Annotated in this window: 52 protein-coding genes (2 of these 52 only partly in view); 22 read left to right on the top strand and 30 right to left on the bottom strand. The window is 66.0% G+C overall.

Annotated features, from left to right (window positions below):
* Positions 1–831 carry the 5' portion of a multifunctional CCA addition/repair protein gene (locus tag ACLD02_RS04815; protein ID WP_203102766.1) on the bottom strand. It extends 411 nt beyond the left edge of the window, so only the first 831 of its 1,242 coding nucleotides appear in the window; its start codon is at positions 829–831; its stop codon lies beyond the left edge, outside the window.
* Positions 832–981: 150 nt separating this feature from the next.
* Between ACLD02_RS04815 and ACLD02_RS04820 the strand changes: the two genes are divergently transcribed.
* Both ACLD02_RS04820 and ACLD02_RS04825 read left to right on the top strand, forming a co-directional pair.
* Entirely contained in the window at positions 982–1,905 is a 924-nt protein-coding gene (locus ACLD02_RS04820) for a DMT family transporter (protein ID WP_410298072.1), read from the top strand.
* A gap of 63 nt (positions 1,906–1,968) precedes the next feature.
* Positions 1,969–2,946 carry an NAD(P)H-dependent flavin oxidoreductase gene (locus tag ACLD02_RS04825; protein ID WP_203102757.1) on the top strand — a complete coding sequence of 326 codons (978 nt, stop codon included), beginning with the start codon at positions 1,969–1,971 and terminating at the stop codon, positions 2,944–2,946.
* Between the two features lie 49 nt (positions 2,947–2,995).
* Here the strand turns inward: ACLD02_RS04825 and ACLD02_RS04830 are convergent, their stop codons facing one another.
* The 12 genes from ACLD02_RS04830 to ACLD02_RS04885 form a co-directional block, all read right to left on the bottom strand.
* Entirely contained in the window at positions 2,996–4,054 is a 1,059-nt protein-coding gene (locus tag ACLD02_RS04830) for an ABC transporter ATP-binding protein (protein WP_203102755.1), read from the bottom strand.
* A complete protein-coding gene (locus ACLD02_RS04835) occupies positions 4,023–5,696 on the bottom strand; it encodes an ABC transporter permease (protein WP_410298073.1) in 1,674 nt (557 codons plus the stop codon). The genes ACLD02_RS04830 and ACLD02_RS04835 overlap by 32 nt, the downstream gene beginning before the upstream one ends.
* 4 nt (positions 5,697–5,700) lie before the next feature.
* Positions 5,701–6,723: a Fe(3+) ABC transporter substrate-binding protein gene (locus ACLD02_RS04840; protein ID WP_410298074.1), complete on the bottom strand. Its 1,023-nt coding sequence runs from the start codon at positions 6,721–6,723 to the stop codon at positions 5,701–5,703.
* Between the two features lie 82 nt (positions 6,724–6,805).
* Positions 6,806–8,317: a SpoVR family protein gene (locus ACLD02_RS04845; RefSeq protein WP_203102749.1), complete on the bottom strand. Its 1,512-nt coding sequence runs from the start codon at positions 8,315–8,317 to the stop codon at positions 6,806–6,808.
* Positions 8,314–9,594: a YeaH/YhbH family protein gene (locus tag ACLD02_RS04850; RefSeq protein WP_203102747.1), complete on the bottom strand. Its 1,281-nt coding sequence runs from the start codon at positions 9,592–9,594 to the stop codon at positions 8,314–8,316. Before ACLD02_RS04850 ends, ACLD02_RS04845 begins: the two co-directional genes overlap by 4 nt.
* Before the next feature lie 77 nt (positions 9,595–9,671).
* Positions 9,672–11,594 carry a PrkA family serine protein kinase gene (locus ACLD02_RS04855; protein ID WP_410298075.1) on the bottom strand — a complete coding sequence of 641 codons (1,923 nt, stop codon included), beginning with the start codon at positions 11,592–11,594 and terminating at the stop codon, positions 9,672–9,674.
* Between the two features lie 455 nt (positions 11,595–12,049).
* Entirely contained in the window at positions 12,050–12,877 is an 828-nt protein-coding gene (locus tag ACLD02_RS04860; protein WP_410298076.1) for a symmetrical bis(5'-nucleosyl)-tetraphosphatase, read from the bottom strand.
* 31 nt (positions 12,878–12,908) lie between these two features.
* Positions 12,909–13,298 (bottom strand): Co2+/Mg2+ efflux protein ApaG, encoded by a 390-nt coding sequence (apaG, locus tag ACLD02_RS04865; RefSeq protein ID WP_238400932.1) that lies wholly within the window; start codon positions 13,296–13,298, stop codon positions 12,909–12,911.
* Positions 13,295–14,104, bottom strand: coding sequence for a 16S rRNA (adenine(1518)-N(6)/adenine(1519)-N(6))-dimethyltransferase RsmA (gene rsmA / locus ACLD02_RS04870; protein WP_410298077.1), 810 nt, complete (start codon positions 14,102–14,104; stop codon positions 13,295–13,297). The genes apaG and rsmA overlap by 4 nt, the downstream gene beginning before the upstream one ends.
* Positions 14,101–15,096 carry a 4-hydroxythreonine-4-phosphate dehydrogenase PdxA gene (pdxA, locus tag ACLD02_RS04875; RefSeq protein ID WP_410298078.1) on the bottom strand — a complete coding sequence of 332 codons (996 nt, stop codon included), beginning with the start codon at positions 15,094–15,096 and terminating at the stop codon, positions 14,101–14,103. The genes rsmA and pdxA overlap by 4 nt, the downstream gene beginning before the upstream one ends.
* Positions 15,093–16,406, bottom strand: coding sequence for a peptidylprolyl isomerase (locus tag ACLD02_RS04880; protein ID WP_410298079.1), 1,314 nt, complete (start codon positions 16,404–16,406; stop codon positions 15,093–15,095). Before ACLD02_RS04880 ends, pdxA begins: the two co-directional genes overlap by 4 nt.
* Complete coding sequence (locus tag ACLD02_RS04885) at positions 16,399–18,672, bottom strand: LPS-assembly protein LptD (RefSeq protein ID WP_203102735.1); 2,274 nt, start codon at positions 18,670–18,672, stop codon at positions 16,399–16,401. The genes ACLD02_RS04880 and ACLD02_RS04885 overlap by 8 nt, the downstream gene beginning before the upstream one ends.
* A 144-nt stretch (positions 18,673–18,816) precedes the next feature.
* Between ACLD02_RS04885 and ACLD02_RS04890 the strand changes: the two genes are divergently transcribed.
* The 5 genes from ACLD02_RS04890 to ACLD02_RS04910 are packed head-to-tail and all read left to right on the top strand — an operon-like array spanning position 18,817 to position 22,922.
* Complete coding sequence (locus ACLD02_RS04890) at positions 18,817–19,806, top strand: aminoglycoside phosphotransferase family protein (protein WP_410298080.1); 990 nt, start codon at positions 18,817–18,819, stop codon at positions 19,804–19,806.
* Positions 19,797–20,489: an N-acetylmuramate alpha-1-phosphate uridylyltransferase MurU gene (gene murU, locus ACLD02_RS04895; RefSeq protein ID WP_238400931.1), complete on the top strand. Its 693-nt coding sequence runs from the start codon at positions 19,797–19,799 to the stop codon at positions 20,487–20,489. Before ACLD02_RS04890 ends, murU begins: the two co-directional genes overlap by 10 nt.
* 24 nt (positions 20,490–20,513) lie before the next feature.
* Positions 20,514–21,188 (top strand): ribulose-phosphate 3-epimerase, encoded by a 675-nt coding sequence (gene rpe, locus ACLD02_RS04900; RefSeq protein ID WP_410298081.1) that lies wholly within the window; start codon positions 20,514–20,516, stop codon positions 21,186–21,188.
* A complete protein-coding gene (locus ACLD02_RS04905; protein ID WP_410298082.1) occupies positions 21,185–21,757 on the top strand; it encodes an NlpC/P60 family protein in 573 nt (190 codons plus the stop codon). The genes rpe and ACLD02_RS04905 overlap by 4 nt, the downstream gene beginning before the upstream one ends.
* 52 nt (positions 21,758–21,809) lie before the next feature.
* Positions 21,810–22,922 carry an NADH:flavin oxidoreductase gene (locus tag ACLD02_RS04910; RefSeq protein ID WP_410298083.1) on the top strand — a complete coding sequence of 371 codons (1,113 nt, stop codon included), beginning with the start codon at positions 21,810–21,812 and terminating at the stop codon, positions 22,920–22,922.
* Positions 22,923–23,109: 187 nt separating this feature from the next.
* Here ACLD02_RS04910 and ACLD02_RS04915 read toward each other — a convergent pair whose 3' ends face one another.
* On the bottom strand, positions 23,110–24,429 hold the full coding sequence (locus ACLD02_RS04915; RefSeq protein WP_203102726.1) for an MFS transporter: 1,320 nt from the start codon (positions 24,427–24,429) through the stop codon (positions 23,110–23,112).
* 227 nt (positions 24,430–24,656) lie between these two features.
* On the opposite strand from ACLD02_RS04915, the gene cyoA reads away from it, so the two are divergent.
* From cyoA to ACLD02_RS04950, 7 genes are read left to right on the top strand one after another with little or no spacing between them, the layout of a single operon-like run.
* Positions 24,657–25,679: a ubiquinol oxidase subunit II gene (gene cyoA / locus ACLD02_RS04920; protein WP_410298084.1), complete on the top strand. Its 1,023-nt coding sequence runs from the start codon at positions 24,657–24,659 to the stop codon at positions 25,677–25,679.
* Positions 25,680–25,703: 24 nt separating this feature from the next.
* A complete protein-coding gene (gene cyoB, locus ACLD02_RS04925; protein ID WP_238400930.1) occupies positions 25,704–27,704 on the top strand; it encodes a cytochrome o ubiquinol oxidase subunit I in 2,001 nt (666 codons plus the stop codon).
* A complete protein-coding gene (cyoC, locus tag ACLD02_RS04930; RefSeq protein WP_203102723.1) occupies positions 27,697–28,338 on the top strand; it encodes a cytochrome o ubiquinol oxidase subunit III in 642 nt (213 codons plus the stop codon). Before cyoB ends, cyoC begins: the two co-directional genes overlap by 8 nt.
* A complete protein-coding gene (gene cyoD / locus ACLD02_RS04935; protein ID WP_203102721.1) occupies positions 28,335–28,691 on the top strand; it encodes a cytochrome o ubiquinol oxidase subunit IV in 357 nt (118 codons plus the stop codon). The genes cyoC and cyoD overlap by 4 nt, the downstream gene beginning before the upstream one ends.
* On the top strand, positions 28,684–29,463 hold the full coding sequence (locus ACLD02_RS04940) for an SURF1 family protein (protein WP_410298085.1): 780 nt from the start codon (positions 28,684–28,686) through the stop codon (positions 29,461–29,463). Before cyoD ends, ACLD02_RS04940 begins: the two co-directional genes overlap by 8 nt.
* Entirely contained in the window at positions 29,441–30,745 is a 1,305-nt protein-coding gene (locus ACLD02_RS04945) for an ATP-binding protein (RefSeq protein WP_410298086.1), read from the top strand. Before ACLD02_RS04940 ends, ACLD02_RS04945 begins: the two co-directional genes overlap by 23 nt.
* A complete protein-coding gene (locus ACLD02_RS04950; protein WP_203102715.1) occupies positions 30,745–31,302 on the top strand; it encodes a response regulator transcription factor in 558 nt (185 codons plus the stop codon). Before ACLD02_RS04945 ends, ACLD02_RS04950 begins: the two co-directional genes overlap by 1 nt.
* A 32-nt stretch (positions 31,303–31,334) precedes the next feature.
* Here the strand turns inward: ACLD02_RS04950 and ACLD02_RS04955 are convergent, their stop codons facing one another.
* Entirely contained in the window at positions 31,335–31,886 is a 552-nt protein-coding gene (locus ACLD02_RS04955; protein WP_410298087.1) for a pyridoxamine 5'-phosphate oxidase family protein, read from the bottom strand.
* A gap of 260 nt (positions 31,887–32,146) precedes the next feature.
* On the opposite strand from ACLD02_RS04955, the gene trpE reads away from it, so the two are divergent.
* Genes trpE through trpC form a run of 4 tightly spaced genes read left to right on the top strand, consistent with a single transcriptional unit; the run spans position 32,147 to position 36,079 of the window.
* Complete coding sequence (gene trpE / locus ACLD02_RS04960; protein WP_203102711.1) at positions 32,147–33,649, top strand: anthranilate synthase component I; 1,503 nt, start codon at positions 32,147–32,149, stop codon at positions 33,647–33,649.
* The gene (locus ACLD02_RS04965; RefSeq protein ID WP_238400929.1) at positions 33,649–34,239 is read left to right on the top strand and encodes an anthranilate synthase component II; all 591 of its coding nucleotides are present in this window, start codon (positions 33,649–33,651) and stop codon (positions 34,237–34,239) included. Before trpE ends, ACLD02_RS04965 begins: the two co-directional genes overlap by 1 nt.
* Positions 34,236–35,279 (top strand): anthranilate phosphoribosyltransferase, encoded by a 1,044-nt coding sequence (gene trpD / locus ACLD02_RS04970; protein ID WP_203102709.1) that lies wholly within the window; start codon positions 34,236–34,238, stop codon positions 35,277–35,279. Before ACLD02_RS04965 ends, trpD begins: the two co-directional genes overlap by 4 nt.
* Before the next feature lie 8 nt (positions 35,280–35,287).
* Positions 35,288–36,079, top strand: coding sequence for an indole-3-glycerol phosphate synthase TrpC (trpC, locus tag ACLD02_RS04975; protein WP_410298088.1), 792 nt, complete (start codon positions 35,288–35,290; stop codon positions 36,077–36,079).
* A 123-nt stretch (positions 36,080–36,202) separates the two neighbouring features.
* Here trpC and crp read toward each other — a convergent pair whose 3' ends face one another.
* Positions 36,203–36,832: a cAMP-activated global transcriptional regulator CRP gene (crp, locus tag ACLD02_RS04980; RefSeq protein ID WP_138772954.1), complete on the bottom strand. Its 630-nt coding sequence runs from the start codon at positions 36,830–36,832 to the stop codon at positions 36,203–36,205.
* 231 nt (positions 36,833–37,063) lie between these two features.
* Between crp and ACLD02_RS04985 the strand changes: the two genes are divergently transcribed.
* Both ACLD02_RS04985 and speD read left to right on the top strand, forming a co-directional pair.
* Complete coding sequence (locus ACLD02_RS04985) at positions 37,064–37,483, top strand: OsmC family protein (protein WP_203102705.1); 420 nt, start codon at positions 37,064–37,066, stop codon at positions 37,481–37,483.
* 33 nt (positions 37,484–37,516) lie between these two features.
* The gene (gene speD, locus ACLD02_RS04990; protein WP_410298089.1) at positions 37,517–38,320 is read left to right on the top strand and encodes an adenosylmethionine decarboxylase; all 804 of its coding nucleotides are present in this window, start codon (positions 37,517–37,519) and stop codon (positions 38,318–38,320) included.
* Positions 38,321–38,333: 13 nt separating this feature from the next.
* On the opposite strand, the gene coq7 is transcribed toward speD, so the two are convergent.
* The 10 genes from coq7 to prmA form a co-directional block, all read right to left on the bottom strand.
* On the bottom strand, positions 38,334–38,984 hold the full coding sequence (coq7, locus tag ACLD02_RS04995) for a 2-polyprenyl-3-methyl-6-methoxy-1,4-benzoquinone monooxygenase (protein ID WP_203102703.1): 651 nt from the start codon (positions 38,982–38,984) through the stop codon (positions 38,334–38,336).
* Positions 38,985–39,173: 189 nt separating this feature from the next.
* On the bottom strand, positions 39,174–41,972 hold the full coding sequence (locus ACLD02_RS05000; protein WP_410298090.1) for a response regulator: 2,799 nt from the start codon (positions 41,970–41,972) through the stop codon (positions 39,174–39,176).
* Entirely contained in the window at positions 41,917–43,023 is a 1,107-nt protein-coding gene (locus ACLD02_RS05005; protein ID WP_238400928.1) for a cyclic nucleotide-binding domain-containing protein, read from the bottom strand. Before ACLD02_RS05005 ends, ACLD02_RS05000 begins: the two co-directional genes overlap by 56 nt.
* A gap of 115 nt (positions 43,024–43,138) precedes the next feature.
* Complete coding sequence (locus ACLD02_RS05010; RefSeq protein WP_203102693.1) at positions 43,139–43,885, bottom strand: TSUP family transporter; 747 nt, start codon at positions 43,883–43,885, stop codon at positions 43,139–43,141.
* A 9-nt stretch (positions 43,886–43,894) separates the two neighbouring features.
* On the bottom strand, positions 43,895–45,181 hold the full coding sequence (gene purD / locus ACLD02_RS05015) for a phosphoribosylamine--glycine ligase (protein ID WP_410298091.1): 1,287 nt from the start codon (positions 45,179–45,181) through the stop codon (positions 43,895–43,897).
* 94 nt (positions 45,182–45,275) lie between these two features.
* On the bottom strand, positions 45,276–46,844 hold the full coding sequence (purH, locus tag ACLD02_RS05020) for a bifunctional phosphoribosylaminoimidazolecarboxamide formyltransferase/IMP cyclohydrolase (RefSeq protein WP_410298092.1): 1,569 nt from the start codon (positions 46,842–46,844) through the stop codon (positions 45,276–45,278).
* A 142-nt stretch (positions 46,845–46,986) separates the two neighbouring features.
* Positions 46,987–47,268 (bottom strand): DNA-binding transcriptional regulator Fis, encoded by a 282-nt coding sequence (fis, locus tag ACLD02_RS05025; RefSeq protein WP_138772945.1) that lies wholly within the window; start codon positions 47,266–47,268, stop codon positions 46,987–46,989.
* A 44-nt stretch (positions 47,269–47,312) separates the two neighbouring features.
* Positions 47,313–48,368 carry a tRNA dihydrouridine synthase DusB gene (gene dusB, locus ACLD02_RS05030; protein WP_203102687.1) on the bottom strand — a complete coding sequence of 352 codons (1,056 nt, stop codon included), beginning with the start codon at positions 48,366–48,368 and terminating at the stop codon, positions 47,313–47,315.
* Between the two features lie 143 nt (positions 48,369–48,511).
* Positions 48,512–49,570 carry a DUF3426 domain-containing protein gene (locus ACLD02_RS05035; protein WP_203102685.1) on the bottom strand — a complete coding sequence of 353 codons (1,059 nt, stop codon included), beginning with the start codon at positions 49,568–49,570 and terminating at the stop codon, positions 48,512–48,514.
* A 90-nt stretch (positions 49,571–49,660) separates the two neighbouring features.
* Entirely contained in the window at positions 49,661–50,539 is an 879-nt protein-coding gene (gene prmA, locus ACLD02_RS05040) for a 50S ribosomal protein L11 methyltransferase (RefSeq protein WP_410298093.1), read from the bottom strand.
* A gap of 119 nt (positions 50,540–50,658) precedes the next feature.
* Here prmA and ACLD02_RS05045 point away from each other — a divergent pair, with 119 nt between their 5' ends.
* Together ACLD02_RS05045 and ACLD02_RS05050 are read left to right on the top strand one after the other, a co-directional pair.
* Positions 50,659–51,240: an isoprenylcysteine carboxylmethyltransferase family protein gene (locus ACLD02_RS05045; RefSeq protein WP_203102681.1), complete on the top strand. Its 582-nt coding sequence runs from the start codon at positions 50,659–50,661 to the stop codon at positions 51,238–51,240.
* 37 nt (positions 51,241–51,277) lie between these two features.
* Complete coding sequence (locus ACLD02_RS05050) at positions 51,278–51,940, top strand: toluene tolerance protein (protein ID WP_203102679.1); 663 nt, start codon at positions 51,278–51,280, stop codon at positions 51,938–51,940.
* Between the two features lie 225 nt (positions 51,941–52,165).
* Here the strand turns inward: ACLD02_RS05050 and accC are convergent, their stop codons facing one another.
* The 4 genes from accC to dsbD form a co-directional block, all read right to left on the bottom strand.
* Positions 52,166–53,512: an acetyl-CoA carboxylase biotin carboxylase subunit gene (accC, locus tag ACLD02_RS05055; protein ID WP_203102677.1), complete on the bottom strand. Its 1,347-nt coding sequence runs from the start codon at positions 53,510–53,512 to the stop codon at positions 52,166–52,168.
* A 12-nt stretch (positions 53,513–53,524) separates the two neighbouring features.
* Positions 53,525–53,986: an acetyl-CoA carboxylase biotin carboxyl carrier protein gene (accB, locus tag ACLD02_RS05060; protein ID WP_203102675.1), complete on the bottom strand. Its 462-nt coding sequence runs from the start codon at positions 53,984–53,986 to the stop codon at positions 53,525–53,527.
* Positions 53,987–53,988: 2 nt separating this feature from the next.
* Complete coding sequence (gene aroQ / locus ACLD02_RS05065; RefSeq protein WP_203102673.1) at positions 53,989–54,438, bottom strand: type II 3-dehydroquinate dehydratase; 450 nt, start codon at positions 54,436–54,438, stop codon at positions 53,989–53,991.
* Between the two features lie 142 nt (positions 54,439–54,580).
* On the bottom strand, positions 54,581–55,601 hold the 3' portion of the coding sequence (dsbD, locus tag ACLD02_RS05070) for a protein-disulfide reductase DsbD (RefSeq protein ID WP_410298094.1). It continues 956 nt past the right edge of the window; only the last 1,021 of its 1,977 coding nucleotides appear in the window; its start codon lies beyond the right edge, outside the window — the gene reads right to left on this strand; its stop codon occupies positions 54,581–54,583.

The raw sequence follows: 55,601 nt of genomic DNA on the forward strand, positions 1-55,601 counted from the left end.
GCTGCGCCGTTCGTGGCCACGGTGTTCGGGCCAGCCGTCCGGCGGTGTTTCCGCCTTGCCAAGATCATGACAGAGCAGGGCGAAGCGGCACGTCAAGGGCAGCTTCTGACGGGCGGCCTGGGCCAGACAGCGGTATTGATGGGTGAGCACGTCCACGGTGGGGTGGTGGTCCGGGCATTGCGGCACGCCGTCCAGGTTGGCCAGCTCCGGGAACAATTCACCCAGGGCACCGCAGTCGTGCAGGGTTTGCAGGAACACCTGGGGAGAGCGTTCCATGAGCGCGCGGCTGGTTTCCTTCCAGACCCTTTCGGCGGGCAGATGCCTGAGCTCGTCGCTGAGCACGATGTCGCCCATCAGTTCCTCGGTTTCCTCCGCCACCCGGAACCCCAGCCAGCGGTAGCGGGCGGCGAAGCGGGCCACACGCAGCACGCGTAACGGGTCCTCGGCGAAGGCCGGGGAGACATGGCGCAATATCCGGGCTTTGAGATCGTGGCGGCCGTTGAAGGGGTCGATGACCTCGCCGTCGGCGGTGCGCGCCATGGCGTTAATGGTCAGATCGCGGCGGATCAGGTCCTGTTCCAGGGAGATGGACGGATCAGCATGAAAGGTGAAGCCGCCGTGGCCGTGGCCGCTTTTGCGTTCGGTGCGCGCCAGCGCGTATTCCTCGCCGGTCTGCGGATGCAGAAAAACGGGAAAATCCTTGCCGACCGGGCGAAAGCCCTGATCGATGAGTTGTTGCGGGGTGGCGCCCACCACCACCCAGTCTCGTTCCTTGACCGGAAGGCCGAGCAGTTCGTCTCGAACCGCGCCGCCTACAAGATAGATATCCATTTGTTGTCACCAACCCTTTAACGCAGAATGGTCGCACGTCTGTTTTTATTCGCAAGCCAACGCGGTTGAGCCGCGTTTTTTTTGACCGACGCATTTTCCCCGGGTGCCCGGCCTGGGACAACCCCGCCCCTTTTTTTGTGAAGGAATGCCATGAACACCCTGGCTGCCTATTTGATCGTGATCGCCGTGTGGGCGACCACGCCCCTGGGTATTAAATGGAGCGGTGAGGCGTTGCCGGCATTCGCCGCCGCCGGTTCGCGCATGGCGCTGGCGGCGGCGCTGGGCTTGCTCTGGTTGTTGGCGCGCGGGCAGGGGCTGCCGCTCCACCGGCGCGCCCTGACCAGCTACGGTGCCGCCTTGCCGGGCATTTTCGGTGCCATGGGCTGTAGCTATATGGCGGCCCGGGATTTGCCCTCCGGGCTGATTTCCGTGGTGTTCGGCATGGCGCCTTTGATTTCCGGGGTGATGATGCAGTGGCTGCCCGGCGGGCAGCGGTTCAACGGCTGGCACTGGGGGGCCTGTCTGCTGGGGTTGGCCGGGCTGGCACTGGTATTTGGCGACAGCCTGGGGACGCTGTGGGGTGGCGTCGAGGTGGTGGACCGGCGTGGCCGTGGCATGCTGTGGATTCTCTCGGCGGTCACGCTGTTCGCGTTGTCCGGCATCGTGGTGCAGCGCGTGGGGGCCGGTCTCGCGCCCATGCAGCAGACCGTGGGCGGGCTGTTGTTGTCGTTGCCGTTGTATGGCGCGGCGTTGCTGGCCACTGGCCAGGGCGTGGCGTGGAGCGGGGACGTGCGCGGTCTGGGCGCGATCGTCTATCTGGCGGTATTCGGTTCCCTGGTGGGCTTTTATTGTTATTTCCTGGTACTGACCCGGCTGCCGGCGGCCACGGTGGCCCTGGTGACGCTGATCACGCCGGTGCTGGCGCTGTCGCTGGGCGCGTTGCTTAACGATGAGCAGCTCGGGCCACGGGTTCTGGCCGGCGCGGCGGTGATCGTGGCGGCGCTGGGATTTTACCTGTTCGGCGACCGGCGGGTGCGGCGTCAGGTCGTTTCCGCCACTGTTGGTGACGGATAAGATCATTGTCCTTGCCCGGGCGCCTGGGTAGGGTCGGCCAATCACCTTGGGAGAGAGATCGCCATGAAAACACGTCTTACCGAATTGCTGGGTACCCGTTATCCGATTATCCAGGGCGGCATGCAGAACGTGGGCTACGCGGAGCTGGCCTCCGCGGTGTCCAACGCCGGTGCCCTGGGTATCATCACCGGGCTGACCCAGCCGACGCCGGAGGATCTGGCTCGTGAGATCGCCCGTTGCCAGGAGATGACCGACCAGCCGTTCGGCGTCAACCTGACCCTGCTGCCGACCATCAAACCGGTGCCCTACGAGGAATACGCCCGGGCCATCGTCGAGTCCGGCGTCAAGATCGTGGAAACCGCCGGGCGCAGCCCGGAGCCGTTCATGGCGCTGTTCAACGAGCACGGCGTCAAGGTGATCCATAAATGCACCTCCGTGCGCCACTCGCTGAAGGCCCAGAGCCTGGGCTGCGCGGCGGTATCCGTGGATGGCTTCGAGTGCGCCGGCCACCCCGGCGAGGACGACGTCACCAACCTGGTGCTGCTGCCCGCCGCCGCCAAGGTGCTGGACATCCCCATGGTGGCCTCCGGTGGCATCGGTACCGGCGCGCAGATGGCCGCCTGTCTGGCCCTGGGCGCCGATGGCATCAACATGGGCACCCGCTTCATGGCCACCAAGGAAGCGCCCATCCACGACAACATCAAGCGCGCCATCGTCGAGGGCTCCGAGCGGGATACCACGCTGGTCTACCGCCCCCTGCGCAACACCGCCCGGGTGTACAAGAACAAGGTCGCCGAGCGGGTCAACGAGATCGAGCGCGAGGCCGGCAAGGACATGAAGTTCGAGCTGATCAGCGACATGGTGGCCGGCGCCAAGGGCAAGGTGGCGCTCACCGAGGGCGACGTGGATTACGGCATCTGGACCAGCGGCATGGTGCAGGGGCTGATCGACGCGATTCCATCCTGCGAGGAACTGGTGGCGTCGATCATCGACGAATGCACCAGCACCATTCGCCAGCGGCTGGTGAACCTGCTCGATTGAACCCGTTCGCGGCTAAGGCCGTTCCTGCGAATCCTGTGCAGGAGCGGCTTCAGCCGCGATCCGCCGTGAATACCACCAGGTGCTCCAGATCCAGGCGCACCGTCACCCCGGTGCCTTCCTCATGGGCATGGTGGCTGGGGGCCAGGCAGGGTAGCCGCTGGCCGTTGTCCAGCTCCAGGGTGTAGAGCATGCGAGCGCCCCGGAATACCCGCTCCACCACCCGCGCCCGGCGCGGCCCGGCATCGTCGATCACCAGATCGTCCGGGCGCAGCAGCACCTCCACCGCGTCGCCCGGGGACGTGCCGTCCGGTAGCTCCCCGCCCAGATCACCCAGGGCCGTCTCCACCCGTCGAGGTCCGCTGACGCGACCGGGAATCAGCACGCCGCCGCCGATGAAATCCGCCACGAAGCGGTGTTCCGGCCGGTGATAGACCCGGTACGGCGTGTCCCACTGCAGAAGGTGGCCGTCGTGCATTACCCCCACCAGATCCGCCAGGGCGAAGGCTTCGTTCTGGTCATGGGTGACGAACAGCGCGGTAATGCCTTCGCGCCGCAGGATGTGCCGCACATCCCGGCTGATCTGTTCACGCAGCTCCGCGTCCAGAGCGGAAAAAGGCTCATCGAGCAGCAGCAGTCGGGGCCGGGGCGCCAGCGCCCGGGCCAGGGCGATGCGTTGTTGCTGGCCGCCGGAGAGCTGGTGCGGGTAGCGCCGTCCCAGGCCGGGCAGGCCCACCAGGGCGAGCAGTTCCCGCACCCGCCGCTGCCGTTGCGCCGCCGGCCACTGATGCAGCCCGAAGGCGATGTTGGCGGCCACATCCAGGTGCGGGAACAGGGCAATGTCCTGGAACACCATGCCCACCCGGCGCGCCTCCGGCGCCACCCAGTGGCCGTCGCCGGCCACCGTGTCGCCGTGCAGGGCAACGCGCCCGCGGGACGGTGACAGAAAGCCGGCGATCAGCCTGAGCAGCGATGTCTTGCCGCACCCGGAGGGGCCGATCAGGCAGCCGATATGGCCTTCCTCCAGGGTCAGGCTCACCGCCTCCAGCACCGGCTGGTGGTGGAAGCTCAGGGACAGATCATCGAGGGTCAGCATGGCTTTCTTCCGCATGGCTCTCCATGGACAGGCGGGCGCCGCCCGGCGCGCCGTGGCCGGCGGGACGCATGGAACGGGTCAGCAGCAGCACCGGCGCCACCCCGGCGAGCAGGATCGCCAGCGCCGGCAGGGCGGCGTCCGCGAGCCGCTCGTCGGAGGCCAGCTCGAAGGCGCGCACCGCCAGGGTATTGGTATTGAAGGGTCTGAGTACCAGCGCCGCCGGCAGTTCCTTGAGGGTATCGACGAACACCAGCAGGGCGCTGGTGGCCAGGGGCACGCGCAGCAGCGGCAGATGCACATGGCGCAGCAGGCCCGGTGGCCGCCGGCCCAGGGAGCGGGCGGCGCTGTCCAGGTTGGGCGACAGCGCCTGCAGGCCGGCGTCCAGGCCCTGCACCGGGATGGTCAGGAAGCGCACCGTGCAGGCGAAGATCACCGCGAACAGGGTGCCGGAGAACAGCAGGCCCGGCCGTGGCAGGCCCACGGCGGCGAGCGCGCCGTTAAGGCCCCGGTCCAGACCGGCCAGCACGATCACCACGCCCACCGCCAATACCGTGCCCGGCACCGCGTAGCCGAAGCCGGCCAGCCGTGCCGCCAGCCGCCGTGGGCGGTCGGCGTGCAGTCTTCGCGCCCAGACCAGCAGCAGGCCCAGAGCGGTGGCCGCCGCCGCCGTGCAGGCGGCGATCAGCAGGCTGGTGCCGAGCAGACGCAGGAACTCCGGTGCCAGCAGGCCGCGCCAGCGCGGCAGGCTCCAGGCCGCCAGTTGGATCACCGGTAGCAGGAAGCCGAACACCACCGGCAGCCACAGCAGAGCCGCCAGGAGCAGCCCCCGGCCCCGGGACAGCACTCGGGGTGGCGCCGGCGGACTTTCGGCGCCAGCGATGCGGCGCTGCTGGCGGGCACGCCGCTCCACCCACAGCAGGGCGACCATGGCCAGCAGCAGGACACCGGCCAGCTGCGCCGCCGCCAGGCGGTCACCCAGGCCGAACCAGGTGCGGTAGATGCCGGTGCTCAGGGTGGGCACGCCGAAGTAGGCCACGGTGCCGTAGTCGGCCAGGGTTTCCATTAGCACCAGGGCCAGACCAGCGACGATGGCGGGCCGCGCCAGCGGCAGGGCGACCCGGAAGAAACGGCGACAGGGACCGGCGCCCAGGGTGCGTGCCACTTCCTGGGCCAGGGCGGCCTGGCCGACGAAGGCGGCGCGCGCCATCAGGTACACATAGGGGTAGAGCACCAGGGTGAACATGGCCACCGCCCCGGTCGGGCCGCGAATGTCCGGCAGCGGCAAGGACAGGGCCCGTTGCAGGGCGCCCTCGCTGGCCAGCAGGCCGGTCCAGGTGTAGGCGATCAGATAGGCGGGGCAGGCCAGGGGCAGCAGCAGGGCCCACTCCAGCACCCCGTGGCCGGGAAAGCGCAGGCGCGCCACCGCCCAGGCGGCGCCCACGCCGATCACCAGGGTGCCCAGGCCGGTGCCGGCGGCCAGCAGCAGTGACAGCCGGGCGTAGTCCGGCAGAACGGTGGCGCGCAAATGGGCCCAGTTGGGGGAAGCGCCGGCCAGCCAGCTGCCGGCCACCACCAGTACCGGGGCGGCCAGCGCCAGGGCCAGGCTCAGCAGCAGCCAGGAGCGCGCCCGGGCACGCCTGGAGGAACCGGGAGGCAAGGGGTTATTTCCAGCCCGCCCGGTCCATCACCTTCACCGCCTCGGCGTTCAGTTCGCCGAGTTTCACCAGGGGCAGGTCGTCCTGCTTGAATTCACCCCAGGATTGCAGGCGCTCGCTTACCGGTACACCCGGGCGCACCGGGTATTCGTGGTTGGTTTCCGCGTACCATTGCTGGGATTCGTCGCTGACCAGGAACTCCAGCAGTTCCACCGCGTGGTCCGGGTTCGGGGCGTGGCTGGCGACGCCGGCGCCGGAGATGTTGACGTGGGTGCCCCGGCCATCCTGATTGGGCCAGAACACCGCCATGCGGTTGCCGATGTCACGGGTTTCGGCGTCTTCGGCGGCCTGCATCATGCCCAGATAGTAGGTGTTCACCACCGCCAGATCGCATTCGCCGGCGGCCACCGCCTTGATCTGGTCGCGGTCGCCGCCGACCGGGTCGCGGGCCAGGTTGGCCACCAGCCCCTCGGCCCACTCCTGGGTGTCCGCTTCGCCGTCATGGGCGATCAGGCTGGCCACCAGGGACTGGTTGTAGATGTTGTCCGAGGAGCGGATGCAGATGCGCTTGACCCATTGTTCGTCGGCCAGCGCCTCGTAGGTGGACAGGTTGGCCGGGTCCACCCGGTCGGGGGCGTAGGCGATCACCCGGGCGCGCACGGACAGGCCAAACCAGCGGCCTTCCGGCTCGCGCAGGGCCGGCGGCACCTGGCGGTCCAGCTCGTCGCTTTGGGTGGCGGTAAGCAGGCCTTCCCGCTGGGCCCGGTACAGGCGGCCGGCGTCGGTGGTGATCAGCAGATCGGCGGGGCTGTGTTCCCCTTCCGCCTTCATCCGTTCCACCAGGGCATCGGCGCTGCCGGTGATCAGGTTGACGGTAACGCCGCTTTGTTCACTGTAGCGGTCCAGCAGCGGTTTGATCAGGGCTTCCTTGCGGGCGGAGTAGACGTTCACTTCCTCGGTGGGGGAGCCGCAACCGGTCAGGACCAGGGTGGCGGAAAGGGCGGATGCAAGCAGACCAAAACGGCGCATAAAAAGCTTCTCCAGGCTGGAAACAACACGGCCCGGATAGAAGCATTAATGAGAATATTTATCAATCAAGGTACCGGACGTATCACAGGTCCGGAATCGACAGGCGCTCCACCACGGTACCGTTGTCCACGCTTTCCAGGTGCACCTCGAACCCCCACAGCCGGTAAAGGTGACGCAGCACCTCGCGGCTGCTTTTCTCGTCCAGGGGCCGGTGATGCTGGCGGATGTGCTGCAGGGTCAGGGAGCGGTCGCCGCGCACGTCGGCGTCGTACACCTGGATGTTGGGTTCCTGGATGCTCAGGTTGTACTGCTCGGAGAGCTTGTTGCGGATTATCTTGTAGCCGCGCTCGTCGTGGATGGCGTCGATTTCGATGTAGTCCCGTTCGTTGTCATCGAACAGGCTGAACAGCTTGAACTCGCGGATCAGCCGGGGTGAAAGGAACTGCTGAATGAAGCTCTCGTCCTTGAAGCTCTCCATGGCGAACTTGAGGGTGGCCAGCCAGTCGCTGCCGGCGATGTCCGGAAACCAGAGCCGGTCCTCGTCGGTGGGCCGCTCACAGATACGCCGGATGTCGGTGAACATGGCGAAGCCCAGCGCATAAGGGTTGATGCCGGAATAGTAGGGCGAGTCGAACGGCGGCTGATAGATGACCTGGCTGTGGTTTTGCAGAAATTCCAGCATGAAACCGTCACTTACCTGGCCATTGTCATACAGGTCGTGGAGCAGGGTGTAGTGCCAGAAGGTGGCCCAGCCCTCGTTCATGACCTTGGTCTGGCGCTGCGGATAAAAGTACTGTGCCATCTTGCGCACGATGCGGATCAACTCCCGCTGCCAGGGCTCCAGCAAGGGGGCGTTCTTTTCCAGGAAATAGAGCAGGTTTTCCTGCGGTTCCGCCGGATAGCGGAAATTGGGCTCGCGGCGCTGGGTGGCGGGCCGCAGGTCGGGGAACGTCTTCCACAGCTCGGAAACCTGCTGGCGCAGCACTTCCTCGCGCTCGCGCTGGCGGCGTTTCTCTTCCATGGCGGAAATCGGCGTGGGGCGTTTGTAGCGGTCCACGCCGTAGTTCATCAGGGCATGGCAGGAATCCAGGATTTCCTCCACGGCGGCGACCCCATGGCGCTGCTCGCATTCGGCGATGTAATGGCGCGCGAACACCAGGTAGTCGATGATCGCCGAGGCATCGGTCCAGGTCTTGAACAGATAGTTGCCCTTGAAGAAGGAATTATGGCCGTAGCTGGCGTGGGCGATCACCAGGGCCTGCATGGTGATGGTGTTCTCTTCCATCAGGTAGGCGATGCAGGGATTGGAATTGATCACGATCTCATAAGCGAGGCCCATCTGGCCGCGCCGGTAGCGGCCCTCCACCTCCACGAACTGCTTGCCGAATGACCAGTGGTTGTAGCCCACCGGCATGCCCACGGAGGAATAGGCGTCCATCATCTGCTCGGAGGAAATAACCTCGATCTGATTGGGGTAGGTATCCAGGCCGTACTTGCCATGGGCCAGCCCGGCGATGGCCCGGTCATAGCGGTCCAGGGTTTCGAAGTCCCAGTCGGACCCGGTGGACAGCAGTTTGCTCTCGGTCACGGTCATACCGCCTCCATCCGTTTTCTGAACAACTGGCGGAACACGGGATAGATGTCGCCCGGCGCGTCGATCTGCGCCATGGAGAAGAAATCGCCGTTGCGTTCCATCACGCCCTGGTATTGATCCCACAGGGCCTGGTGACTGCGTGGCATGACCTCCACGTAGGAAAAGTGCTGCATGCGTGGCAGCAATTCCTTTTCCAGCAGGCTGGCGCAGCCCGGTGAATCGTCGTTCCAGTTATCACCATCGGAGGCCTGGGCACCGTAGAGATTCCATTCGTCCACCGGATAGCGTTCCTTGATGATGTCCAGGGTCAGCTTGAGCGCGCTGGAGACAATGGTGCCGCCGGTCTCCCGGGAGTAGAAGAATTCCTCCTCGGTGACTTCCTTGGCGCTGGTGTGGTGGCGGATGAAGACCACCTCGGTGTGTTCATAGTTGCGCTGCAGGAAAAGATAAAGCAGCAGGAAGAAACGTTTGGCGAGATCCTTCATGTCCTGGTTCATGGAGCCGGACACATCCATGATGCAGAACATCACCGCCCGGCTCACCGGGCGCGGCACCTTGACGTGGTGGTTGTAACGCAGATCCACTTCGTCGAGGAACGGGATGCGTTCCAGACGCCGCTGCAGTTTGGCGATCTGCTCTTCCAGCTCCGCCAGCCGTTCCCGGCGTTGTGGGGACTGGTCCTGCTGCAGCAGTTCCTCGTGTTCCGCCTTGAGCGCGCGCAGCCGCTTGCGGCTGGCGGCGGACAGGGCGCGACGGCGCATGGAGGCCTGGCGCATGGAGCGCACGATGTTGACCTTGGCGGGGATGCCGTGGCTGACGATGCCGCCGTGGCGAAGGTGGAAACTGCGTGCGCCTTCCAGGTGACGCTTCACCAGATTAGGCAGCTCCAGGTCCTCGAACAGGAAGTTGAGAAATTCCCGGGGGTCGATCTGGAAGGCGAATTCATCCTCGCCGTCGCCGCTGTCGCCGGCCTGCTGCCCGCCGGCGCCGCCTTCGCCACCGGACGGTTTCTTGACGCGGTCACCCTGCTGGAATTCCTTGTTGCCCGGGTGCACCACATTGCGGCGACCGCCACTGCCGTGATGGAAGATCGGCTCGGACAGATCCTTCTGCGGGATGGTGATACGCTCGCCCTGTTCCATATCCTGGATCGAACGGCGACCCACCGCGTCGTTCACCGCCTCGCGGATGTGCCGCCGGTAGCGGTCCAGGAAGCGCTGCCGGTTGACGGTGCTCTTGTGTTTGCCGTTCAAACGCCGGTCGATGATGTAGCTCATGGGAGGAACCTCCTTATCGCGGCCGAGGCCGCTCCTACCGGGAGGGGTAGGAGCGGCCTCAGCCGCGATCACGCCACCTATTGGGCTTTACGCACGCGCAGATACCATTCGGAAAGCAGGCGCACCTGTTTCTCGGTGTAACCACGGTCCATCATGCGCTTGACGAAGTTGTCGTGTTTGCGACGGTCGTCCTCGCTGCCCTTGGGGTTGAAGGAGATCACCGGCAGCAACTCCTCGGTGTTGGAGAACATCTTCTTCTCGATCACGTCGCGCAGCTTCTGGTAGCTCATCCAGCTGGGGTTGCGGCCGTTGTTGTTGGCGCGGGCGCGCAGTACGAAGTTGACCACCTCGTTGCGGAAGTCCTTGGGGTTGGAGATACCCGCCGGTTTTTCGATTTTCTCCAGTTCCTCGTTGAGGGACTGGCGGTCGAAGATCTCGCCGGTATCCGGATCGCGGAACTCCTGGTCCTGTATCCAGAAATCCGCGTAGGTGACGTAACGGTCGAAGATGTTCTGGCCATATTCGGAGTAGGATTCCAGGTAGGCGGTCTGGATTTCCTTGCCGATGAATTCCACGTAATGGGGGACCAGATACTCCTTGATGAAGCGGCGATACTGATCCTGTTTTTCCTGGGGAAACTGCTCCTGCTCAATGCGCTGTTCGAGCACATGCATCAGGTGCACCGGGTTGGCGGCCACCTCGGAGTGGTCGAAGTTGAACACTTTGGAAAGAATCTTGAAGGCGAAGCGGGTGGACAGGCCGTCCATGCCTTCGTCGACGCCGGCCATGTCGCGGTATTCCTGAATCGACTTGGCGCGCGGGTCGATGTCCTTGAGGTTCTCGCCATCGTAAACGCGCATCTTGGAATAGATGCTGGAGTTTTCCGGTTCCTTGAGCCGGGTGAGCACCGAGAATTGCGCCAGCATGTGCAGGGTGTCCGGCGCGCAGTGGGCTTCGCGAAGGCTGGAGTTGCGCAGCAGCTTGTCGTAGATGAGCTGTTCCTCGGTGACGCGCAGGCAGTAGGGCACCTTGACGATGTAGACCCGGTCGATGAAGGCCTCGTTGTTCTTGTTGTTCTTGAAGGTCTGCCATTCCGATTCGTTGGAATGCGCCAGCACCATGCCCTCGAAGGGAATCGCGCCCATGTGCTCGGTGCCGTTGTAATTCCCCTCCTGGGTGGCGGTGAGCAGCGGGTGCAGCACCTTGATCGGTGCCTTGAACATTTCCACGAATTCCAGCAGCCCCTGATTGGCCCGGCACAGCCCGCCGGAGAAGGCGTAGGCGTCCGGATCTTCCTGGGCGAAGTCCTCCAGTTTTCGGATGTCCACCTTGCCCACCAGGGAAGAGATGTCCTGGTTGTTCTCATCGCCGGGTTCGGTCTTCGCCACCGCCACCTGATCCAGGATCGACGGGTAGCGGCGGACCACCCGGAAGCGGCTCAGATCGCCGCCGTATTCCTTGAGACGTTTCACCGCCCAGGGCGACATGATGCTGTTCACATAGCGCCGCGGGATGCCGTATTCCTCTTCCAGAATGGGGCCGTCTTCTTCCGGGTCGAACAGGCACAGCGGCGACTCGTTCACCGGTGAATCCTTGATGGCGTAGAACGGCACCTTTTGCATCAATGCCTTGAGCTTCTCCGCCAGCGACGATTTGCCGCCGCCCACCGGGCCGAGCAGATAGAGAATCTGTTTCTTTTCCTCCAGGCCCTGGGCGGCGTGGCGGTAGTAGCTGACGATGTTCTCGATTACGTCCTCCAGGCCGTAGAACTCGCTGAAGGCCGGATAGCGCCGGATCATTTTGTTGGAAAATATCCGGGAGAGGCGCGGGTCCTTGGAGGTATCCACCAGCTCCGGTTCACCGATCGCCATCAACATGCGCTCGGCGGCCGAGGCGTAGACGCTGGGGTCGCTCTTGCACAGGGCGAGGTAATCCTCCAGGGACATTTCATCTTCCTGGGTGGCGTCGAACCGGGCCTGATAGTGGTGGAGAATACTCATGCCTTACTCCCTCCTGACGGTACGAAATCGGGAAAGCGATACGAATGCCATGCCAGTTTCGTTCCAACTTCCCCGGAGCGGGTATTTTTCCGTGGGCGTGAAAGCGGTTGGGGAGCGGGAAACGAGGTGGCGGAAAGAATTAAAGCGGGCCCGTGCCGTCCGGAGGCGGCGTGAAAAGCCGAAGCCTGGGTCCGCGCATAATTCATCGGGGTACTCCCGGCCGGCGCCCTTGGCGCCGACGTGATAATGGGGTCGAGCAATGCGGGCGGATTCGAAACGCGGGTGTCGTCGCGAATCACTCTGCCGACTAGCATGGCGCTAAAACGAGCGCCAAGTCAAAAGCAAAAAACGAACGAACGTTGAAAAAAATTCTGTTTTTTGTTTATCCGATAAACGGTGTAAACAACACGTCGAGAGGAGGAGGCCCGGCGTGCATGCCGGGCGTTTCGGGGGCTTTACGGCGCCGTGGAAGCGCCGCAATCGCAATGGAAACGAGCGCCATCGTCCAGGCGCAGGGCGGTCAGGGTGCCGCCCCAGACACAGCCGGTATCCAGGGCTTCGACGCCGGCCACGCCGGTGTGGCCTTTCAGCGCCGCCCAGTGGCCGAACAGCACCATGAGCCCGCGCTCCAGGCGGTCCGGGTGCTCGAACCAGGGCATGAAGCCCGCCGGGGGCTGGTCCGCTTCGCCCTTGGTGGTCAGGTCCAGGTCGCCCTGGCGGTTGACGAAGCGCATGCGCGTGAAATAGTTGGTGATTACCCGCCAGCGGGCTGCTCCGCTGAGGTCGTCGCGCCAACCGGCGGGCTCATTGCCATACATTTCCTGGAAGAATATGCCCGCGCTGGCCGGGTCCGCCAGTACCCGGGTGATTTCCGCCGCCCGCTCACGGGCCTGCTCCAGGGTCCACAGCGGCGGCAGGCCGGCGTGGGTCATCACCGCGTTGAACGCGGGGGCTTCCACCAGCAAGGGCTGGCGTTGCAGCCAGCCGAGGAGGGTGTCGCGGTCCGCCGCGTCCAGGATCGGTCGCAGGGTGTCCTTGTTCTTGACCGTGGCGTGGCCGTGGGCCACCGCCAGCAGGTGCAGATCATGGTTGCCCAGTACCACTTGCACATTGTCGCGCAGCTCATGGACCCGGCGCAGGGTGCCCAGGGAATCCGGGCCCCGGTTGACCAGGTCGCCGGCCAGCAGCAGCCGGTCCCGGTCCGGGTTGAAGCCGATGCGCGACAGCAGGGCGTCGAACGGGGCCAGGCAGCCCTGCAGATCGCCGATTGCGTAGGTGCTCATGGCGTGTTTCCTCGATTCCGTACGGTCCGGTTTAGTGCAGGGCGCGCGGTACCGCCAGGGTGAAGGCGGGAATGTCGGCGTCGAAACAGGTGCCGTCCTCGGCCAGCATCTGGTAGCTGCCGTGCATGGTGCCCACCTCGGTCTCCAGCACGGCGCCGCTGGAGTACTGAAACTCCTGACCCGGCGCGATGCTGGGCTGCTCGCCAACCACGCCCTCGCCGTGCACCTCCCGGGTGCGTTCCTCGCCATCGGTGATCACCCAGTGCCGGGTCAGCAGCCGGGCGGTCATGTCGCCCCGGTTATGGATGCGGATGTGGTAGGCGAACACCCAGCGCTGATTCTCTTCATCGCTCTGATCCGCCAGGTATTCGGTTTCCACGGATACCTGGATACGGTAGGGGTTGTCGTCCACGGCGGTCATCGGGACTCCTTCTTGTTCGCTGTGTCGGTGGCGCCGCCGCTGGCATTGGCCAGGGCCACGTAGTCCGCCACCGTGAGGTGATCGGGGCGCAATCCGGCATCGATGCCGGTGGTCGTGAAGATTTCGGCGGCGACCAGGGATTTCAGGCTGTTGCGGATCGCCTTGCGCCGCTGGCTGAACGCCTGGGCCACCAGTCGCGCCAGCCAGGCCGGATCGTCGGCGGGCCAGGGGGGCACGCGGTAGGGCGTCAGCCGCACCACGGCGGAATCCACCCGGGGCGGCGGTCGGAAAGCGCCCGGCGGCACGAAGAACAGGTAATCCGCCTGGCAATGGTACTGCACCATCACCGACAGCCGGCCATAGTCCTTGCCGCCCGGGGCGGCGGTGAGCCGGTCCACCACTTCCTTCTGCAGCATGAAGGTCATGTCGGCGATGGTGCCGGCCTGGTCCAGCAGGTGGAAGATCAGCGGCGTTGAGATGTTGTAGGGCAGGTTGCCCACCACCCGCAGCGGGCCGTCGCCGGCCAAGGCCGCGAAATCGAAACGCAGGGCGTCGCTCTCATGGATGGTCAGCCGCTCCGGGGCGATGCGCTCGCGCAGCAGGGCGATCAGGTCGCGATCCAGCTCCACCACCTGCAGATGATGCACCTCATCGAGCAAAGGATAGGTGAGCGCCCCCTGGCCAGGGCCGATTTCCACCAGCGTCTCGCCGTCCCGGGGCGCGACGCTGCGAACCAGGCGGTCGATGATGGCCGGATCATGGAGGAAATGCTGGCCGAAGCGCTTGCGCGCGCGATGTTCGCTCATAACGCGGCCTCCGTGCCGGCGCGCCGGGCCAGATCGGCCGCCAGGGCGGTGGCGGCGCGCAGGCTGCCGGCCCGGGCGCGGCCACTGCCGGCCAGATCGAAGGCGGTGCCATGATCCACGGAGGTGCGAATGAACGGCAGCCCCAGGGTCACGTTCACCGCCTCGCCAAAGCCGGCGTACTTGAGCACCGGCAGGCCCTGATCGTGGTACATGGCCAGCACCGCGTCGTGGCGTTCCAGCAGCTCCGGCTGGAAGGCGGTGTCCGCCGGCACCGGGCCGGTCAGGTCGAAGCCCTCGCCGCGCAGGTGCTCCAGGGTGGGGATGATGATGTCCAGCTCCTCGCGGCCCAGGTGGCCGCCCTCGCCGGCGTGGGGGTTCAGCCCCAGCACCAGGATGCGCGGCCGCGGCAGGGCGAATTTGGCGCGCAGGTCGTCGCGCAGAATGGTCAGCACCCGGCTCAGGGTGGTGTCGGTGATGGCCTCCGGTACGCGTGCCAGGGGCAGGTGGGTGGTGGCCAGGGCAACGCGGAGATCGCCGGCGGCCAGCATCATCACCACCTGGTCCACGCCGGCGCGCTCGGCCAGGAATTCCGTGTGGCCGGTGAACGTCGGGTCGGCGCTTTCGCAAATCACATTCTTGGCCACCGGCGCGGTGACCATGGCGGCGAAAGTGCCGTCCAGGCAGCCGTCGGCGGCACGCTTGAGCATGTTCAGGGTACCGGCGCCGGTGGCCGGGTCCGGCCGGCCGGCGTGAACCGGGGCCCCGGCCGGGCAGTGCCACAGGGCGGCGCCGGCGGGCGGCGGCTCGCCGGGAGCCCAGTCGGGCAGGGTGACCTCCAGGCCCAGGGCGGCGGCACGCGCGTTCAGCACGTCGCGGTCGCCCAGGATCACCAGCGATGGCGGCGCATCCCCGGCGGCCAGCGCCAGCGCCAGCGCCAGGTCCGGGCCGATGCCGGCAGGGTCGCCGCTGGTCAGGGCCAGGGGGCGGCTCATGCGTCCTCGTCGAGGCGGATGTCCACGTAGGCCTCCGCGCGCTGCTCCTGCAGCCAGGTTTGCAGCTCCTCGTCGAAGCGGCGCTTCTGCAGTGCCTGGCGGGCCTGGAGATCGCGGTAGCGGTCGCTCATGTCGGTATCGCGGGTTTCCTCTACCTCCAGGAAGTGCCAGCCGAACTGGGTCTGGAATACCGGCGAGAGTTGATCCTCCGGGGTCTCCGTCATCATCTGCTCGAATTCCGGCACCATCTCGCCCGGAGTCACCCAGCCCAGCTCGCCGCCCTCGCGGGCGCTGCCGGGGTCGTCGGAGTAGCGCTCGGCGGCGTCGGCGAAGCTCAACTTGCCGCTGGCCACCTCGTCGTGAACGCGGTTGATTTCCTGGCGGGCCTCGGCCTCGGTGGTGAGGGTGTCGGCGCGCACCAGCACATGGCGAACCCGATACTGGGTGACCACCTTGGCGGCGCCGCCACGGCGGTCGATCATCTTGAGAATGTGGAAGCCGGCGCCGGAGCGCAGCGGTTCGCTGATCTCACCCTTCTGCATGTCGATGGCGGCGTCGGCGAACAGACTCGGCCACTGGGCCGCCTCGCGCCAGCCCAGGTCGCCGCCTTCCAGCGCCTGGGGGCCGTCGGATTCGGCCACCGCGGTTTCCGAGAAGTCGGCGCCGCCACGCAGGCGCGCCACCAGATCCAGGGCCTTGTCCTTGGCCTGGCTGACCTGTTCCGGGCTGGCGCCGCCGGGCACCTTGACCAGGATGTGGCCGAGGTGGAAATCGGCCTGGAACATGCGTTTGCCGGTCTCCGACTGCAGGAAGCGCTCCACTTCCCGGTCGGTGATGCGGATGCGCGAGGCCACGCTGCGTTGCTGCAGCCGGGAGATCACCATTTCATTGCGGATCTGCTCGCGGAACTGGGTCCAGTCGTAGCCGTCGCCGCGCAGGGCCTCTGAGAATTGCGGCAGAGTCATGTTGTTCTGTCGGGCGATGCCCTCCAGGGCCTGGTTAAGGGCGGCGTCATCCACGCGGATGCCGGCGCGCTCGGCCATTTGCAGCTGCACGCGCTCGAGAATCATGCGGTCGAGCACCTGCTCCTGCATGACATTGAGCGGCGGCATCGGGCGATTGTCGGCGCGGAACTGGGCGGCGATGTCGTCGACGCGGGCGTCCAGCTCGCTTTGCATGATGACACCGTCATTGACCACGGCCACGATGCGGTCCAGCGGCTGCATGTCGGCCCGGGCGCCCAGGGAGAGCAACAAGGTGCTCAGCAACAGGGTGCCCAGTAGCCTGGCCACCAGGGTTTTCCTAATCATACTCGCTCCTGTATCCGGGAATGCTGCGTTCCAGCAGGGTGTCCACCCGGCCGCCGAAGCCGCCCAGCCCGGTCATTTGAATCTGCATTAATACCGTGGAGTCGCCTTCCAGGGTGCCGTCGCCGTTGTCGTCGGCGAGTTCCCGCTGGCTGAGCAGACGAATCTTCCAGCAGCAGTTGCGCCATTCGGCGCCCGCCAGGGTTTCCAGGGTGCGCTGGTTCTCCATGTCGTAGAGCCAGCGCCCGATCAGCCGCCAGTTGTCGTGGATCGGCAGGATGGTGGCGATCTCCGACTGGCGGATGTCTTCCTGGGGTAGATCGTGGAAGCCCAGATTGAAGATACGGCGCTCCCGGTCGGTGTACCCCAGCCGCAGGGAGGAACGCTGGCGCTCGTTGGCGTGCGTGTCCCACTGGCCTTCGGAATAGAGGTACCAATCGTGCCCAAAGTTCCAGCGCATGTCCGCCACCAGCGGCGTCTGGTCGGCGTCGTCCGGGTCGGCGCCGTCCAGTTGCACCTTGCGTTCGCCGCTGTAATAGCCCTGGCCCATGCGCAGCCGCAGTTGCTCGCGACCGTCGTCGTCGCGCAGGAAGCGGCTGGTCACGCCGAGCGCTATTTTTTGCTCGTCGCCGATGCGATCGTAGCCGATGAAGCGGTTTTCCCGGAACAGGGTGTTATAGGAGAAGGTCAACTCGCCGGCGTCGAAATCCGGCAGGTCGTCCTGTTGTTCGTAGGCCACCTTGTTGATGAATACACGGGGCTCCAGGGTCTGGGTATAGCCGCGTCCGAACAGGCTGGTGCCGCGCTCCATGAACAACCCGGAATCCAGGCTGGCGCCCCAGGTGGTGAGAGTGGGGTCGACGCCGCTGTCCTCCGCGTTGTCCAGCTGGTAGCGGGTGTGATAAAGCCGGGCGCGTGGCTCCACGTAGCCCCATGGCTTTTCGAGCCGGGCGCTCAGGCCCGGTGCCAGGTGTACCCGGGCGCCGGTGGGGTTGCTGCTGGTGTCGTTGTCGGAGCGATCGAAGGCGGTCACGTCGCTCAGCCACAGGCCGCGCACCGGGCCCAGCAGGCGCGGGTCGCCGGAAAGCTGCAGCTGTGGCAGGCGCCGGTAGGGTTCCTGATCGTCCGGCAGGGTCGGGTCGATGGTCTGCCAGGACTGCAGACGCCCCAGTATCTGCCAGTGACGACCGAAATAGCGCGCCTCGCCGAGCCGTGGCAGGTGGGTCTGGGAGCTCACTTCCAGACCGGTGTCCAGGTCCTTGAAATAGAAGTCGTCGGATACGTAATTGACGTCGGCGGTGAGCTGCCAGCGCTGGATCGAGCCGCTGTGTTGCCAGCCGGCTACTTCCCGGTTTTCATCGTTGAACTGGCGGTCGCTGAACAGCACGCCGTAGCTCACCTGGCCCAGCCCGAAGCGGTTCAGGTAGCGGAACTCGGTTTCCAGGCCGCTGCCGCGACCGTCGATGTAGCGCGGCGCCACGGTGGCGTCCATCTGCGGGTGCAGATTGATGTACACCGGCTGGGTAATGTCGAGACCGCCGCTGTCGCTGCTGGAGATGGTCGGGAACAGCATCCCGGTCTTGCGCCGGTCGTCGATGGGGAAGGTGATCCAGGGCAGCCAGATCAGGGGCACGCCCTTGACCTTGAGGGTCACGTCGCGGGCCTCGCCCCAGCCCTTGCCACGGTCCAGCCGGATCTGCCGGCCCTTGAGCTGCCAGCCGTTGGAGTCCGGCGCGCAGGTGGTGTAGGTGCCGTGGTCCACGGTGATGAACTGATCCACCACGTCGATGTAATCGGCGGTGCCCCGGGCGCTCGGGCCGAACAGGGCGTAGCGTACCCGGTCCAGGCTCGCCTCGCGGCGGTCGGTCTGACCACTCATGCCGTCCGCCAGGAAGGTGAACTGGTCGGTCTCCAGGCGCAGGGCGCTGTTCACCTGAAACTTGCCGCTGGACTGGTCGAGCAGGGCGGATTGGGTGGTCAGCCGCCGACCGGGCTCCTCGATGAGCACGTCGCCGCCCATCTCGATCAGGCCGTCCTGGGTCAGGCTGGTGTTGTCCGCGGTGATGATGGTGTCGCTGCGCTCGGCGGGCATCCCCACGCGGGGGTTGTAATAGATGCCGCTGCACCACACGGGAATCGGGCGCTGTTGCACCGGGGGCAGGGCGTCCATGGTTTCCCGGTCGACCCAGTTGAGGTCGTCGTCGGCGCCGGCGACGCCGGCCAGGGTCAGGGCCAGGCCGGCTAAAAACGATGGTTTGGGCAGTGGCATCGGCTGCTCGGAACAGGTAAAAAGGCCGTTTCGGAATCCCCGACCGCGTCCATGATGGCGCTCGCCCTGCCGGTGGGGCCGGCGTTGTCGTGGCGGTACGGGTTTTCAGTCGAATCGCGGCAGTGTAATGGATTGAAGGTGGCAATGCAGCCAGAGAAGGGTAATGAGGATTCCCGGCGCGTGGCGCTGGACCAATGGGTAAGCGACTGGCTGGGCGCGCCGGTGGCCGGGGAGCCGGCCTCCGCCGACGCCAGCTTTCGCCGTTATTTCCGCTACCGGCACGGTGGCCGTTCCCTGGTGGCCATGGACGCGCCCCCCGAGCAGGAGGATTGCCGGCCCTTCATCGACGTGGCCAAACGGCTGGCCGCGGCCGGCGTGAATGTGCCGGAGGTTCTGCATCGCGACCTTGAGCGCGGCTTCCTGCTGCTTAGCGACATGGGCACGGAAACCTGGCTCACCGCCCTGGACGACGGCAACGCGGACGCCTGGTTCTCCGCCGCCCTGGACGCGCTGATCGCCCAGCAGCGTCACGCCGACGCCGCCGGCTTGCCGTTGTATGACCGGGCCTTGCTGCGCCGGGAGCTGGACCTGTTCCGCGACTGGTACCTGGACCGCCACCGTGGGCTGGCCCCGGGCGGCGACCGGGGACGCCGGCTGGAGGCCGTGTTCGAGACCCTGATCGAGGCGGCCCTGGGCCAGCCCCGGGTGTTCGTGCACCGCGACTTCATGCCGCGCAACCTGATGGTCAGCGATCCCAACCCGGGGGTGATCGATTTCCAGGACGCGGTGCACGGGCCGATCAGCTACGACCCGATCTGCCTGTTCAAGGATGCCTTCCTGAGCTGGCCGGAGGACCGTGTGCTGGCCTGGCTGCGGGTTTACCACGGGCGTGCCCGTGACGCCGGCCTGCCGGTGCCGGAGGCGTTCGACGAACTGCTGCGCTGGTGCGACCTGATGGGCGCTCAGCGCCATCTCAAGGTGATCGGCATTTTTGCCCGCATTCACCACCGGGATGGCAAGCCCAAGTATCTGCAGGACGCACCGCGCTTCTTCGCCTACCTGCGCGCCGTGATCGCCCGGCGCCCGGAGCTGGCGGACCTGGGCCGGCTGCTGGATGAATGGCAATGCCCGTGACCGTGGCGCCCCGGGCGATGATTCTCGCCGCCGGTTACGGCAAGCGCATGCGTCCGCTCACCGACCGCACCCCCAAGCCGCTGCTGGAAGCCGGCGGCCGGCCGCTGATCCAGTACCACATCGAGGCCCTGCGCGATGCCGGCGTGGGCGACATCGTGATCAACACCGGCTGGCTGGGCGAGCAACTGCCGGCGCGGCTTGGTGACGGCGAGGCCCTGGGCGTGCGCCTGCACTGGTCCCACGAGGGCGCCCCGCTGGAGACCGCCGGCGGCGTTCGCCGTGCCCTGCCATTGTTGGGGCCGGCGCCCTTTATCCTGGTCAACGGCGACATCTGGACCGATTACGACTTCCGCCACCTGGGGCCCTTGGCCGAGGGCGACGATGCCCATCTGGTGCTGGTGGACAACCCACCGCACAATCCGGGCGGGGATTTCCATTTAACAGGCAAGGGCCGGGTAAGCGATAATGCGGAGCCCCGGCTTACCTACCCCGGCATCGCGCTGCTGCGCCCGGCGCTGTTCGAACGCCTGGAAGAGGGCGAGCGGCGGCTGGCGCCGGTGCTGCGCGCGGCCATGGCGGCGGGGCGGGTGAGCGGCGAGCACCACCGGGGCCACTGGTGGGACATTGGCACGCCCGAGCGCCTCGCCGAGTTGGACCGTTTCCTGGCCGGTCGCCGCCCCTGAGCCACCCATCGAGGACAACACTTCATGGCCAAACAGACTCCCTGGATCGCGCCCTCCATTCTCGCCGCGGATTTCGCCCGCCTGGGCGAGGAATGCGACGCGGTGCTCGCCGCCGGCGCCGACGTGATCCACTTCGACGTGATGGACAACCATTACGTGCCCAACCTGACCATCGGCCCGATGGTCTGCAAGGCGCTGCGTCAGCACGGCATCACCGCGCCCATCGACGTGCATCTGATGGTCAGCCCGGTGGACGATCTGATCGGCATGTTCGCCGACGCCGGCGCCTCCATGATCACCTTTCACCCGGAAGCCTCCCGCCACGTGGACCGCTCCCTGCAACTGATCCGCGACGCCGACTGTCAGGCCGGCCTGGTGCTCAACCCGGCCACCTCGCCGGATTGCCTTGAATACGTTATCGACAAGCTGGACATGATCCTGCTGATGAGCGTGAATCCGGGCTTCGGCGGTCAGAAATTCATCCCCGGCACCCTCAAGAAGATCGAGCGGGTGCGCCGTCTGATCGACGACAGCGGCCGCGACATCCGTCTGGAAGTGGATGGCGGTGTCTCCGAGAATAACATCGGCGAGGTGGCCGCCGCCGGCGCCGACACTTTCGTGGCCGGCTCCGCCATCTTTGGCAAGGACGACTACCGCGCGGTGATCGACGCCATGCGCGCGGCGCTGCCCTCGGCATGAAGGCGCCGGGCGGCGGGGCCGGGCTCGGGCTGCTGGTGTTGATTGCCCTGCTGGCCGGCTGCGCCAGCCGTCCCATGCCCGCCGTGGAGAGTCGCGACGCCGGTGGCGAGCCGCCGCCGTTGCTGCGCGACGACGTGCCGGTGGGCGATACCGCCTCGCCGGTGTTGCCGCTGTTGCGTGAGCAGGCCGACGCCTGGCGGGGGGTGCCCTACCGGCTGGGCGGCACCGACCGGCGCGGGGTGGATTGCTCCGCCTTCGTGCAGATTACCTTCCAGTCCCGGTTGGGCGTGGAGGTGCCGCGCACCACCGAGCAACTGGCCCGGGAGGGCCGGCGCGTGCCCCGGGACGATCTGGCGCCCGGTGATCTGGTGTTCTTCAAGACCGGCTTTCGCCAACGCCATGTGGGCATCTACATGGGCGGCGACCGCTTCCTGCACGCATCCACCAGCCGTGGCGTCATGACCTCGTCGCTGAACAACGTTTACTGGCGGCGTCATTACTGGAAGGCGCGGCGCCTGGACCTCACGGAGCCGCCGTCGGCGGTGTCGCTTTCGGACGAATCACGGTAGATTACGTCACTGTTTTTTATTCGATGACGTTTGACTGACCGGGAGTTTGTCCATGAGCGCTGATCTCGCGCCGTTGTTCCGCCCCTTTGAGTGCAAGTCCCTGAAGCTGCGCAACCGCGTGGCCATGGCCCCCATGACCCGTAATTTCTCGCCCGGCCAGGTGCCTGGCGAGAACGTGGCCGGCTATTACCGGCGCCGGGCCGAGGGCCAGGTGGGTCTGCTGATCACCGAAGGTACCACCATCAATCACCCGGGCGCGCCGGGCCATGACGCGGTGCCCGCTTTCCACGGCGAGGCGGCGCTGGCCGGCTGGAAGCGCGTGGTGGAGCAGGTGCACGGCGCCGGCGGCGCCATCATTCCCCAGCTCTGGCACGTGGGCGGCACCCGCCGGCCCGGCGTGGGTCCCGACAAGGACGCCCCCGCCTATTCGCCGTCCGGCCTGTTCAAGCCCGGCAAGCCCAATGGCAAGGCCATGGATCAGGCGGACATCGACGACGTGATCCGCGCCTTCGCCGACGGCGCCCGGGACGCCAAGGCGCTGGGCTTCGACGGGGTGGAGATCCACGGCGCCCATGGTTACCTGCTGGATCAGTTCTTCTGGGAGGGCACCAACCAGCGTGACGACCAGTACGGCGGCTCCCTGGAGAACCGGGCCCGCTTCGGCGTTGAGGTGGTGCGCGCGGTGCGGGAGGCGGTGGGCGAGGACTTCGCGATCGTGCTGCGTTATTCCCAGTGGAAGCAGCAGGATTACGAGGCGCGCCTGGCGCATACGCCGGAGGAGCTGGAGCGTTTCCTGGCGCTGTTCGTGGAGGCCGGGGTGGACATTTTTCATGCGTCCACGCGCCGTTTCTGGGTGCCGGAATTCGAGGGTTCCGATCTGAACCTGGCGGGCTGGACCAAAAAGCTCACCGGCAAGCCGGCGATTTCCGTGGGCAGCGTGGGGCTGGATGATGATTTCATCGGCGCCAACAATCAGGGCATTGGCGGTACCGCCAACCACAAGGGCGTGGAGGAGCTGGTGCGGCGCATGGCCGCCGATGAGTTTGATCTGATCGCCGTGGGGCGGGCGTTGCTGCAGGACCCGAACTGGCTGGTGAAGCTGCGCGAGGACGACACCGAACATATGGAGCCGTTCACCAAGGCCGCCCTCGGGTCGTTGAGCTGAGCCACGGAGTCTCTGACGGGCTTGCTTTCCATCGGGGCCGCGCCTCGTCATGGTTCCCCTTCCGGGAACGCCATGAATCGCGGCTGAAGCCGCTCCTGCGGCGGTCTTTATCGCAGTGACAAAAAAGGCGGCGGGGGTACTCCCTCGCCGCCTTTTTCGTGTGCGCCCTTTGCCTGGCGCTGTCCGGTCAGGGCTCGCCGGTTTCCAGGCGGCGGTTGATGCGCAGGGCCAGCAGGGTGCAGATCACGCCGGAGAGCAGGTAGACGCTGACGTAGGCAAGGCCGAATTTGGCCGATAGCCCCAGGGCCACCAGGGGCGCGAAGGCGGCGCCGAACAGCCAGGCGAAGTCGGAGGTGAGGGCGGCGCCGGTGTAGCGGAAGCGGCGTTCGAAGTTGGCGGTCACGGTGCCGGAGGCCTGGCCGTAGGACACGCCCAGCAGGGCGAAGCCGATCAGGATGAACAGGTCCTGCTGCAGCGGCGAGCCGTCCATCAGCATCGGCGTGAACAGGCTGAACACGCCAATCAGCACCGCCAGGGTGGCTACCGTGGTGCGTTTGCCGATGCGGTCGGCGATCCAGCCGGAGAACACCGTTCCGCCCATGCCGATCAGGGCGCCGACGATCTGGATCGCCAGCACGTTGCTGATCGCCTGGGTGTCGCCCAGGTTGATCCAGGACAACGGGAAGATGGTCACCATGTGGAACAATGCATAACTGGCGAGGGCGGCGAAGGAGCCGATGAAGATGTTGTAGCCCTGCTTGCGCAGCATTTCCCGGGTGCCCAGGGGCTCCAGTTCACGCTCTTCCAGGGCCTCGGTGTATTCGTGGGTCACCACCAGCCGCAGCCGGGCGAACAGGGCCACCACGTTGATGGCGAAGGCGACGAAGAACGGGTAGCGCCAGCCCCAGCCCAGGAAGTCGCTGCTGGCCAGGCTGGAGAACAGGAACAGGAACAGGGCGCTGGCCACCAGGAAGCCGATCGGCGCGCCAAGCTGGCCGAGCATGGCGTACCAGCTGCGCCGCTCGCGGGGGGCGTTCAGCGCCAGCAGTGAGGGCAGGCCATCCCAGGAGCCGCCCAGCGCCACGCCCTGCAGGATGCGGAACAGCGCCAGGAGCAGGATCGAGAAGCCGCCCAGGGTCTCGTAGCCGGGCAGGAAGGCGATGCCGGCGGTGGCGGTGCCGAGCAGGAACAGCGAGGTGGTGAGTTTGACGCTGCGGTCCCAGCGCCGCTGGATGTTCATGAACAGGGCGGTGCCGAAAGGGCGGGCGATGAACGCGAAGGAGAACACCACGAAGGAATAGAGCGTGCCGTCGAGCCGGTCGGCGAAGGGGAAGAATACCGACGGGAACACCAGCACCGAGGCGATGCCGTAGACGAAGAAGTCGAAGTATTCGGAGGTGCGGCCAACCACTACCCCCACGGCGATTTCGCCGGGCGCCACGCTGGCGCGGTCCGCGGCGGGCCCCCGGGGGGCGTCGGTCAGAGCTGGTTCGTAGGTGCTGGACATGATCCGGTCTCGCTGCGTGCTGGTTTATTGGAATATATTGAGAGTATGCTGGCCCCGGCGGCGAAGTAAATCCAGCCCCCGTACGGTGCACCGTATCATTATTGTCGCGCGTGCGAAGTCTCGCCTGAAACGCGCGCCGCCGCCATGGGACAAAATGTCCAATTCCCGCCGGCCTTCACGGCGGGTAGAGTGCGCCGCACCCTGGGCCACGTCTGTATGATCCGGCAATGCATCTATTCAAGTTTTTGCGTTTAATCCCCGTCCTGATCGCCGCCGCCCTGATGAGTGGCTGTGACCTGGTGTTGATGTCGCCGTCCGGCGATATCGCCGCCCAGCAGCGCGACCTGATTCTCTGGGCCACCTTCCTGATGTTGCTGGTGATCGTGCCGGTGATCATCCTCACCCTGGTGTTCGCCTTCCGTTACCGGGCGGGCAGGAACGCCACCTACAAGCCCGACTGGGACCATTCCACGGTTCTGGAACTGGTGATCTGGGGCGCGCCCCTGATGATCATCATCGCGCTGGGCGCCATGACCTGGGTGAGCACCCACAAGCTCGACCCCTACCGTCCGCTGGAGCGTATCGACGCCAACCGGCCGGTGCCGGAGGGCGTGGAGCCGCTGGTCATCGAGGTGGTGTCACTGGATTGGAAATGGCTGTTCTTCTATCCGGAACAGAACGTGGCGGTGGTCAACGAACTGGCCGCCCCGGTGGACCGGCCGATCCGCTTCAAGATCACCTCCGAAGGCGCCATGAACTCGTTCTTCATTCCGGCGCTGGCGGGGCAGATCTATTCCATGGCCGGCATGGAAACCAAGCTGCACGCGGTGATCAATGAGGTCGGCGTGTACGACGGTTTCTCCGCCAACTACAGCGGCGCCGGTTTCTCGGATATGCGCTTTAAGTTCCACGGCCTCAGCGATGAGGACTTCGATGCCTGGATCGCCAAGGTCAAGGCCAGCCCCAACACGCTGACCCGCGACGTTTATCGCGAGCTTGAGCAACCCAGCCAGGCCAATCCGGTCACCTACTACGCCAGCGCGGACGAGACGCTCTACCACGACATTCTCAACCGTTGCCTGGAGTCCGGTGACGTCTGCATGGACGAAATGATGGCCTTCACGGAACTGGGCCTGACCATGTGCATCGCCGGTGATCCCCGTGATCGCGAAGCCGGTAGCGAGAAAGAGGTGCGCGAACTTCTGGATCTGACCATGGCCGGTGACAACGGCCGGTCCATCAATCAGTAAACGCTTCCAGCGTCGGTATACGAAATGTCTGAATTGGATCTGACAAAGTTGATCTTCGGTCGCCTCACTCTGGAGTCGATCCCGTATCACGAGCCCATTCTGATCGTGACCTTCGTGATGGTGGCCCTCGGTGGCCTGGCCTTGCTGGGGTTCATCACCTACAAGAAGGCATGGGGCTATTTGTGGAGCGAGTGGTTCACCAGCATCGACCACAAGAAAATCGGCATCATGTACATGGTGCTGGCCATCGTCATGCTGCTGCGCGGCTTCTCCGATGCCATCCTGATGCGCATCCAGCAGGCCTGGGCGGTCGGTGACGCCGCCGGCTATCTGCCGCCGGACCACTACGACCAGATCTTCACCGCCCATGGCGTGATCATGATCTTCTTCGTCGCCATGCCGATGATCACCGGCATCATGAACTATGTGGTGCCGTTGCAGATCGGTGCCCGCGACGTGGCCTTCCCGTTCCTCAACAACTTCAGCTTCTGGATGACCACCAGCGGCGCGGTGCTGGTGATGGCGTCCCTGTTCGTGGGGGAATTCGCCAAGACCGGCTGGCTTGCCTATCCACCGGTGTCGGGCATCATAAAGAGCCCCGGCGTCGGCGTAGACTATTACATATGGTCGCTACAGCTGGCCGGGGTGGGCACCTTGCTATCGGGGGTCAACCTGCTGGTCACCATCGTCAAGATGCGGGCCCCGGGTATGTCGCTGATGCGCATGCCGGTGTTCTCCTGGACCGCCCTGTGCACCAACGTGCTGATCGTGGCCGCCTTCCCGGTGCTGACCGCCGTGCTCGCCATGCTGGCCCTGGATCGTTATCTCGGTACCGCCTTTTTTACCAGCGATCTGGGCGGCAACGTGATGATGTACATCAACCTGATCTGGATTTGGGGTCACCCGGAAGTGTACATCCTGGTGCTGCCCGCGTTCGGCGTGTTCTCCGAGATCGTCTCCACCTTCTCGCGCAAGCGCCTGTTCGGCTATGCCTCCATGGTTTACGCCACCGTGGTGATCACCGTGCTGTCCTACCTGGTATGGCTGCACCATTTCTTCACCATGGGCTCCGGGCCGACGGTGAACTCGTTCTTCGGCATCACCACCATGATCATCTCGATCCCCACCGGGGCGAAGGTGTTCAACTGGCTGTTCACCATGTATCGCGGTCGCATCGAGATGGAAGTGCCGATGCTGTGGACCCTGGGCTTCATCATCACCTTCGTGATCGGTGGCATGACCGGGGTGCTGCTGGCGGTGCCGCCGGCGGACTTCGTGTTGCACAACAGTCTGTTCCTGGTGGCGCATTTCCATAACGTGATCATTGGTGGTGTGCTGTTCGGCATGTTCGCCGGCATCACCTACTGGTATCCGAAGGCGTTCGGTTACAAGCTGGACCCGTTCTGGGGCAAGATGTCCTTCTGGTTCTGGACCATCGGTTTCTATTTCGCCTTCATGCCGCTCTACGTGCTCGGCCTGATGGGCGTGACCCGGCGCATGAACCACTTCGACGATCCGTCCGTGCAGATCTGGTTCATCATCGCCGCCTTCGGGGCCTTCCTGATCGCCATCGGCATCGCCAGCTTCCTGATCCAACTGGTGGTCAGCTACCGTCGCCGCGACGAACTGCGCGACGAAACCGGCGACCCCTGGCACGGTCGCACCCTGGAGTGGTCCACCTCCTCGCCGCCGCCTTACTACAACTTTGCCTTCACGCCGCGCGTGCACGATATGGATGCCTGGTGGCAGATGAAGGAACACGGCTACAAGCGGCCCGAGGAAGGCTTCCTGCCGATCCACATGCCCAAGAACACCGGCGCCGGGATCATTCTGGCGGGCATCGCCACGGTGCTGGGCTTCGCGTTGATCTGGCACATGTGGCTGCTGGCGGGCATCAGCTTCCTGGCCCTGCTGGCGGTGGCCATCGGTCATACCTTCAACTATGACCGCGACTATCACATTCCGGCCGACGAAGTGGCCGGGATCGAGGCGAACCGTACACGGATGCTTGCGAACCATGTCTGAGACCACGCACGACACCCTGGCCGGTAACGCGGAGCGCGGCGAGCCGCTGCAGTTCCACGAGACCACCGAGCATCATCCGGAGACCGGCACTCTGCTGGGCTTCTGGATCTACCTGATGAGCGACTGTCTGATCTTCGCCAGCCTGTTCGCCACCTACGGCGTACTGGGGCGCAGCTACGCGGACGGCCCCACCGGCATGGAGCTGTTCGACCTGCCGCTGGTGGCGATGAACACCAGTCTGCTGCTGCTGTCGTCGATCACCTATGGCTTCGCCATGCTCAGAATGCAGGCCAATCACCTGCGCGGCACCATGGTCTGGCTGGCGATCACCGGCCTGCTCGGCGCCGGCTTCCTGGGCCTGGAGCTGTATGAGTTCAACCACCTGATCCACGAGGGCGCGGGCCCCTGGCGCAGCGGCTTCCTGAGCTCTTTCTTTGGCCTGGTCGGCACCCACGGTCTGCACGTGCTGTTCGGCATCGTGTGGCTGGTGACCCTGCTGTTCCAGCTCAAGAAGCATGGTCTGATTCCGGAGAACCAGCGCCGCCTGTTCTGCCTGTCCATGTTCTGGCATTTCCTGGACGTGGTCTGGATCGGCGTCTTCACCTTCGTATATCTGATGGGAGTGCTGCCATGAGTGGGTCCAACGATCATCACGGCGGGGACATGCCGCACAGCACCTTCAAGGGTTACATGACCGGTTTCGTGCTGTCGGTGATTCTCACCGCCATCCCGTTCTGGCTGGTGATGGCCGACGTGATCAAGGACACCGGCATGACCGCCCTGGTGATCCTCGGTTTCGCGGCGGTGCAGATTGTCGTGCACATGATTTATTTCCTGCACATGAACTTCCAGTCCGAGGGTGGCTGGAACATGCTGGCGCTGATCTTTACCTCGGTGATCGTCTTCATCGCCCTGGCCGGCTCGTTGTGGGTGATGTACCACCTCAACGTGAACATGATGCCCGGCTTGATGAAGGAGTATGGCTAACCACGGCCGCGGCGCTCCGGTGAGCGCCCGCCGCTGGGTGGCGAGGGGGTTCTGGGGCCTGTTGGCCCTGGGCGCCTTCGTCGGATTTCTGGCTCTGGGGCAGTGGCAGGTGGAGCGCCGCGCCTGGAAGCTGGATCTGATCCAGCGCGTTGATGAGCGGGTCCACGCGGACCCGCTGGCCGCGCCCCGGCCGATGGACTGGGACGGCGTCAACGAGGACCGCGACGAATACCGTCCGGTGCGCCTGCGCGGTACCTACCTGCACGACCGCGATACCCTGGTTCAGGCCGCCACCCGCCTGGGCAGCGGCTATTGGGTGATGACCCCTCTGCGCCGTGACGACGGTACCCTGGTGCTGATCAACCGGGGTTTCGTGGCCGGCCGCGACGCCGATTACGCGCGCCCGCAAGGGCCGGTCAACGTCACCGGTCTGCTGCGTCTCAGCCAGCCCGGTGGCGGCTTCCTGCGTGACAACGAGCCCGCCGCCGACCGCTGGTATTCCCGTGACGTGGCCGCCATCGCCGAGGCCCGAGGACTGGCGCCAGTGGCGCCCTACTTCGTGGACGTCACCGGCGACCCGGACGCCGCCCCCGAAGCCGGCCCGGTGCCGGGCCTCACGGTGATCGAGTTCCACAACAATCATCTGGTCTACGCCATTACCTGGTATATCCTCGCCCTGATGGTGGCCGCCGGCGCGCTCTATACCGCGCGTCAGGAGTTCCGGCCCGGGGACCAGGGAGACGACGACCATGAGCACACCGGCTCACACTGATCACGACGGCACCGGCCGCAAGAACATGCAGCAGTTGATCCAGCTGCGCTGGATCGCGGTGCTCGGCCAGATCGGCACCATCCTGGTGGCCCACCTGGTGTTCAAGGTGGCGCTGCCGATGCATTACATGCTGGCGGTGCTGGCCGGCCTGGTGGTTTTCAACGGCGTCAGCATGCTGCGCCTGAAGCTGGTGCGCCGGGATGTCAGCAATGGCGAGCTGTTCCTGGCATTGCTGGTGGACGTGGCCACCCTGACCTTGCAGCTGGGGCTCAGCGGCGGCGCCACCAATCCCTTTATTTTTCTTTATTTGCTGCAGGTGGTGCTGGCGGCGGTGTTGCTTGAGGCCTGGTCCACCTGGGCCATCGTGCTGATCACCGCGGCCTGTTTTGTCTCATTGGAATTCGCCGGACGCCCGCTCACCCTGCCGCCGGATTATGAGCGTGGTCCGTTCAGCCTCTACATTCAGGGCATGTTGATCTGCTTCGTGCTCAACGCCGTGCTGCTGGTGGTATTCATCTCGCGCATTACCCGCAACCGCCGCGAGCGCGACGAGCGGCTGGCGGACCTGCGCCAGCGCGCCGCGGAGGAGGAGCACATCGTGCGCATGGGGCTGCTCGCCTCCGGCGCCGCCCATGAACTGGGCACCCCGCTGTCCACCCTGGCGGTGATCCTCGGTGACTGGAAGCATATGCCGGTGTTAAAGAACGACCCGGACCTGCGCCAGGAAATCGGCGAGATGCAGACCCAGGTACAGCGCTGCAAATCCATCGTCAGCGGTATTCTGCTGTCCGCCGGCGAGGCGCGCGGCGAGTCCTCCGAGGAAACCACGGTGCACGCCTTCCTCAACGACATCGTCGAGGAGTGGCGCGGCAGCCGGCCGGTGAATACCTTCTCGTTCCACGATCGTTTCGGCGACGACGTGGACATTGTGTCCGATTCGGCCATCAAGCAGAGCCTTTATAATATGCTCGACAACGCCCTGGAGGCGGCCCGCGAGCGTGTCACCTTGACCGTGCGCCGTGACGGCGACGCCCTGGTGCTGGCGGTCAGCGACGACGGCCCCGGCTTCAGCGACGCCATGTTGACCCGCCTGGGACGACCCTATCAGTCCACCAAGGGGCGCCCGGGCAGCGGCCTGGGCCTGTTCCTGGTGGTCAACGTGGCGCGTACCCTGGGTGGTGGCGTGCGCGCCCACAACCGGCCCCAGGGCGGCGCCGAGGTGGTGCTGACCCTGCCGCTGGCGGCGATCATGCTGGAAGACGAGCAGGAAGGAGAACCCTGATGAGTGGCGATACCGGTCTCGCCGAGGATGCCCGGCGGTTGCTGATCGTCGAGGATGACGCCGCTCTGGCGCGCACCCTGGGCCGTTCCTTCGAGCGGCGCGGCTACGCGGTGCGGTCCCTGGAAGGCATGGACGGGCTGGCGGAAACCCTGGCCGACTACCGGCCCGGCTACGCGGTGGTGGACCTCAAGCTCAAGGGCGACGCCTCCGGCCTGACCTGCGTGCAGGCCCTCCACGACCATGACCCGGAGATGCTGATCGTGGTGCTCACCGGTTACGCCAGCATCGCCACCGCGGTGGAGGCGATCAAGCTGGGCGCCTGCCATTACCTGGCCAAGCCCTCCAACACCGATGACATCGAAGCCGCCTTCGAGCGCGCCGACGGCAGCACCGAGGTGGCGGTGGAAGGCCGGCCCACCTCCATCAAGACCCTGGAATGGGAGCGCATCCACCAGACCCTGGCGGAAACCGGCTTCAATATTTCCGAAACCGCCCGCCGCCTGGGCATGCACCGCCGCACCCTGGCCCGCAAGCTGGGCAAGCGCCAGATCAAATAATCCGCCGCCCCGTTTCCGGGGCGTTTGAAAGGTCACGGCATCAGGCGGGTGGGGGCGGTGTCGTCGACGCTCTGATAGCGCCAGTGCCTGTGCGGCTCGCTGGCCAGTTCCAGTACGTCCACCCGCTCCGCATCCAGCACCAGAATCGAAAAATTCCCGGCGATGCACGGCGCCGGCTCCGGCGGCGGTCCTTGATAAACACTGCCCGGCGGCGGGCCATGGAAACGCGCCCGGTCAGCGTCGCCGATCCGCTCCCACAGTCGCTGGCAGTCGTCCGGGTGGTCGCCGGGCAGCAGCAAGCGGATCGGGCCGCGAAAGCGCCACTGGACGCGGCTGGTGAGGTCGTACCAGCAGGCCTCGGCCCGGGGCGGGCCCTCGCTGGCGCGGCGCTGGCGGCGCAGTTCGGTGACCTTGTCGCTGCGTTGGTCGGTGGTGAACCACAGGCCGGTGCCATGGCGCTCGCGCAGGGTCAGGGTGCGGCAACGGGCGCCGTCGGCGGCCACGGTGGCGATCTGCATGAAACAATGGGGCGCGGCGGCCCGGGTGGCGTCGAACCAATCGGTCCAGGAATGCGGTTGTGTCATGGCGCTCAGTATGAGGGCGCCGGGGCCCCTTCGCCATTGGCATTTGGCCGTTTCGCGGGCTAGAATCCTGGCACTGTCGCTTTTGCCCAGGATGTTCGCGGTGATCCACCCCAGATCAAACAATCCGCTGCCTGCCTTCTCTCCCGCCCGCTGGCGATGGTGACGCTTGCCCTCGCGCGCCGCTCCCGGCGTGCCCGCCGATAACGGCGACCCTTTGTTTTCGTTACAATCCGACACCTGAATAAAAACCGGGGACCACCATGTCACCTAATCTGGACGATGCCGCCCGCCAGGGCTTTACCCGCGTACCCGTGGTACGTGAAGTGCTGGCGGATCTGGACACGCCGCTGTCCGCCTACCGCAAACTGGCCGCCGGCCCCTACAGCTACCTGTTCGAATCCGTGCAGGGCGGCGAGCGCTGGGGCCGCTATTCCATCATCGGGCTGCCGGCCCGGGAGGTGGTGCGTATCACCGGCACCCACATCGTGGTGGAAGGCGAGGGCGGCCGCGAGGCCTTCGAGCGCGACGATCCGATCGCCTGGATCGAGGAATACCGTCGGCGCTACCGCACCCCGGACGTGCCCGGCCTGCCCCGTTTCAATGGTGGCCTGGTGGGCTACTTCGGCTACGACAGCGTGCGCTACTTCGAGCCGCGCCTGGGGCCGGCCCCCGGCGAGGACGTGCTCGGCGTGCCGGATATCCTGCTGATGCGCTCCGAGGAAGTGGTGGTGTTCGACAACCTGCGCGGCAGCCTCTTCCTGGTGGTGCACGTGGACCCGGCGGAGGCCGGCGCCCTGGCCCGCGCCGAGGCGCGCCTGGAGGAACTGGAGCGCAAACTGCGCGCGCCCCTGCCGGAACCGGAGCACCGCGTCCATGGCGCGCCGGTGGACGAGAGCGATTTTGTCTCCGAGTTTCCCCGCGACCGGCACGCCGCGGCGGTGGAGAAAATCCGTGAGTACATCCTTGCCGGCGACGTCATGCAGGTGGTGCCGGCCCAGCGCATGAGCTGTGATTTTCCGGCCCCGGCCATCGATTTGTACCGGGCGCTGCGTTACCTGAATCCGTCGCCTTACATGTTCTACCTGGACCTGGAGGACTTCCACATCGCCGGCTCCTCGCCGGAGATCCTCACCCGGGTGGAGGACGACCAGGTCACGGTGCGGCCCATCGCCGGCACCCGCAAACGGGGTGCCACGCCGGAGCGGGACAAGGAGCTGGAGGAGGAGCTGCTCGCCGATCCCAAGGAGCGCGCCGAGCACCTGATGCTGATCGACCTGGGCCGCAATGACGTGGGCCGGGTGGCCGAGCCCGGCAAGGTACGGGTTACCGGCAACATGGAGATCGAGCGCTATTCCCACGTCATGCACATCGTTTCCAATGTGGAAGGCACGCTGCGCAAGGGGCTTGGTCCCCTGGAGGTGCTGGCCGCCACCTTCCCGGCGGGCACCCTGAGCGGTGCCCCCAAGATCCGCGCCATGGAAATCATCGATGAGCTGGAGCCCACCAAGCGCGGTGTCTACGGCGGCGCGGTGGGCTATATCGGCTTCAACGACGATATGGACATGGCCATCGCCATTCGCACCGCGGTGGTCAAGGATGGTCGGCTGTACGTGCAGGCCGGCGGCGGCATCGTCGCCGATTCGGTGCCCGACCTGGAATGGAAGGAAACCATGAACAAGGCGCGCGCCGTGTTCCGCGCGGTGAACATGGCCCTGGGCGGGCTCGACCTGGACGCCGCCCAACAGAATGGGGAGGGCAAATAATGCGCGTGCTGATGATCGACAACTACGACAGCTTCACCTACAACCTGGTGCAGTACCTGCAGGAATTGGGCGCCGAGGTGCTGGTGCACCGCAACGACCGCATCGACCTGGCCGGCATGGAAGCGCTCAATGCCGACCGGTTGATGATCTCCCCCGGCCCGTGTACACCCAATGAAGCGGGCATCTCGGTGGCGGCGATCAAGCATTTCGCCGGCAAGCTGCCGATTCTCGGGGTGTGTCTCGGCCATCAGGCGCTGGGGCAGGCGTTCGGGGGCAAGGTGGTGCGCGCGCGCACCGTGATGCACGGTAAGACCTCGCCGGTGTACCACACCGGCCAGGGCGTGTTCCGTGGTCTGCCGAGCCCCTACGTGGCGACCCGCTATCATTCGCTGGTGGTGGACAAAGCCACTCTGCCGGACTGCTTCGAAATCACCGCCTGGACCCGGGACGACGACGGCGGCATGGACGAGATCATGGGCATGCGCCACAGGGACCTGCCCCTGGAAGGGGTGCAGTACCATCCGGAATCGATTCTCACCGAGCACGGTCACGACCTGCTCAACAACTTCCTGAAGGGAGAGAGCGCATGAACATCAAGGAAGCCCTGGCCACCGTGGTGGATCACATCGACCTGACCATCGAGCAGATGCAGGACGTAATGCGCGAGATCATGACCGGTGGCGCCACCGATGCCCAGATCGGCGGCTTCCTGGTGGGGCTGCGCATGAAGAGCGAATCCCTGGATGAAATCACCGGTGCCGCCATGGTGATGCGTGAGCTGGTGACTCCGGTGGAGGTGGAAAACCGCCGCCATCTGGTGGACATCGTCGGCACCGGCGGTGACGGCGCCAACCTGTTCAATGTGTCCTCCGCCAGTGCGTTCGTGGCCGCCGCGGCCGGCTGCCGGGTGGCCAAGCACGGCGGTCGCTCGGTGAGTTCGCGCAGCGGGTCCGCGGATCTGCTCGAGGCCGCCGGTATCCGCCTCGACCTGAGCCCGGCGGAGATCGCGCGTTGCATCGACGGGGTCGGGGTCGGCTTCATGTTCGCTCCAGCCCACCACGGCGCCATGAAGTACGCCATCGGCCCGCGCAAGGAACTGGGCATGCGTACCCTGTTTAATATTCTCGGGCCGATGACCAACCCCGCCGGGGTACGGCGTCTGGTGGTGGGGGTGTTCTCCGACAAGTTGTGCCGGCCCATGGCCGAGGTGCTGGGTCGCCTGGGCGCCGAGCATGTGATGGTGGTGCATGGCCTGGACGGGCTTGATGAGATCAGCCTGGCCGCGCGCACCCAGGTGGCGGAATTCAAGAACGGCGCCGTGGAGACCTACACCCTGACGCCGGAAGACGTGGGCATGGAGTCCGATTCCCTGGTGGGCCTGGACGTCACCGACCCCCAGGCCTCGCTGGCGCTGATTCGCGACGCCTTCGGCAAGCGCAAGGGCGAGCACGCCGCCAAGGCCGCCGACATGATCGCCCTGAACGCCGGTGCCGCCATCTATGTGGCCGGGGTGACCCGCACCCTCGAGGAAGGGGTTCGGATGGCGGAGGATCTGGTCCACAATGGCGAGGCGGCGGAACGCATGCGCGAACTGGCGCAATTCACATTCGCCCTCAAAGAGGAGGTGTAGAGCGAACCATGAGTGAGAACATTCTGGACCGGATCATCGAGCGTAAACGCGCGGAAATCCACGCCGGTCAGCAGCACTACACGATTGGCGATTTCGAGGCCATGGCGAAGAATCAAGGCAAGGCCCGCGGGTTCGCCGCCGCCCTGTACCGCAGTGTCGCCGAGCGGCGACCGGCGGTGATCGCGGAGATCAAGAAGGCCTCGCCCAGCAAGGGCGTGATCCGCGAGGACTTCGACCCGGTGGACATCGCCCGGCGCTATGAGGAAGCCGGCGCCAGCGCGCTGTCGGTGCTCACCGACGAGGAGTTCTTCCAGGGCCATGAGGATTACCTGCGCGCCGCCCGCAACGCGGTGCGACTTCCGGTGCTGCGCAAGGATTTCATGATCGATCCGTGGCAGATCTTCCAGAGCCGCGCGATGGGCGCCGACGCCGTGTTGCTGATCGTCGCGGCGCTGTCCGACGCCCAGCTTGATGAGCTTTATCACGCCGCCCAGCGGGCCGGTTGCGATGTGCTGGTGGAAGTGCATTCGGCGGAGGAACTGGAGCGGGCCATGAAGCTCAATATCGAGCTGGTGGGCATCAACAACCGGGATCTGCGCACCTTCGAGACGCGCCTGGATACCACGCTGGAACTGGCCAGCCAGGTACCCGGTGACCATCTGGTGATCACGGAAAGCGGTATCCATGGTCGCGATGACGTGCGTCTGATGCGCGATAATGGCATCAATGGCTTTCTGGTGGGCGAGGCCTTCATGAAAGCCGGTGACCCGGGGGCCGCGCTGAAGGCGCTGTTCTTCTGAGGCGAGAGGGCTGAAACGCCCGGCGGGAGCGGCCTCGGCCGCGATTCCTGGCCACCCCGGCGGCGTGATATCGCCGGGCCATCGTGGCTGAAACCGCTGCCGCGGCAGCCGGGTCGGTCGGGGTCAGCGGGTGCCGTACACCACCATGGTCTTGCCCTTGACGGAGACCAGGCCCTGCTCTTCCAGGTTCTTGAGCACCCGGCCCACCATCTCCCGGGAGCAGCCGACGATACGACCGATCTCCTGGCGGGTGACCTTGATCTGCATGCCGTCCGGGTGGGTCATGGCGTCGGGCTGCTTGCACAGATCCAGCAGCGTGCCGGCGACCCGGCCGGTGACGTCCAGGAACGCCAGATCGCCCACCTTGCGGGTGGTGGCGCGCAGGCGCCCGGCGATCTGGGCGGAGACCGCGAACAGGATATCGGCGTCCTCGCGGGTCAATTGGCGGAACTTGGCGTAGCTGACCTCGGCCACCTCGCACTCGGTTTTCGCCTTGACCCAGGCGGAACGGGACGGTTCCGCCTCGAACAGCCCCATCTCCCCGAAGAAATCCCCCGCGTTCAGGTAGGCCATGATCATTTCGCGACCATCGTCGTCCTCGATCATGACGGTCACCGAACCCTTGAGGATGTAATAAAGGGCGTCTGACTCATCACCCGCGTAGATGATGGTGCTTTTCGCCGGGTATTTTCGCCGATGGCAATTGGCGAGAAACCGATCCAGGTTTGGGATTATCTTATTTCCGTCGCTCATGGGCACTCTTTGCTTAATAAGGCGTTGCTGTCGCAGGCACGTTGCTGGGCCGGAAAAAAGTAGTAGCAACTTAAGCTAAGGGAGTTTGCCTTTTTTTCACGTGGCTGCCAAGGGACACGTCGCACAGTCTGCCGTATCCCGCCACGCCGCGCCACGCGCGGGCTATGGCGCCGCCCCCGGGTATGGTAGTCTGCGCGCCCATTGCGGGATGGTCCGATCAGGAGAACGCGAATGAAAGCGGTGGTTGAATGGCAGGGTGATGTCTGTTTCGAGGCCGAGTCCGGCACCGGGCACAGGATCCTCATGGATGGCCCGCCGGACCACGGTGGCCAGAACCGGGGCGCGCGCCCGATGGAGACCGTGCTGATGGGCCTGGGTGGCTGCTCCAGCTTCGACGTGGTACACATCCTGGGCAAGGCCCGCCAGGACGTGACCGCCTGCCGGTGCGAGCTGAGCGCGGAGCGCGCCGAGGACGAGATTCCCGCCGTGTTCACCAAAATTCACCTGCATTTCGTGATCGCCGGCCATAACCTCAAGGAAAATCACGTCAAGCGGGCGGTGGAATTGTCCGCGGAGAAATACTGCTCCGCCGCCATCATGCTCAGCCGTGGTGGCGTCGAGGTCACCCACAGCTATACCATTGAATCCTGATAACGCGGTAGCAACGGTCAGCGGGGAAACGCCGTGGTGAAAGATCCCAATCCCAAGATTTCGGTCCATGGTTTCAATAACCTGACCAAATCCCTGAGTTTCAACATTTTCGACATCGCTTACGCGAAGACCGAGCAACACCGCAAGGAGTACATCGAGTACATCGATGAGCTCTACAATGCCGAGCGGCTCACCGAGATCCTCACCAACGTGACCCGGATTATTGGCGCCAATATCCTTAATATCGCGCGCCAGGACTATGATCCGCAGGGGGCCAGCGTCACCATGCTGATCGCCGAGCACGAGACCCCGCCTTCCGGCGAGGACTGGGATGAGGAGGCGCCGGGGCCGCTGCCGGATTCCGTGGTGGCGCACCTCAACAAGAGCCACGTGACCGTGCACACCTATCCGGAATCGCACCCGGACAACGGCATTTCCACCTTCCGGGTGGACGTGGACGTGTCCACCTGCGGGGTGATTTCACCGCTGCGCGCGCTCAATTACCTGATCCACAGCTTCGATTCCGACATCGTCACCATCGACTACCGGGTGCGCGGCATGACCCGCGATCTGGATGGCACCAAGCACTACATCGATCACGACATCAACTCGATCCAGAACTTCCTCACCGAGGATACCCAGAACGCCTACCAGATGATCGATGTGAACGTGTACCAGGAGAACATCTTCCACACCAAGATGTTGCTCAAGGACTTCGACCTGAACAACTACCTGTTCGGCGCCGGCAGCGATGAATTCGATCAGCACGAACTGCGGGACATCCGCGAGCGGCTGCAGACCGAAATGCTGGAAATCTTCTACAGCCGTAATCTCTAGGAAAGACGGATAACTAGATCCTGTAGGTGGTGAAGGTCATCACCTTGCTCATCACCGTCATCGCGCCCCGGATCGGCGGCGGCAGCGGCGCCCCGCCGGCGTCGCTGGCGGTGACGGCGTGCTTGAGTTCATCGCTGCGCATCTGCGTGAGAATGGCCCGGCTGCGGCGATCGTGGGCGGGCAGGCGCTGCAGATGATCCTCCAGGTGGCGCACCACCTGATTCTCCGTTTCCGCCACGAACCCCAGGCTCCATCGGTCCCCGGCCAGCCCGGCGCCGGCGCCCAGGGCATAGCTCATGGCGTAGAAAATCGGGTTGAGGCGGCTGGGCACCCCGCCCAGCTCGCGGATGCGGTCCTCGCACCAGGCCAGGTGGTCTTCTTCCTCGCGGGCCGCCTCTTCCATGGCGTGACGCACATGGGGCAGGGTGGCGGTGCTCGCCTGGCCCTGGTACAGCCCCTGGGCGCACACTTCGCCGGTGTGGTTGATGCGCATCAGGCCGGTGACATGATGGCGCTCCGGCGCCGACAGCGGGCCCTCGTCACGGGCCTGGTCGAGGCCGGAGGGCTGGCGCCCGGCCCGCGCCGATCCCGGCGTCAGGGTGCGCATGGCGTGGTCCACCCGGCTCAGCAGGCGGTCCAGGGGGGAGAGCTGTCGCTCGGTCATGACGGTCTCCGCGGCAGTTGATGGGGGCATGCTAGCGCCAAAGGCTTGGGGGCGCCAGACGCCTGACGCCAGACGCCAGACGCCTGACGCCGGACGCTTAAACCCTGGCCGGAAAGGAAGGGCGTGTTTCCTGCTGGCGCCGGGCAGTAAACACCGCAATGCTTGCAGCCACGGGTTTGGCGTCCAGCGTCAAGCGTCCGGCGTCCGGCCCCCAGCGTCCGGCGCGCCGCCGGTAAAGCGCACCAGGGTGTCGCGCAGCACGCTCATTTCCACCGGCTTGGGGATGTGGGCGTTCATGCCCGAAGCCAGGCTGCGCTCCCGGTGCTCGCGCAGGATGTGCGCGGTGAGCGCCACGATCGGCACCGGCGGCAGACCATGCTGGCGCTCGTGATCGCGGATGCGCCGGGTCGCCTCGAAACCGTCCATTTCCGGCATTTCGCAATCCATCAGAATCAGGTCATAGGTACGCTGGCAGGCCTTTTCCAGGGCTTCCTTGCCGTTGGCGGCCAGTTCCGGGTCGAGGCCCAGCTTGTTGAGCATGCCGCGAATCACCTTCTGGCTGAGCTTGTGATCCTCCACCACCAGCAGCCGTAAACCGGGAGCCGGTGTGGCCGGATGGCGGCCCTGGGGCGAGCGGTGCTTGAGCCCCAGTTCCTCGGCCAGTGCCTGCTTGAGGCGTGGCGCCGAGACCGGTTTGGCCAGCACCCGGTGAATACCGGCGTTGCGTGCTTCGGTGCCGTTGGGGGCGTTATTCACCCCGGTCAGCATGATCAAGGCGGTGGGGTGAGTGATCACCGGGTCCTCATGGATGCGTGCCGCCAGTTGCAGCCCGTTCATGCCCGGCATCAGATGGTCGAGCAGCACCACGTCGTAGGGCTCGTTGATGTTGGCCTGCGTACGCAGGGAGGCGAGCGCTTCCCGGGGATCGTGGCAGGCGGTGACGCGCATGCCCCAGCTCAGGGCCAGATGGCGGATCACCCGGGTGACCGTGGAGGAGTCGTCCACCACCAGCATGCTGCGGCCCTGCAGGATGCTGCCATCGGTGTCGGCGCTGTCCGGCGCCGGCTCCAGCGCCGGCAGCGGCAGCACGAACCAGTAGCCGGCGTCGCCGGGTTCGTCGCGCTCGCCATGGCGCCCGTCCATGGCTTCCACCAGTTGCTCGGCGATGGACAGGTTCAGGCCACTGCTGTCGCGGCGCGCGTCCTGGTCGCGCAGTCGGGTCAGCGTGCCCGGGCGCAGCGCCGTGCCGCTGAACTCAAAGCGCACCAGCCCGGCGCGCCCGGTGGGCTCCAGGGAGATATCGATGATCAGCTCGCCGGGCTGGGCGTGGCGGAGGAAGGCGCCGAGCAGATTGGTGAGCACCTGGCGCAGGCGGCCGGGGTCACCTTCCAGGCGCGCCGGTACGTTGGTGTGCACATGGGTGATCAGTTCCACCTGCTTTTCCTCGGCGCGCTCGCGGAACAGGTCCACCGCGTCCATCAGCAGGTCGTTGGTGTCCATGGCCTCCCGATTCAGATCGGCGCCCTGGTCGGAGAGCTGGGAGTACTCAAGCACGTCGTTGATGATCTTGAGCAGGTTGCCGCCGGCATTGCGAATGCCACTCACGCACTCCTTCTGGTTGGGAGTGAGCGGCGTATCGTCGAGGATCTCGGCCATGCCGAGAATGCCGCTTAGCGGCGTGCGCGCGTCATGGCCCATGCGCGCCAGGGTTTCCCGCCGGGTGGCGTCCACCGCCTCGGCCACCGCCCGGTCACGGCGCTGTGCCATGATCAGTCGTTGCCGGCGCAGGTATTGGATGCGCAGGCCCACCGCCTGGATGAAGGCGGCCAGATTGACCGCCACCATGACGCTGAGCACCAGGTCCAGGCCGCCGCCGGTGATCCCGAACAGGGTCAGGCAGGCGAGAATCAGCGGGCTGGCGATCACCAGGCTGGTGAAGAAATAGAGGCCGCCCAGGGGCGCCTCGCGGTGCCAGGTCTGGTAAGCCAGTATCAGCATGGTGACGGCGGCCACCAGGGCCAGGCCAAAGGCCAGGGTCAGGGCGCGAACCGGTGACAACCAGGGGCCGATGACCAGGCCGGCCACCGCCAGCGCCGAGATCACCAGCAGCAGACGATGCAGCCAGGGAGCATAGCGGCGGCTGTCGACGAAGGTGCGGCCCACGCCACAGGCGCACAGGATCACCGCCATGATCGACACCAGCTTCAATTGCGGCAGCCAGGGGCCCCAGAACGGGCTGTCCGCCAGGTCGCCGGAGACGAACAGCAGCAGCGCCGCCATCGCCACCAGAAAGCCGGCGTGATAGCCGTGGCTGGGGCCGCCGCGCAGGGTCGCCACCAGGATGTTGTAGGCGGCCAGGGTGAGCATCATGCCGAGCAGTGCCCAGTACAGAATGAAGCCGGCGTCGCCGTCCAGGGCTGAAGCCAGAGTGCCCAGGCGGATGGAGTAGAGCAGGCCGCCACGGGGGTTGAGGCGCCAGTAGAACACCCGGGTCTCGCCGGCGGGCAGATCGACCAGATAGACCGGCGTGTGCTGCTGGAAGCGCTCGTTGGCGGAGGCGGGCCGGTAGCGGTCGCCGTCGGGCACGAACAGGGTGCTGTCGTGGTAGTCGCGCGGGCCCAGGATCAGGGCGAAACGGCGCTGGTCGCCCAGCTCGTTGCGCACCGCCACGCGAATCCACCAGGGGTGGTCGCTGAGCCCGAGCCGCTCCACGAAGCGGGCGGCGGGCTGGAAAGCGCCTTCGTGGTCACCGCCGGCCACCTGGTCCACGGTCAGGGTGCCGCCGGGGTCGGGCAGGTATTCCGAATAGATGGTGATCCGGGCCCGCTCCGGCAGGCTGCTGATCACATAGGGTGGCGGTGGCGCGGCGTGGCCCAGAGCGGCCAGCAACAGCAACACCGCGCCCAGCCAGAGGCGCGCCGCGCGGCGTGGCTCACCGCGATGCGGAGGCCTCGGCGTGGTCCTCGTTCTGAGTATCCCTGTTTTCATCGTCTCCCCGATCCAGCACCAGGGCGTCCAAGCCCGCTTCGGAGAGGATATAGGCTCCCAGCTCACTGCGTCGACCTTCCGCGCACAGGATGTACAGGAATTCCCGCTCCAGGCCTCGGGCACGCTGGCGCAGCTCATTGAGCGGCAGGTTGCGGGCGCCGGGAATGGTGTCGTGCCGGGACTCCATGGGCAGGCGTACGTCCACCAGCACCACGGCGCGTTCGCCCTCCAGCACCAGGGTGTCCAGGGCATCCTCGCTGATGCGGCGGATCACCGAGGCCTGCAGAATGGCCTGGAAATCGCTCTTGTCCAGGCACATCAGCTCGCCGTCGCTGGTCATGGTGACGGTGGCATTGCGTGGCTGATCGCTGATCAGGGCATCCTCGCCGAAGAAACGCCCGGCGCTGAGCGCGGCCAGGGTATGGGTGCCGGCGGGCGCGGCGCGGGTCACCATGGCCTTGCCGCGCTTGATCACATAGAACACCTCGCCGGGTTCGCCTTCCTCCACGATCACCTCGCCAAGCCCGACTTCGCGGGGGCGGAACTTGACGAACAAAGCGTGCAGCTTGGCGGGGGGCACCTGGGCGAACAGGCCCGAGGTGAGCAGGGCATCCATCCAGTTACGGTCGTCGGACTCGTCGTCGGGCAGCAGGTCCGGGGCCTGGGTCCAGGCCATCAGCAGGTCCAGCTTGTCCCGGTCGATGCCGTACAGGGTGGTGGCCTCGCGGGTGATGGCGTTGACCGTGTGGCGTGGATAGTTGTCCACCGCCAGGTAGTTTTCGTCGTCCTCGGCGGCGAACGGCCGCACCTGGTAACCGGCGTCGATCAGGTCCAGTTCGCCGTCGATCAGGAACCAGGCCTTGTCGGAGGCCTGGCCCCGCTTAAACAGCAGCCGTCCGGCGGGCAGGCGCTGCACCGTCACCTGGTCGCGGATCTCGGCCAGGTGCGAGGCGCTCAGGCCGTCGAACGGAATGAAATGGCTCAGCCGGGTCATATCGGCGTCGTCGCCGCCACTGGACGGGTGGCGGGTATCGGGCTCGGTGGCGCTCATGGAACTCCCCCTTTTGTTATCGCCGGCCGCCCCCCAGGACGACCGACCATCCACTGTAGGCGCTTTGTCGGCACGGCGCATCGACCGGGGGCGGTCAGTGTGATCCGGTGCGCGCTTACAGAAGCGCCAGCAGGGTCACGGCGCCGCCACTGAGCATCAGCAGCAGGAACACGAAGCGGCGCATGGCGCGCTCGCCCAGCGGCGGTGGGTAGCGGCGGCCGAGCCAGGCCGCCAGCGCCACCACCGGCAGGCTCATCAGGCCGGTGCGCAGCACGTCGCCGGTCAGGTCGCCGTGGGCGGCGACCACGGTGAGGCGGCCCAGGGAGGTGAGTGAGAACAGCGCCACCAGGGTCAGGCGCAGGGTGGCCGCCGGCACCGGCTGGCGGTAAAACTGGTAGACCACCGGCGGGCCGCCAATGCTGAACAGGCCGCCGAAGAAGCCGCCCAGGGCGCCGGCACCGATGAACGCCGGGGCCGAGGACAGGGTGTCACGCTGGTTGGGCCGGCGCGCCATCACCGCGCCGGCGGCGAAGATCAGGCCGCCCAGCAACAGGTGCAGCAGGTGCTCGGCGTTGCGGTCCAGGTAGCCCAGGGCGAGCACGCCCAGGGCCATGGCCGGCAGCCCGCCGGCCAGGCTCAGGGTAATCAGGCGCCAGTTCACCTGACGCAGACGCGGCAGCACCACCATCGAGCCGAGCAGCAGGTTCATGATGTTGAGCGCGGTGGCGGTGACCGGAATGGAGGCCACCTGGGTGAGGGTGACCACGGTGAGCACGAAGATACCCAGAGCGAAACCGGTGACCGTCTGGATATAGCAGCCGATCGCCACCGCCGCCAGGAACAGTGGGATCGATTCAGGCATGAGGCACCGTCAGGCCTGCTCGCGGGCCACCGCGCGATAGCCGATGTCGGTTCGATGGTAGGCGCCGCGCCAGGTGATTTTCGCCACCGCCTCATAGGCGTGGCGCTGGGCGTCGGCGACGCTGTCACCCAGGGCGGTGACGCACAGCACCCGACCGCCGCTGGTGACCACCTGGCCGTCCTGCTCGGCGGTGCCGGCATGGAACACCTTGACGATGTCGGAGTCGGCGTCGTCCAGGCCGTTGATCGCGTCGCCCTTGTCATAGCGGTCCGGGTAGCCGCCGGCGGCCATCACCACGCCCAGGGTGGGGCGCGGGTCCCAGTGCGCTTCCACCTGGTCCAGGGTGCCGTCCAGGGCCGCCAGGCACAGGGCCGCCAGATCGGAGCGCAGGCGCATCATGATCGGCTGGGTTTCCGGGTCGCCGAAACGGCAGTTGTACTCGATCACCTTGGGCTGGCCGTCGCCGTCGATCATCAGGCCGGCGTACAGGAAGCCGGTGTAGGGCATGCCCTCGGCGGCCATGCCGGCCACGGTGGGGCGGATTACCTGGTCCATGATGCGCTCATGCACTTCATCGGTGACCACCGGCGCCGGCGAATAGGCGCCCATGCCGCCAGTGTTGGGGCCGCTGTCGCCGTCGCCCACCCGTTTGTGGTCCTGGCTGGTGGCCATCGGCAGGATGTGCTCGCCGTCCACCATGACGATGAAGCTGGCTTCCTCGCCGTCCAGGAATTCCTCCACCACCACCCGGTGGCCGGCGTCGCCGAACTTGTTGCCGTCCAGCATATCGCGCACCGCGTCCTCGGCTTCTTCCAGGGTCATGGCGACGATCACGCCCTTGCCGGCGGCCAGGCCGTCGGCCTTGATCACGATCGGCGCGCCCTGCTCGCGCACATAGGCGAGGGCTTCATCCATGTCGGTGAAGTTGCCGTAGGCGGCGGTGGGGATGGCGTGGCGGGCCAGGAAATCCTTGGTGAAGGCCTTGGAGCCCTCCAGCTGCGCGGCGGCCTTGGACGGACCGAAACACTTCAGGCCGCGGGCCTGGAAGTAGTCCACCAGACCTTCCACCAGCGGCGCTTCGGGGCCGACGATGGTCAGCGCCACGCCTTCGCGCTCGGCCAGTTCGGCCAGCGCCGTCTGGTCGCTCACGTCCACCATCACGTTTTCCAGCTTGGCGTCCCGGGCGGTGCCGGCGTTGCCCGGTGCCACCAGCACCTTCTCCACCGCCTCCGCCTGGGCGACTTTCCAGGCCAGTGCGTGCTCACGGCCACCGCCGCCGATGATCAAGACTTTCATGGTTGCTCTCACTTTGTTCGAGTCGCTTTCACGCACCACGCTTCACGCTGGCACGCAAAAAGCGTGGTGCGTGTGGCGTGTTTGCACGCCAGCGTCAGTGCCGGAAATGGCGCATGCCGGTGAATACCATCGCCATGTCGGCCTCGTCGGCGGCGGCGATCACTTCCTCGTCGCGAATCGAGCCACCGGGCTGGATCACGCAGCGGATGCCGTTGGCGGCGGCGTTGTCGATGCCATCGCGGAACGGGAAGAAGGCATCGGATGCCATCACCGAGCCCTTCACTTCCAGCCCGGCGTGCTCCGCCTTGATGGCGGCGATGCGCGCCGAGTTCACGCGGCTCATCTGGCCGGCGCCGACGCCGATGGTCTGCCGGTTGCGCGCATAGACGATGGCGTTGGATTTGACGAACTTGGCCACCTTCCAGGCAAAGATCAGGTCGTGCATCTCGGCTTCGGTGGGAGCCCGCCTGGTCACCACCTTGAGGTCACCTTCGCCGACCATGCCCACATCCCGGTCCTGCACCAGCAGGCCGCCGTTGACCCGCTTGTAGTCCAGGCCTCCGGCGGTGGGGCCGTCAATCTCGCCGCATTCCAACACGCGCACGTTCTTCTTGGCGGCGGTGATGGCGAGGGCGTCTTCGTTGATGCGTGGCGCGATGATCACTTCCACGAACTGGCGTTCGACGATGGCCTTGGCGGTGGCGGCGTCCAGCTCCCGGTTGAAGGCGATGATGCCGCCGAAGGCGGATTCCGGATCGGTGGCGAAGGCCAGGTCATAGGCCTGGTCGATACCGTCCAGGCTCACCGCCACGCCGCAGGGGTTGGCGTGCTTGACGATCACGCAGGCGGGCTTGGTGAAGGATTTCACGCATTCCAGGGCGGCGTCGGTGTCGGCGATGTTGTTGTAGCTGAGCGCCTTGCCCTGCAGTTGCCGGGCAGTGGCGACACTGGCGGCGGCCGGCTCACGCTCCACATAGAACGCCGCTTTCTGGTGCGGGTTCTCACCGTAGCGCATGTCCTGGGCCTTGCGGAAATTCAGGTTGATGGTGCGCGGGAAGTCCTGGTTGTTCTCGCCCACCAGCTTGCCGAAATGGTTGGCGATGGCGCTGTCGTAGGCGGCGGTGTGCTCGAACGCCTTGATCGCCAGGTCGAAACGCAGGGTGTCGGACAGGCGGCCATCACCGGTTTCCAGGTCGTCGAGGACCCGGGCGTAATCGGCGGCATCGGTGACGATGCCGACATGGGCGTGGTTCTTGGCCGCCGAGCGCACCATGGTGGGGCCGCCGATGTCGATGTTCTCGATCGCGTCCTCCAGGGTGCAGTCCGGACGCGCCACGGTCTGCTCGAAGGGGTAGAGGTTGACCACCACCAGGTCGATGCGCTGGATGTCATTGTTCGCCATCACCGCGTCGTCCTGGCCGCGCCGGCCGAGGATGCCACCGTGCACCTTGGGGTGCAGGGTCTTGACCCGGCCGTCCATCATTTCCGGGAAACCGGTGTAGTCGGAGACTTCGCGCACCGCGATGCCCGCGTCCTTGATGGTGCGGAAGGTGCCGCCGGTGGACAGCAGCTCCACGCCACGGTCCGCCAGGGCCCGGGCGAAATCGACGATGCCGGTTTTGTCGGAAACGCTGATCAGCGCGCGTTCAACGGCCTTGCTCATGAAAAGTCACCTTTGGTGACGCTTGCACGCTGACACGCAACACGCTTGCACGCGGGGGAAGGCGGAGGTGTTGGTGTGTGGCGTGTAAGCGTTATAAAAAGAAAAGAGGCAGTATCCACTGCCCCTGGCATCACGGCCCGATTCAGAGCAAGCCGTACTGCTTGAGCTTCTTGCGCAGCGTGCCACGGTTCAGACCCAGCAGCTCGGCGGCCTTGGTCTGGTTACCGCGGGTGTACTCCAGGACTTTTTCCAGCAGCGGGATTTCCATCTCCGCCAGGACCATCTGATAAAGCTCGCTGACCGGCTCGCCGTCGAGCTGGTTGAAATAATCGGCGAGGGAGCGACGCACGCAGTTGCGCAAGGTGTCGTGGGTCTCGCTGCGGGCCAGCGTCAGGTGGGGTTTGCGTGATTCGGCGGTATTCATTTCTGTGAGTGTCCGTGCTGCAGCGGTCTTCATTGAAGAAAGGGTCATGCGGCCAATGCTCCGTCTTTTTTCCGAGCTGAAGGGTTCCGGGCAGACACCTCGCCATAGCAACCGAAGCGGACACGGTCGCCGAGGGCGTTGATCTCTTGGAAAAACTGCTCAACGGCCCGCCGTTGCAGGCCGGCCTCTTCCAGCTTGTTGAACCCGCGCCGGAATGGCTCTCCACCGGGCAGGTACTGCGTGTACCACCCCAAATGCTTGCGGGCGATGCGCACGCCGGTGTAGTCCCCGTAAAAGTGGTGCAGATCATCAAGGTGCGCGAGCACCCGATCCCGCACTTCGTCGACGCGCGGTGCCAGGGGCAGCCGGCCATGCTCCAGGTAATGCAGGGTGTCCCGAAAGATCCATGGATTACCCTGAGCGGCGCGGCCGATCATAATACCACTGGCACCCGTGGATTCCAGTATCCGTTGGGCGTTTCCCGGTGATTTGATATCACCATTGGCGATAACCGGCAGCGTCACCGCCGCGGTCACCGCGCGCACCGTGTCGAACTCCGCCTCGCCGTTGAACTTGTCGGCGCGGGTGCGTCCGTGGATCGCCAGGGCCTGGATGCCCGCCTGTTCCGCGATGCGGGCGATGGCCACGGCGTTGCGGTTTTCGCGGTCCGGGCCGGTACGGATCTTGAGGGTCACCGGCACGTCCACCGCCGCCACCACCGCGTCCAGTATCCGGGCCACCAGGTCCGGGTCGGAGAGCAGGGCGGAGCCGGCGGCGCGCTTGCACACCTTCTTGGCCGGGCAGCCCATGTTGATGTCGATGATCTGGGCGCCCCGGTCCACGTTGGCCCGGGCCGCCTCGGCCATCATCTCCGGCTCGCCGCCGGCGATCTGCACCGACACGGGCCCCGGCTCGCCACCATGGTCCAGCCGTTGCGCGGATTTGCGCGAGTTCCACAGGCGGGTGTCGGAAGTCACCATTTCGGAGACCACCAGGCCCGCCCCCAACTCCCGGCACAGGCGCCGGAACGGGCGATCCGTCACGCCGGCCATGGGCGCGAGAATCAGGGGGTTGGGAAGCACGTAGGGGCCGATCTGCATGGCGATGAAGGGTCGGTTGGCAGGATTTCCGTCTCAGGTGTCCGCCTGAAAAGGCGTTCATAGAGCCCGCGCGGTCGGCGCGGGGGCGACAATGATAGTGACCCGAAGGCCGGGGGGAAAGCCCGATTTGCCGGAAAAGCGCCTCAGCGGGTGGTGCTCACCCTTGGTGTCGGGCCGTCGGCGGCCAGCAGTCGCAGGTTGTAGTTCACCGCGCGGGGGCCCGGATCGACGATTTCCAGGCCGATATGCACCGGCGTCGCCACCGGCATGGCGCCGGCGCCGGCCAGTTCGCCGCGCAGGTACTCCGCGGGCGGGAAGCGCCGCGAGGCGACGATGTTGCCTTCCAGATCCTGGAATGTCAGCTCCAGCACCGGAAACGGCTGTGGCCAGTCGGCCTCGTTGAACAACAGGGCGTCGACCATCAGCGCGTTGCGGTAGTCCGGGTGGCTGCGCACCACCAGGTTGGCGCCGCGCAGGGCGCCGGGATCGGAGCGCAACGGCAGCGAGCAACCCAGCACCTCGCAGGCCTGGGCGTAGTAGGGCCGCCATTGGGGCGTGCGTGCCAGCTCCTGAAAATGGAACACCGCGTACTGGCCGGCCAGCACCAGCAGGGCGAGCAGTGACAGCAGTCCCCACTTGGCCAGCACCGCCGGGCCACCGGGCGGCGGTGCGAGATACTCGGGCTGGTCGTTGCCGTGCCGGCGCGCGGCGGTGCTGTTGAGGAACTCGAACGGATCGTCGCCGCGTTCCGCCGCTGGCCCGGCGGGAGGCGTGGCCCGGCGCGGCGCCGGCTCGGCCCGGGGCGGGGCGCCGGGCGGCGGCGAGCCGCCATCGCGGTCGTCGTCCAGTTCCTGCAGCAGGGCTTCGGCCCAGGACTCGTCGGCGTTGTCGCCGCCGGCGCCGGCTTCGTCGAGGTCGGCGAACGGGTCGGACGCCTCGGAGTCATCGCCGTCCAGGTCCAGGAAGTCGTCGCCCAGGCTCGGGCCGCGCTGGTCATCCTGGGGAGGTTCGTCGTCCATCGCGTGGCGCCAGCGGTCCGCCCGCGCTGGCGGCACCGCGTCACCCTGCAGATGATCGGTGGCTTGAAATATCCGCAGGCAGGAACCGCACCGCACCGCGCCCCGGGCCTGGCCGAGGTGCTCGTCGCTGATCTTGAACTGGGCGCCGCAGTGCGGGCAGCGGGTCTTATAGGGGCCGGCCATGGACAGTCGTGTTTCGGTGAGTCGGAAGATCGTTGTACAGAAAAAGCCGGGTACGCCGCAAGGCTGGGATGTGCCCTTTGTGAACAGGCCCTAGCCGCGTCTCACGCCGTCGATGCGCACCCAGTCGCCGCGCTGACGGGTGGGGCCGAGGTTGAACCAGGGCGTGTAGGCGTCTCGCACCGCCTGGGCCTGGTCGGCGAGAATGCCGGACAGCGCCATCGGGGCACCGGGGCGGCAGTAACCGGCCAGCATGCCGGCCAGGTCGATCAGCGGCCCGGCCAGGATGTTGGCCACCAGCAGGTCGCACCGGTAGCCGGCGGGCATGGCTTCCGGCAGGCACAGATCAAGGCCGTTGGCGACGCCGTTGGCGGCGGCGTTGTCGGCGCTGGCGGTGAGGGCCTGGGGGTCGATGTCGGTGCCCAGGGCATTGTCCGCGCCCAACAAAAGGGCGGCGATGGCCAGCACGCCGGAACCGCAGCCGAAGTCCAGCACCCGGCGACCACGCAGGTCGGCGCCGTCCAGCCATTCCAGGCACAGGGCGGTGGTGTCATGGGTGCCGGTGCCGAATGCCAGGCCCGGATCGAGCTTCAGGTTCACTGCGGCGGCATCCGGGGCCTCGGACCAGCTCGGCACGATCCACAGCCGTTCACCGAAACGCATGGGCTGGAAATCGTCCATCCAGGCCCGTTCCCAGACCTGGTCGGCGAGCGCTTCCACGCGGTGGTCGGCGGGCTTCAGGCCCTGATCGGCGAGCGCCGTCAGCAGGGCGTCGCAGTCGGTGTCCTCGTCGAACAGGGCGGTGACCACGGTGGTGTTCCAGAGTGGCCGCGCGCCGGGCGGCGGCTCGAACACCGGCTGGTCGGCGCCGTCGGTGAGGGTGACGGCGGCGGCGCCCAGGTTTTCCAGGGCGTCCTGGAAGGCGTCCGCGTGCTCCGGATCGGTGGCGATATGCAGTTGCTGCCAGGCCATGAGGTCTCCGTGGCCGGTGATAAAGGTGGCGGCAGTATAGAGCAGGGCGTCGGGGCTGGCGATGCGGTGGCCCTCCGGCGTATAGTTAAGGTCACTTTCCCTTTCGGTGCTCTGATCCCATGACCGAGAACGCCGCGGAACTGATCGTGGTTTTGATGATGGTGGCCAGCCTGCTGTTGCATGGCTGTGATCCGCGCGTCGCGTCTCTGCGGCGACCAGGCCGCCACGGGCGGGACCTGGAGAAACGGGTTCTGCAGGTGCTGGTGGTGGTGGCGATGGTTCTGGTGCCGTTGCTGGACGCGCTGGTGCCCTGGTTCGAATTCGCGGATTTCGTGTTCCTCGACGAGGTGGCCTGGCTGGGGCTGCTGCTGGGCAGTGCCTCGGTGTGGTTGCTATGGCGTGCGCGCCGCGACGGCCGTCCGGCGCCGGACGCCGATGGCGCCCTGCGGGCTCAGGGCGTGTACCGCTATCTGCGCCATCCGGGTTATGCCGCCATGTTGCTGTGGGCCCTGGCCCAGTTGCTGCTGTTGCAGAACTGGCTGGCCGGCCCGGTGGCGGCGGTGACCTTCGCCCTGGCCTATTTGTTGCGGGTGCCGGTGGAGGAGCAGCGGCACCTGGAGCGGCACGGGCACCGCTATCTGGACTACATGGAACGTACCGGGGGAATTCTGCCCCGTTTGACCCGTCACCGGCCGGATTGAGACCCGGGCGGATGTCTCGCTGAAGGAGCCTGAATCGATGGTTCACATCCACCCTCTCAGCCGCGTGCAACTGGAACGCGTGGTGGAGCGGTCGGAAGTCGTGGAGCGTGATGCCCACGGCATCAAGGTGCTGCGGCTCAGCGATGGCCGTTACCTGAAATATTTCCGGCGCAAGCGGTTCTTCAATCGCGAACTGCTGTCTCCGGCGGCGGTGCGTTTCGCGCGCCATGCCCGCCAGTTGGAGCGCCTGCGCATTCCTACCCTTACCGTGGAGAGCCTGCACCGCGTGATCGGTGAGCCGCACACGGTGGCGGTTTATCAGCCGATGCCCGGCGACACCCTGCGTGCCTTGCTGGCCCGTGGCGAGACCGATGCTCAGTTGATGTACCGGGTGGGGGTGTTCCTGGCGCGGCTGCACCGGCAGGGGGTGTTCTTCCGGTCGGTGCATCCGGGCAATATCGTCATCGACGGGTTCCGGATCGGCCTGATTGACGTGCTGGATATGAAGGTGCGGCCCTGGTCCATGTCGCGCTGGGCGCGGCGCCGCAACTGGCTGCACTTTCTGCGTTGCGTGGAGGATCGTCCTCATTGGCGGCCGGAGTTGATCGATGCGTTGCTGTTCGGGTATCGGGACGCGGCGGATTTGTCGATGCGGGAGGTGGGGGAAGTGGCGGAGCGGATTCGCGACTTTCTGTTTTGAGGGGGGCTAGGCGCCGGACGCTAGGCTAGATGCTGGACGCCGGACGCCGGACGCCGGACGCCGGACGCCGGATGCCGGATGCCGGATGCTGGACGCCGGACGCCGGACGCTAGACCCGGTGCGGTGATCTTTCGGTGTGTTTCCTGATGTGCCGGCAGGAAACACACCTCGTCTTTCCGGCTAGGGGTTTTAGCGTCCAGCGTCCGGCGTCCAGCGTCTAGCGCCTCAATGGTTGCCCAGTTTCTTTTCCAGGTGGTGGATGTCGACGCCGCCTTCCTTGAAGGCCGGGTCGCGGAAGATCTTGTCGCGGTGCAGGGCCACGTTGGTCTTGATGCCTTCCACCACGATTTCCTCCAGGGCGATGCGCATGCGTTCGAAGGCCACGTCCCGGTTCTCGCCCCAGGTGATCAGTTTGCCGATCAGGGAGTCGTAGAAGGGCGGTACCGTGTAGCCGCCGTAGACGTGGGAATCGACGCGCACGCCGTTGCCGCCGGGGGCGTGGAAGTAGGTGATCTTGCCGGGGCTGGGCACGAAGGTGGCCGGGTCCTCGGCGTTGATCCGCACTTCGATGGCGTGGCCCTGGAAGTTGACGTCTTCCTGCTTGATGGTCAGTCCCTCGCCACCGGCGATGCGCAGCTGTTCCTTGACGATGTCGACGCCGGTGATCATCTCGGTGACCGGGTGCTCCACCTGCACGCGGGTGTTCATTTCGATGAAGTAGAAGCCTTCGTTTTCGTAGAGGAACTCGAAGGTGCCGGCGCCCCGGTAGTTGATTTCCTTGCAGGCGTTGACGCAGCGTTGGGCCACTTCTTCCTTCAAGTGCGCGGGGATGTTGGGGGCCGGGGCCTCCTCCACCACTTTCTGGTGCCGGCGCTGCAGTGAACAGTCCCGGTCGCCCAGGTGAATGGCGTGGCCGGCGCCGTCGGAGAGCACCTGGATTTCCACGTGGCGTGGTTTCTGCAGGAACTTCTCCATGTACACGGTGCTGTCGCCGAAGGCGTTCTTGGCCTCGGAGCGCGTCAGGGTCACGGCGTTGAGCAGTTGCTGGCGGTCTTCCACCACCCGCATGCCGCGCCCGCCGCCGCCGGCGGCGGCCTTGATGATCACCGGGTAACCGATTTCCTCGGCCATCATCAGGGTGGCGTCCTGGTCGTCACCCACCGGGCCGTTGGAGCCGGGCACCGTGGGCACGCCGGCCGCTTTCATGGCTTCGATGGCGGACACCTTGTTGCCCATCAGACGGATGGTATCGGCGCGCGGCCCGATGAAGATGAAGCCGGAGCGCTCCACGCTTTCGGCGAAATCCGCGTTCTCCGCCAGGAAGCCGTAGCCCGGGTGAATGGCGTCCGCGTCGGTGACCTCGGCGGCGCTGATGATCGCCGGGATGTTCAGGTAGGAGTCGGTGGACGGCGCCGGGCCAATGCACACCGCCTCGTCGGCGAGGCGCACGTGCATCAGGTCGCGGTCCGCCTTGGAGTACACGGCCACCGTGCGGATGCCCAGCTCCTTGCAGGCACGCAGGATGCGCAGGGCGATCTCGCCACGGTTGGCAATCAGAACCTTTTCCAGCATGGGAAACCCCCGTTAAACGATGGAGAACAGGGGCTGGTCGAACTCCACCGGCTCGCCGTCCTCGACCAGGATGGCATCGATGGTGCCGGACTTGTCCGCCTCGATCTGGTTCATCATCTTCATGGCCTCCACGATGCACAGCACCTCGCCGGCCTGGACCTTCTGGCCGACTTCCACGAAGGTGGCGGCGCCCGGCGACGGCGAGCGGTAGAAGGTGCCGACCATGGGCGAGCGCACCAGATGGCCGCTGGGCGTGTCATCCCGGGGCGCCGGCGCGCTCTCGGCGGCGGGCGCGGGCGCCTGGGCCGGTGCCGGCGCCGCCATGTACTGAGGCGGGTACTGGGGCGCGGGAGCCGCCGCCTGGCGACCGCCCCGGCTGATGCGGACGGATTCCTCGCCCTCCTGGATTTCCAGTTCCTCGATGCCGGACTCTTCCAGCAGTTCGATCAGTTTCTTGATTTTACGGATGTCCATGCTCAGTCCTGTGCCTGATCCAGTTGTTCCAGGGCGGCGGTCAGCGCCAGCTCATAGCCGGCGGCACCCAGACCGCAAATCACGCCCTCGGCGATGTCGGAGAAATAGGAATGGTGGCGGAACGGTTCCCGGGCGTGGACATTGGACAGATGCACCTCGATGAACGGCACCGCCACGCCCAGCAGGGCGTCGCGCAGGGCCACGCTGGTGTGCGTGAACGCCGCCGGATTGAAGAGGATGAAATCGGTGCCGTCGGTCCGCGCCTCGTGGATACGCTCGATCAGCTCATGTTCGGCGTTGCTTTGCAGATGCTGCAGGCGGTGCCCGGCGCCCACGGCCCGTTCCACCAGCGCCTGGTTGATCCGCGCCAGGGTGGTGGTGCCGTATTTGTCCGGCTCGCGCTGACCCAGCAGGTTGAGGTTGGGCCCGTGCAGGACGAGGATGCTGGCCAAGACGTCTACCCCTGAATTTGCACTCATCTGCGTTGAACGTGTGACGAAATACCGGTTTGCCCGGCTTTTCGTCGACGCTCGCAGTCTAAGGGTATCCACTTGCCGAAATAAAGGACTTTACACCATTCGTTACATGTGGAGATCAGGGCGAAGTAACGGGCAGGATCTTGTTGTTCAGATGTTTCAGGAAGCGCTCGGCATCCATCTCGCCGAGCACCCGGGCATTGGGCACCTCCTCGCCATCCGGGTCGAAGAACACAAAGCTGGGCAGCCCGAAGATGTTGTAATCCTCCATGATCCGCTGGTTTTCGTCGTTGATCTCGGTGATATCCACCCGGTACAGGTCGAAGCCGTCCATGGCGTCCAGGACCCGGGCGTCCGCCAGGGTGGTTTCCTCCATCACCTTGCAGGCCACGCACCATTCGGCGAAGAAATCCACCAGCACCGGGCGGTCCGCCCGGGCCGAGGCGGCCAGTGCATCGGCCAGGGGGCGATGGCCGGCCAGGCTCACCCAGGGGCCGTGGTCGCCGTCCGGCGCGGGCCGGGCCGGCGCGCCATCGGCCCGGGCCGGTCCCGGCAAACCGGCGGCGGCCAGCGGCGCCGGTTTGGCCATGGGCTTAAGCGGTTGCCAGGGGTCGGTGCCGCCGCTGGCCGCGCCCACCAGCATTACCGCGCCGTACAGCGCCAACACCAGGGCCACCGCTCGTTTCAGCCGCGAGCCGCCCTCCGCCACCGGCTCCAGGGCGCCGAGCTGCACGCCGTAGATCGTCAGCAGCAAGCCGTACAGGGCCAGGGTCAGGGTATCGCCGACGATGCGGTCGAGCAGCCAGATCGCGACGCCCAGCATGACCACGCCGAAGAATCGCTTGATCTCCTCCATCCAGTGCCCGGCGCGTGGCAGCAGGTGACCACCGCCGGTGCCGAAGATGATCAGTGGCACGCCCATGCCGATGGCCAGGGCGAACAGGGAAACGGCGCCGGTCAGGGCATCGCCGGTGCCGGCCACATAGAGCAGGGCGCCGGCCAGGATCGGCGTCACGCAGGGCGACACCACCAGCGCCGAGATGGCGCCCAGCACGGCGGCGCCCAGCAAGCCGCCACCGCCGGGACCGGCGTGATTGAGGCGGTCGCGCAGCGCGGCGGGCAGCTGCAGTTCATAGAGG

The organism is Alloalcanivorax sp. C16-2, assembly GCF_046507615.1.
In the GTDB taxonomy this organism is placed as follows: domain Bacteria; phylum Pseudomonadota; class Gammaproteobacteria; order Pseudomonadales; family Alcanivoracaceae; genus Alloalcanivorax; species Alloalcanivorax marinus_A.

What these genes read in the sequence shown, in the direction of transcription:
- ACLD02_RS04820 (WP_410298072.1), top strand. Translation starts at nt 982, where the DNA reads ATGAACACCCTGGCTGCCTATTTGATCGTGATCGCCGTGTGGGCGACC.
- ACLD02_RS04825 (WP_203102757.1), top strand. Translation starts at nt 1,969, where the DNA reads ATGAAAACACGTCTTACCGAATTGCTGGGTACCCGTTATCCGATTATC.
- ACLD02_RS04830 (WP_203102755.1), bottom strand. Translation starts at nt 4,054, where the DNA reads ATGCGGAAGAAAGCCATGCTGACCCTCGATGATCTGTCCCTGAGCTTC.
- ACLD02_RS04840 (WP_410298074.1), bottom strand. Translation starts at nt 6,723, where the DNA reads ATGCGCCGTTTTGGTCTGCTTGCATCCGCCCTTTCCGCCACCCTGGTC.
- ACLD02_RS04845 (WP_203102749.1), bottom strand. Translation starts at nt 8,317, where the DNA reads ATGACCGTGACCGAGAGCAAACTGCTGTCCACCGGGTCCGACTGGGAC.
- ACLD02_RS04850 (WP_203102747.1), bottom strand. Translation starts at nt 9,594, where the DNA reads ATGAGCTACATCATCGACCGGCGTTTGAACGGCAAACACAAGAGCACC.
- ACLD02_RS04855 (WP_410298075.1), bottom strand. Translation starts at nt 11,594, where the DNA reads ATGAGTATTCTCCACCACTATCAGGCCCGGTTCGACGCCACCCAGGAA.
- ACLD02_RS04860 (WP_410298076.1), bottom strand. Translation starts at nt 12,877, where the DNA reads ATGAGCACCTACGCAATCGGCGATCTGCAGGGCTGCCTGGCCCCGTTC.
- apaG (WP_238400932.1), bottom strand. Translation starts at nt 13,298, where the DNA reads ATGACCGCCGTGGACGACAACCCCTACCGTATCCAGGTATCCGTGGAA.
- rsmA (WP_410298077.1), bottom strand. Translation starts at nt 14,104, where the DNA reads ATGAGCGAACATCGCGCGCGCAAGCGCTTCGGCCAGCATTTCCTCCAT.
- pdxA (WP_410298078.1), bottom strand. Translation starts at nt 15,096, where the DNA reads ATGAGCCGCCCCCTGGCCCTGACCAGCGGCGACCCTGCCGGCATCGGC.
- ACLD02_RS04880 (WP_410298079.1), bottom strand. Translation starts at nt 16,406, where the DNA reads ATGATTAGGAAAACCCTGGTGGCCAGGCTACTGGGCACCCTGTTGCTG.
- ACLD02_RS04885 (WP_203102735.1), bottom strand. Translation starts at nt 18,672, where the DNA reads ATGCCACTGCCCAAACCATCGTTTTTAGCCGGCCTGGCCCTGACCCTG.
- ACLD02_RS04890 (WP_410298080.1), top strand. Translation starts at nt 18,817, where the DNA reads ATGCAGCCAGAGAAGGGTAATGAGGATTCCCGGCGCGTGGCGCTGGAC.
- murU (WP_238400931.1), top strand. Translation starts at nt 19,797, where the DNA reads ATGCCCGTGACCGTGGCGCCCCGGGCGATGATTCTCGCCGCCGGTTAC.
- rpe (WP_410298081.1), top strand. Translation starts at nt 20,514, where the DNA reads ATGGCCAAACAGACTCCCTGGATCGCGCCCTCCATTCTCGCCGCGGAT.
- ACLD02_RS04905 (WP_410298082.1), top strand. Translation starts at nt 21,185, where the DNA reads ATGAAGGCGCCGGGCGGCGGGGCCGGGCTCGGGCTGCTGGTGTTGATT.
- ACLD02_RS04910 (WP_410298083.1), top strand. Translation starts at nt 21,810, where the DNA reads ATGAGCGCTGATCTCGCGCCGTTGTTCCGCCCCTTTGAGTGCAAGTCC.
- ACLD02_RS04915 (WP_203102726.1), bottom strand. Translation starts at nt 24,429, where the DNA reads ATGTCCAGCACCTACGAACCAGCTCTGACCGACGCCCCCCGGGGGCCC.
- cyoA (WP_410298084.1), top strand. Translation starts at nt 24,657, where the DNA reads ATGCATCTATTCAAGTTTTTGCGTTTAATCCCCGTCCTGATCGCCGCC.
- cyoB (WP_238400930.1), top strand. Translation starts at nt 25,704, where the DNA reads ATGTCTGAATTGGATCTGACAAAGTTGATCTTCGGTCGCCTCACTCTG.
- cyoC (WP_203102723.1), top strand. Translation starts at nt 27,697, where the DNA reads ATGTCTGAGACCACGCACGACACCCTGGCCGGTAACGCGGAGCGCGGC.
- cyoD (WP_203102721.1), top strand. Translation starts at nt 28,335, where the DNA reads ATGAGTGGGTCCAACGATCATCACGGCGGGGACATGCCGCACAGCACC.
- ACLD02_RS04940 (WP_410298085.1), top strand. Translation starts at nt 28,684, where the DNA reads ATGGCTAACCACGGCCGCGGCGCTCCGGTGAGCGCCCGCCGCTGGGTG.
- ACLD02_RS04945 (WP_410298086.1), top strand. Translation starts at nt 29,441, where the DNA reads ATGAGCACACCGGCTCACACTGATCACGACGGCACCGGCCGCAAGAAC.
- ACLD02_RS04950 (WP_203102715.1), top strand. Translation starts at nt 30,745, where the DNA reads ATGAGTGGCGATACCGGTCTCGCCGAGGATGCCCGGCGGTTGCTGATC.
- ACLD02_RS04955 (WP_410298087.1), bottom strand. Translation starts at nt 31,886, where the DNA reads ATGACACAACCGCATTCCTGGACCGATTGGTTCGACGCCACCCGGGCC.
- trpE (WP_203102711.1), top strand. Translation starts at nt 32,147, where the DNA reads ATGTCACCTAATCTGGACGATGCCGCCCGCCAGGGCTTTACCCGCGTA.
- ACLD02_RS04965 (WP_238400929.1), top strand. Translation starts at nt 33,649, where the DNA reads ATGCGCGTGCTGATGATCGACAACTACGACAGCTTCACCTACAACCTG.
- trpD (WP_203102709.1), top strand. Translation starts at nt 34,236, where the DNA reads ATGAACATCAAGGAAGCCCTGGCCACCGTGGTGGATCACATCGACCTG.
- trpC (WP_410298088.1), top strand. Translation starts at nt 35,288, where the DNA reads ATGAGTGAGAACATTCTGGACCGGATCATCGAGCGTAAACGCGCGGAA.
- crp (WP_138772954.1), bottom strand. Translation starts at nt 36,832, where the DNA reads ATGAGCGACGGAAATAAGATAATCCCAAACCTGGATCGGTTTCTCGCC.
- ACLD02_RS04985 (WP_203102705.1), top strand. Translation starts at nt 37,064, where the DNA reads ATGAAAGCGGTGGTTGAATGGCAGGGTGATGTCTGTTTCGAGGCCGAG.
- coq7 (WP_203102703.1), bottom strand. Translation starts at nt 38,984, where the DNA reads ATGACCGAGCGACAGCTCTCCCCCCTGGACCGCCTGCTGAGCCGGGTG.
- ACLD02_RS05000 (WP_410298090.1), bottom strand. Translation starts at nt 41,972, where the DNA reads ATGAAAACAGGGATACTCAGAACGAGGACCACGCCGAGGCCTCCGCAT.
- ACLD02_RS05005 (WP_238400928.1), bottom strand. Translation starts at nt 43,023, where the DNA reads ATGAGCGCCACCGAGCCCGATACCCGCCACCCGTCCAGTGGCGGCGAC.
- ACLD02_RS05010 (WP_203102693.1), bottom strand. Translation starts at nt 43,885, where the DNA reads ATGCCTGAATCGATCCCACTGTTCCTGGCGGCGGTGGCGATCGGCTGC.
- purD (WP_410298091.1), bottom strand. Translation starts at nt 45,181, where the DNA reads ATGAAAGTCTTGATCATCGGCGGCGGTGGCCGTGAGCACGCACTGGCC.
- purH (WP_410298092.1), bottom strand. Translation starts at nt 46,844, where the DNA reads ATGAGCAAGGCCGTTGAACGCGCGCTGATCAGCGTTTCCGACAAAACC.
- fis (WP_138772945.1), bottom strand. Translation starts at nt 47,268, where the DNA reads ATGAATACCGCCGAATCACGCAAACCCCACCTGACGCTGGCCCGCAGC.
- dusB (WP_203102687.1), bottom strand. Translation starts at nt 48,368, where the DNA reads ATGCAGATCGGCCCCTACGTGCTTCCCAACCCCCTGATTCTCGCGCCC.
- ACLD02_RS05035 (WP_203102685.1), bottom strand. Translation starts at nt 49,570, where the DNA reads ATGGCCGGCCCCTATAAGACCCGCTGCCCGCACTGCGGCGCCCAGTTC.
- prmA (WP_410298093.1), bottom strand. Translation starts at nt 50,539, where the DNA reads ATGGCCTGGCAGCAACTGCATATCGCCACCGATCCGGAGCACGCGGAC.
- ACLD02_RS05045 (WP_203102681.1), top strand. Translation starts at nt 50,659, where the DNA reads ATGACCGAGAACGCCGCGGAACTGATCGTGGTTTTGATGATGGTGGCC.
- ACLD02_RS05050 (WP_203102679.1), top strand. Translation starts at nt 51,278, where the DNA reads ATGGTTCACATCCACCCTCTCAGCCGCGTGCAACTGGAACGCGTGGTG.
- accC (WP_203102677.1), bottom strand. Translation starts at nt 53,512, where the DNA reads ATGCTGGAAAAGGTTCTGATTGCCAACCGTGGCGAGATCGCCCTGCGC.
- accB (WP_203102675.1), bottom strand. Translation starts at nt 53,986, where the DNA reads ATGGACATCCGTAAAATCAAGAAACTGATCGAACTGCTGGAAGAGTCC.